The sequence below is a fragment of the Giesbergeria sinuosa genome (assembly GCF_042652905.1).
GTDB classification, from domain to species: Bacteria; Pseudomonadota; Gammaproteobacteria; order Burkholderiales; family Burkholderiaceae_C; genus Simplicispira; species Simplicispira sinuosa.
In genome coordinates this window covers 1-55,998 of sequence record NZ_JBHSHJ010000005.1, presented here as the reverse complement: position 1 = coordinate 55,998, position 55,998 = coordinate 1, and the positions used below count along the sequence as shown (strand labels likewise).

Genomic DNA, 55,998 nt, shown 5'->3' with positions numbered 1-55,998 from the left:
CAGGCCTTGATTGGAGGCTTGCAACACCTCTTCGGACTCAGGCACCACCCCAATCAGCGGAATGCGCAAAATGTCTTGGATGTCGGTGATAGACAGCATGTGACCATCTTCGACCCGATTGGGATCGTGGCGGGTGATAAGCAGATGTTCTTTGACCGCTTCGCCACCGTCGATGGCCCGTTGCGTTTTGCTGCCCAACATGCCCAAAATGCGGTCGGAGTCGCGCACTGAGGAGACTTCGGGGTTGGTCACTACCAAGGCCTCGTCGGCAAAGTGCATGGCCATCAGGGCGCCGGTTTCGATACCGGCTGGAGAATCGCAGACGATATAGGCAAATCCCATTTCGGCCAAACCCTGGAGCACTTTACCTACGCCTTCCAAGGTCAGTGCGTCTTTGTCGCGGGTTTGCGAGGCCGCCAAGATAAACAAGTTATCGCAGTTTTTGTCTTTGATCAGTGCTTGGCTGAGGTTGGCTTCGCCTTGGATGACGTTGATCAGGTCATAAACCACGCGGCGTTCACAGCCCATGATGAGGTCAAGGTTGCGCAGCCCCACATCAAAGTCGATCACGGCTGTTTTGTGACCGCGCAGCGCGAGACCGGAAGAAAATGCGGCGCTGGTGGTGGTTTTTCCCACGCCCCCCTTGCCTGAGGTCACGACAACGATTTTGGCCATGGATTGAAATTCCTGTGCAATAGGTAAGATTCGGATGTGGGTTCAAGCCAGCGGGCAGACGCTCAGAGCGGTTCGATCAGCAGCTTTTCGCCATCGAGCCGCACTTGGGCGGGTTTGCCCACGACTTCGGCAGCAATGGCTACTTCGGTGGTGCGGTAAATGCCCGCAATCGAGATCAACTGGGGGTCCATACAGGTGGTGAAGATGCGCGCGCCGGTGTCGCCCCTGGCGCCAGCAATGGCACGCCCACGCAAAGGTGCATACACATGGATGTTGCCGTCGGCAATCACTTCGGCACCAAAGCTGACCATTGCCAGCACCACCAGATCAGCGCCCCGCGCATAGACTTGCTGCCCCGAACGCAGGGGTTTGTCTACCACCACGGCTGGCACCCTGGGTGCAGGCCGCACCACTTCTACTTCATGCACTACCTCGTGAATGATTTCGCGCACCTCCGGTGGTGCTGGCGGGCGAGCGGGCGGGGCATCGGAGGCTGCCACCAAGCCCACACTGTGGGCGGCTGCCATCTGTGCGGTGCTGCCACCACGCACTGCCACCGGCACCGTGCGGTGCTGGTGCAGCAGGTGGGCCAGTGCTGCAAAGTCAATGGGTTTGGGCTCGTCACGCACACCGGTCAGGTCGATCAGTACCGGGTCGTTGTCGAAGAAGTCTGGGTCGTCGGCCAGGCGCTGGGCCAACTCGGCGGCCAGCACCCCGACATCGGTGCTCTTGAGCATCACCGCCGCTACGGGCAGCGAGGCGCTCTTGAGGTCAAAGCTGGAGCGATTCTGTACCGCAGTGTCAATGGCCATGGGCGAGAGGGGTTGAAAAGGAGCGATCAGGGGCGCGCTTCCATAAGCAGCGGAGTGTACCGCGCGCGCTTATGGGATGCACCTGTCTTGTGCATCCAGCGTGGCACAACAACGTAGGGATTGCGCTGTAAAAGAGGGGGAGATCCGGTTTTCTACGCATATCAATTGGCCCCACAATGCACTGACCCGGCCCCGTGGCACTGTTACTGCCCTTGGGCCAGGCCTTTTTCTCCATCCAGAAAGATCGACCGAATGATTGCACTGAACCACACCCATGATCCCGCCGCCCGCAGCTGGCTGGCTTCGGCCAACGTGCCCGGCTGTGATTTTCCGATCCAGAATCTGCCGATTGCCGTCTTTCGCCATTTCCGCGAGAACGAAGCCTTCCGTGGAGGCATTGCCATTGGCGACCAAGTGATTGATTTGGCACGGGTCGTGGTGGTCGGTTGTCTGGAGGGCCGGGCTGCCGAGGCGGCACTGGCTGGTGCCTACCACAACCTCAATGTGCTCATGGGTTTGGGGCCAGATGCTTGGCAGGCACTGCGTCATGGGCTGTTTGCGCTGCTGCAGGAGGGGGCCGAAGGCCCCAAGGTGGATGCGCTGCGCACCTGCCTGATCCCCCAAGTGGCGGTGGAATACAACGTGCCCGCCCAGATTGGCGATTACACGGATTTTTACACTTCAGTGCACCATTCGGCCAACATTGGCAAGATTTTGCGTGGCGATAACGGCACCGATCCCGTGCTGCCCAATTTCCGCTGGATTCCCGTGGGCTACCACGGTCGTGTCTCCAGCATTGGCGTTAGTGGTCAAGAATTCCGCCGTCCCTTGGGCCAGTCCCTGCCTGCCGGTGCCACCGAGCCCGTCTTTGGCCCTTGCAAGCGTCTGGACTATGAATTGGAGTTGGGCATTTATGTGGGCCCTGGCAATGATCTGGGCAATGCGATCCGTTTGGCCGATGCTGAAGCGCATATCTTTGGTATTTGCCTGCTCAACGACTGGTCGGCCCGCGATATTCAGGCTTGGGAATACATGCCCTTGGGCCCGTTCTTGTCCAAAAATTTCGCTACCACCGTATCGCCCTGGATTGTGTCGATGGAAGCCTTGGCCCCTTATCGCCAAGCGTGGGTGCGCCCCGAGACCGACCCCCAACCCCTGCCCTATCTGAACGATGCCAGCAACAACGCCGCTGGTGCGCTGGATATTCAACTCGAAGTGGCTATCGACACCCCCCAGCGCCGTGCCGCAGGGGCCAACCCCGTGCGGGTATCGCAAACCAGCTTCCGCCACCAGTACTGGACGGCGGCGCAAATGCTGGCCCACCATACCGTGGGTGGTTGCAACCTGCAGCCCGGCGACTTGCTGGGGACTGGCACGATCTCTGGCCCCACCCCTGCCGAGGCCGGTGCCTTGATCGAGCTGACCAAAGGGGGCCGTGAGCCTATCACCCTGAGCGGCCCTGGCGCTCCAGATGAGCAGCGCAGCTTTCTGGAAGATGGCGATACCGTCATCATCCGTGGCTGGTGTGAAAAACCCGGTGCTGCCCGCATCGGTTTTGGTGAATGCCGTGGCACAGTGCTGCCCGCCCGCGACAACACCTGAACACAGCGGCGCTAGAGCGGCGCCTTGGCCCCTTTAGTTTGCGACCACCAGGGACGGCTATGCCGTCCCTTTTTTTGGGGGGCTCACGGCCCTAGGCCGGCTCTATACTGGGTCGCGCACCTGTGGTGTGCGTCTTTGTTGATTGGTTTTTTAGGAAGGAACTTCCCGATGTCCGGTTCTGCTTTCCATGCCCTCAAAACCCTGGCCTTGGCATTGGCCGTTTTCTCTACTGGGTTGGCCCATGCTGCTGGCGGTCATGGCCCGCACTGGAGTTACCACGGTGACCACGAAGGGCCAGCCCGCTGGGCCGAATTGGACACCACCTTCGAGACCTGCGCCAAAGGCCGCAACCAAAGCCCGGTAGACATCAGCACTACCGTCAAGGCTGAGTTGCCTGCTTTGCAGTTCCACTACGGCCAGTCTGAACCCACCATTGTCAACAATGGACACACTGTGCAGGTCAATGTAGCGGCAGGTAGCCAGCTCAAGGTGGGCGAGCAAACCTACGAGCTATTGCAGTTTCACTTCCATACCCCCAGCGAGGAAACCATCCAGGGCAAGCACCTGCCTATGGTGGCGCACTTTGTCCACAAAAATGCCACTGGGCAATTGGGCGTGGTAGCGGTGTTGTTCCAGTCCAGCCCGACACCCAAGAACGCTACTTACGCACCAGTGTTTGACCACCTGCCCCGTCCCGGCGAGAAGATCACTGTAGATGGACTGGTGCTCGATTTGGCTCATCTGTTGCCTGCTGAACGGGGCTACTACGCCTTTGAAGGCTCCTTGACGACGCCACCCTGCTCCGAGTCGGTGCAATGGATGGTGCTGAAAAAACCGGTGGCGCTGGGGCACGAGCAGATCAAGGCGTTCCGGCGCTTGTTCAACGCCAATGCCCGTCCGGTGCAGCCGCTCAATGGCCGGATCATCAAAGAGTCACTTTGAGTCGTCAGTAGAAACCCTGTCAGTAGAAACCCTTAGTTTTTGCTGAGTCGGCGCTAGAATCCGCAGCTTTGACCCCTGCGGAGCTTTTCTATGTCTTTGGCCGATCGGGTTCGTTACCCAGACTTTCTCCAGCGCACCATGACTGCCGAACAGGCAGCCGCCCTGATTCCTGCCGGTGCCAATGTGGGCATGAGTGGTTTTACCGGCGCGGGCTACCCCAAGGCGGTGCCGCTGGCGCTGGCGGCACGTATCGAGAACGAACACGCCCAAGGCCATCCGTTCCGTATCAGTGTGTGGACGGGGGCTTCCACGGCCCCCGAGTTGGATGGGGCATTGGCCAAGGTCAATGGCATCGAGATGCGCCTGCCCTTTCAGTCCGACCCGATTTGCCGCAACAAAATCAACAGCGGCGAGATGCAGTTCAGCGACATGCACCTGTCGCACGTAGCGCAACACGCTTGGTTTGGCTTTTTGGGCCATCTGGATGTGGCCGTGGTAGAGGTGGCGGGGGTGCTGCCCGATGGCCGTTTGATTCCATCCACCGCAGTCGGTAACAACAAAACCTGGCTGGATTTGGCCGATAAGGTGATTTTGGAAGTGAATACCCAAGTGCCGGAGAAGATGGACGGCATGCACGATATTTACTACGGCACGGCGGTGCCGCCGCACCGCAAACCTATCCCCATGACGCACCCGCACGAGCGCATTGGCGAGCCGTATTTGCACGTCGATCCGGCCAAGGTGGTGGCAGTGGTGCATACCCACCAAGGCGACCGCGACACCCGCTTTGCCACGCCGGATGAGGTATCGCAAAAAATCGCTAGCTACATCATCGACTTTTTGCAGTTTGAGGTGAAGCAAGGCCGCCTGCCTGCCCATTTGTTGCCGCTGCAATCGGGGGTGGGTAACGTGGCCAATGCGGTGCTGGCTGGGCTACTGGATGGCCCGTTTGAGCAACTGACCGGCTACACCGAAGTGCTGCAAGATGGCATGTTGGATTTGTTGCGTGCGGGCAAGATGGTGTCGGCCTCGGCCACCGCCATTTCTCTCAGCCGCACCGCCTTGGCTGATTTTCAGCAAAACATCGATTTTTACCGCGAGCGCATCTTGCTGCGTCCGCAAGAAATCAGCAACCACCCCGAACTGGTGCGCCGCTTGGGCATCATCGCCATGAATGCCATGATTGAGGCCGACATCTATGGCAACGTGAACTCCACCCACATCATGGGTTCGGGCATGATGAATGGCATTGGCGGTTCGGGCGACTTTGCGCGCAATGCTTACCTGTCGTTCTTTGTCACGCCTTCGGTGGCTAAAGATGGTGCCATCTCCTGCATTGTGCCAATGGCTTCGCACGTAGACCACACCGAGCATGATGTGCAAATCATCGTCACGGAACAAGGCTTGGCCGATTTGCGCGGCTTATCGCCCACGCAGCGCGCCCAACGCATCATTGACCACTGCGCCCACCCGGACTTCCGCCCGGCATTGCACGACTACTTGGCCCGCGCCAAGAAGGGGGCTGCTGGTCAACACACGCCGCATTTATTGGACGAGGCGCTGTCGTGGCACAGCCGCTATGTGAAGACTGGCAGTATGAAGGGATAAAAAACAAAAAATCAATTCAAAAGCAGAGCACTATTCAGTGGTGCGTCAGCGCCGCCGATGCCAAGCGAGGGTCTCGGCGCTGCTGCTGCCGAATGAAGCGTGCCAATTCTTTGTCCAGCCGGTGGATATGGATGGACAACCAGTCGCGCAGCAACCAAGACAGTTGCGCTGCTACCGTGATGGCACCGGCTTGGTAGCGCACCCGCAGGCTTTCCAGATCGGCCATGAAACGCTGGTGGCCCTGCCGGTGTTCGGCCAAATGCGGATAGCCCCAAGCCTCCATTTGTTGCTCTTCGTGGTGGATATGGCTACGGGTGTCGCGAATGATGGCCTCCAACAAGGGCCCTACCACTTCGTGACCGCGTCCTTGGCTGGTGGCCGTGTGCAAGGTGTTGACCTGCTCCACCAGCAACTGATGGTCTTGATCAATCAGACCATTGTCGATCGCCATGTCATTGCCCCATTGGAAATAAGCCATTTGCATTCTCCCGTTGGTATGCACCATCTGCATGAAAAGCGTCAGTCTGGTGCTGAAACTGATAGTGGCTTTTTACGCCTGTTCTGTGACAGAGGGAAGAAGAAAATAGGCATATCTCTATCAGGGAAAACGATAAGATAGCTTCTATCTTGCATGAATCAATAGACTGATGCTATTGATTTAATAGTATTTGTTGATCGAATTGGGCAGAGCATCGGTACTTTGCTGCTGGTCTATCGCACGCTCTGGCGCTAAGGTAGCAAGGTCTATTGCTTGCCCTTGTTGTCTGCCATGACTGCTCCATCCCCCCGCATTCCTGCCCAAAAGAAAACCACCCACAAAATTCATGCCGAAGTCGCTTTGCACGACCACACCCGTTGTCGAGGCTTTATCCACTTGCAGGCCAATCAGCGTTTGCAAGATCTGCTCAACGATCGGCGCGGCTTTATTCCACTGGAGATGAGTGCCGACGGTGGCGAGCTGATTCTTATTTCCAAGCGTTTCATCGTTTATATCCACGAAACCAATGTTGATTTTTCGGACTTCAAGATTTCTGATTAATCCACGCTAGCCACCTGCGGGCCATAAGGCCCGTGCTGATGGGGTCTCTGTAGAACCCAGCAGAGAGCAGCAGGCACCAAAGCTGGCCCCCAATGCCTCTAAGGCGGATATATGGCCTCTCTGGCAGGTCGTCTAAGTGCATGGAGGGTTGAAAGTGGGAAAATCAGCCCCCTTTACTTTCGCCCCCAGCGCAGAACAGCCCATGCTTTATCCCCAAGAATTCGATGTCATCGTCGTTGGTGGCGGCCACGCCGGAACCGAGGCGGCACTGGCCGCTGCCCGCATGGGTTGCCAGACTTTGCTGCTGACCCACAACATCGAGACCTTGGGCCAAATGAGCTGTAACCCCAGCATTGGCGGCATTGGCAAGGGCCATCTGGTCAAAGAGGTGGATGCGCTGGGTGGTGCGATGGCCTTGGCCACCGATGAGGGCGGCATTCAGTTCCGCATCCTGAACAGCAGCAAAGGCCCGGCAGTGCGTGCCACACGGGCGCAAGCCGACCGCATTCTCTACAAGGCGGCCATCCGCCGGATGTTAGAAAACCAGCCCAATCTGTGGCTGTTTCAGCAGGCGGTAGATGATTTGATGGTGGAGGGTGAGCGTGTGGTGGGGGCGGTGACGCAAATAGGCGTGCGCTTTCGCAGCCGCACGGTGGTGCTGACGGCAGGTACTTTTTTAGATGGCAAAGTGCATGTGGGCCTGAACCACTATGCCGCAGGCCGTGCCGGAGACCCGCCCGCCATCAGCCTCTCAGCCCGCCTGAAAGAGTTGCAACTGCCACAGGCCCGCCTGAAAACCGGCACACCGCCACGCATTGATGGCCGCACGATTGATTTTGCCCAATGCACCGAGCAGCCCGGCGATGGTATGCCCGGCGGTGTCAATGAAGGGACAGTGCCGGTGTTCAGCTTTATGGGCAAGGCCGCCATGCACCCGCAGCAAATGTCGTGCTGGATTACGCACACCAACGAGCGCACACACGAGATCATTCGTAGTGGCTTTGACCGCAGCCCCATGTTCACCGGCAAGATTGAAGGCGTGGGGCCGCGCTACTGCCCGAGCGTGGAAGACAAAATCAACCGCTTTGCCGATAAAGACAGCCACCAAATCTTTTTAGAGCCAGAGGGCTTAACCACGCACGAGTTTTACCCCAACGGCATCAGCACCAGTTTGCCGTTTGACATCCAATTGGCGTTGGTACGCAGCATGAAGGGGCTAGAGAACGCCCACATCTTGCGCCCCGGCTATGCGATTGAATACGACTACTTTGACCCACGCTCGCTCAAAAGCAATTTTGAAACCCGGCAGATTCAAGGCCTGTTCTTTGCTGGGCAAATCAACGGCACCACCGGCTACGAAGAAGCCGCTGCCCAAGGGCTGTTTGCAGGCCTGAATGCGGCGCTGCAATGCCGGGGCCAAGCCCCTTGGCTGCCCCGGCGTGATGAAGCCTATTTGGGCGTGCTGGTGGATGACCTGATTACCAAAGGCGTGACCGAGCCCTACCGCATGTTCACCAGCCGGGCTGAGTTTCGCCTGCAACTGCGCGAAGACAATGCCGACATGCGCCTGACCGAGCAGGGCCGCCAGATGGGCTTGGTGGATGATGCGCGTTGGGATGCCTTCAGCCGCAAGCGCGATGCGGTGGCGCGTGAAACAGAACGCCTCAAGGCCACTTGGGTCAATCCGCGCATCCTGCCTGCTGCCGAATCCGAGCGTGTGTTGGGCAAAGCGATTGAGCATGAATACAACCTGTTTGAGCTGCTGCGCCGCCCTAACGTTGCTTATGCGGCGCTGATGCAAATGGATGGCGGCAAATACGCCAGCAACGATGTTTCACGTGAAACATTGGGCGATGCCACCGATGCGGTACTAGAGCAGGTAGAAATTGCGGCCAAATACGCGGGCTACATCGACCGGCAAAAAGATGAAGTACAACGCGCCGCCCATTACGAAAGCCTGCGCCTGCCGCCCGAGCTGGACTATATGCAGGTTTCGGCCTTGAGCATGGAGGCCCGGCAGAAACTACAAAAGCACCGCCCCGAAACCTTGGGGCAGGCCTCGCGCATCTCGGGCATCACACCGGCCACGGTCTCACTGCTGCTGGTGCATCTGAAAAAGGGTGGCTTCAAAGGCTTTGTCAGCAGCACCACCCCGGAGGCGGTATGAGCACCATGGATTTGGAAGCGCCACTGCGCCAAGGCATACAGGCACTGGGCTTGCATTTGAGTGATGTGCAGGTGCAGCAGTTGCTCGACTTTATGGCGCTGCTACAAAAGTGGAACAAGGTTTACAACCTCACAGCAGTACGCAACCCGGCTGAAATGCTCACCCACCATTTGCTCGATAGCTTGGCTGCGGTAGCTCCTTTGCAGCGGCATCTGGCGACTTTGGCTGCGGCGGGGCATACCGCCCCGCGCCTGTTGGACGTGGGTTCTGGCGGTGGTTTGCCGGGCGTGGTGTTTGCTATTTGCTGCCCGGCGCTGGATGTGAGCTGCGTCGATACTGTGGCTAAGAAGGCTGCCTTTATCCAGCAAGCCGCGGTGGCACTCAAGCTGCCCAATCTGCACGGCATCCATGCACGGGTGGAGTCGCTCTCTGGCCCGTTTGATGTGGTCAGTTGCCGCGCCTTTGCTTCGCTGCCCGACTTCACCGCTTGGTCGCGTACTGCCTTGGGGCCGCAAAGTGTCTGGCTGGCGATGAAGGGCAAACATCCGCAAGAAGAAATGGACGCTCTGCCGGCTCAGGTGCAAGTGTTTCACGTGGAACCTCTCACCGTACCGGGGCTGGATGCCGATCGTTGTATCGTCTGGCTGCGTTTGGCGGCCACCACCACAGCCTAAACGCGATATGGCTGGGATTGCCGACTACGGCGCTTTTGTGCTCGCCATCATCGTGTTCTTGGCTATTCCGGGGCCGGGCAATTTGGCCTTGATTACTGCCACGGGCAAAGGCGGTGTCCGTGCTGGGTTGGCCACCACGCTGGGCGTGATGGCAGCCGACCAAGTGCTGATGTGGTTGGCAGTGGCTGGGGTGGCTGCACTGTTGGCCACCTACCCCACCGCTTTTCAGGCGGTGCAGTGGCTGGGGGCGGCTTATTTGGCATGGCTGGGCTGGAAAATGCTCACCGCCCCACCGGGCGCACCCCCGGTGCTGGTGATGCAACCACGCCATTACTTTCGCCAAGGGGCGCTGATCACGTTGCTCAACCCCAAAGCCATTGTGTTTTATATGGCCTTCTTCCCATTGTTTGTGGACCCAACCCACCATCAGGGCGTGCTCACCTTTGGCATCATGGCACTCACGATTGCGCTGCTCACGCTGGCCTATGCGTTGATTGTGGTACTGCTCACCCACCATTTGGCCGCTCGGCTGCGGGCTAATCCGCTGATTGGCCGTGTGCTGGAAAAAACCGCTGGGATGCTGCTCATCGGTTTTGGTTTCAAACTCGCTTTCTCAAGGTAAACCGCCATGTCCCATATTTTTTGTGTTGCCAACCAAAAGGGTGGCGTGGGCAAGACCACCACCACCGTCAATTTGGCTGCGGGCTTGGCCCGGCAGGGCCAACGGGTGTTGTTGGTCGATTTAGACCCTCAAGGCAATGCCACGATGGGTTCGGGGGTGGACAAGCGTGAACTGCCACTGTCGGTGTATGACGTGTTGATGGGCGAGGCCAGCGTGGCCGAGGCCGCCGTGGTTGCCCCGGCCTGTGGCTACCAAGTGCTAGGAGCCAACCGTGAATTGGCCGGTGCCGAGATCGAACTGGTCTCATTACCTCAGCGCGACCGGCGCCTCAAGGCTGCACTGGCACAGGCCGCCGCCGATTACGATTTTGTGCTGGTGGATTGCCCCCCCTCGCTGTCTATCCTGACGCTCAATGGCCTGTGCGCAGCCCACGGTGTGGTGGTACCCATGCAGTGCGAATACTTTGCCCTAGAGGGCGTGACCGACCTGCTGCACACCATTACCCAAGTGCGGGCCAACCTCAACCCCGATTTGCAAATCATTGGCTTGCTGCGCGTGATGTTCGACCCACGCACCACCTTGCAACAGCAGGTCAGCGAGCAATTGCAGGCCCATTTTGGCGACAAGGTGTTCCAGACGGTGATTCCGCGCAATGTGCGCTTGGCCGAGGCCCCCAGCCACGGCCTGCCCGGTGTGGTGTTTGATCCAGCGGCCAAAGGCAGTCAAGCCTTTGTTGATTTTGCCCGCGAAATGATGGCTCGGGTGGGCGTGGTTGTTCCAGCTAAGGGTAAGGCCCGCAAACCGATGGCCAAAAAAGCGGCGGCCTCTGTAGCCCGTCCCGGACGCTGATATATGCTCGTTACCCGAATCAAACTCAAGAACTGGCGCAACTTTCAGGCCGTTGACGTGCCCTTGCGTGAAATATCGTACTTGCTGGGGCCAAACGCATCAGGTAAATCTAATTTACTGGACGCACTGCGTTTTTTACGTGATGTGAGTAAAGCCAAAGGGGGGGGCTTGCAAACGGCGGTGGCAGAGCGTGGTGGGATCACCAAACTGCGCTGTCTACACGCCCGACGCGACCCAGAAGTCCGGATTGAAATCACGCTGGCTACCTCCGCTGATGCAGAGGTGGCATGGCGGTATGTTCTGGGTTTTAAACCCGAGGGTAGAGGCGCGCAACGCATCTTGATCTCTGATGAGCAGGTTTGGCAAGGCAGCACTTGCCTGTTTACTCGGCCAGACCAAGAGGATAAGGCCGACCCCATGCTGCTGACCCAAACCCGTTTGGAGCAAATCGCGGCCAATGGCAAGTTCCGTGAGCTTTCTGAGTTTTTCGGTACTATCACCTACCTGCATCTGGTACCGCAGCTGCTCAAGTTTGCTGAAAAAATCGGTGGGCAACGTTTGGAAGAGGATCCTTTTGGTCAAGGTTTTTTGGAGCGTATCGCCAAAACACCTGAAAAGACCAGAACCAATCGCCTCGGAAAAATCAGTCAGGCCCTGAAGCTGGCCGTGCCCCAATTTAAAGAATTACGTTTTTCCAAAGATGACTTGGGGCACCCGCATCTAGAGGCACTCTATGCGCACCATCGCCCCAAGGCAGGCTGGCAATCGGAGGAGCATTTCTCTGATGGCACTTTGCGCTTGCTGGGGTTGCTGTGGGCTTTGTTGGACGGTTCGTCACTGCTTTTGCTGGAGGAGCCAGAAATTTCCCTCAACGATGCCATCGTCAAAGAAATCCCTTTGATCCTGCAACGCTTGCAACGCGACAAAAAAGTAAAGCGACAAATCATCCTCAGTACCCACAGCGAAGCCTTACTCAGCAACCCTGGGATTGATGGACGCGGGGTGGTGTTGCTGGAATCAGGCCCGCAAGGAAGCACAGCACGTGCCTTGTTGGCAGATGAAGCGCAGATGTTGGAAGCTGGCTTGTCTGTGGCCGAAGTAGTCTTGCCCAAAACGCGCCCGGCACAGGTTAATCAACTGGGCTTGTGGCAATGACGCAGATAGCACTGGCCACTGAGGATATGTTGAGCGAAGCCGTAGGGCTGCAATTGCTTAGAGAAATCAACCTGTCCCCGCCAGATATTCAGTGTTTGCGCAAAGATGGTTTTGGCTATTTGCAATCGAAGATGTCCAACTGGAAAGCCTTAGCAAAAATCAAGCCGGTTTTGTTGATTACAGATCTGGATCAGGTGGCCTGCCCCAGTGAGATGTGTGAGGCTTGGCTGGGCACCACCCCCACACCGTCGGATCTCTTGCTGCGCATTGCTGTGCGTGAAGTGGAGTCTTGGGTGTTAGCAGACCACGACGCTATGCGCCAACTGATGGGCCCCAAAGGCAAGTTACCTATCCATCCGGATGAGTTGCCAGATCCCAAAAGTCATTTGCTGCAACTGGCTAAGCAGGCCAGTAGAGAGGTTCGGCAAGATTTGGTCAAAGAAAAAGGGGCCGTAGCCAGTCAAGGGATTGGTTACAACACACGGCTGGGAAGCATGGTGGCATCTTGTTGGAGCCCCGAACGTGCAGCCTCCCGTTCCCCTAGTCTGGCCCGTACTCGTCTGCGTCTACGCGAGTTGGCTGCGCGCCGTTTTTGGATAGAAGCATCACTGTGAGCATACTCCCCCGCATCCTCACCCTGCCCGGCTGGCAGAACTCCGGCCCCGACCATTGGCAAAGCCGTTGGGAGCACCTGCACGGCTACGAGCGCCTAGAGCAACACGATTGGCAGCGCCCCCTGCGCGGCGACTGGAGCGCCCGATTGCAAGAAGTGGTGGTCGATAGCCCCGGCCCGGTGCTGTTGGTGGCGCACAGCTTGGCTTGTATCTTGGTGGCTTGGTGGGCAGCCCATTCGCCCGATGCCTGCAAGGTACAAGGCGCTTTGTTGGTGGCCCCACCAGACGTGGAGCGCACCGACCTGCGCCAGCCGTTGCCCGGTTGGGCGCCCATCGCCCGCCAGCCTTTGCCCTTCCCTGCCGTGTTGGTCGCCAGCCGCAACGATCCCTATGGCAGCAGCACCCACGCACAGGCATTGGCCGATGCCTGGGGTGCAGGGTATATCGATGTGGGCGAGCGCGGCCACCTCAATGCCGAGTCTGGCTTAGGTGACTGGCCCGAAGGGCTGGCCCTGCTGCACACTCTTATCGCAACGAAAGACAAAGCCTGATGGCAACCAAAAAACCTAAGGGCTTGGGGCGCGGCCTCGAAGCTTTGCTTGGCCCTACCGCTCCTAGCCACCCCGCCTTGAGCAGCACGGCGGAACAAACCCCATCCACATTGCCCCTGACGGAGCTGATACCTGGGCAGTACCAGCCGCGCACGCGCATGGATGAGGGCGCACTGTACGAACTGGCTGAAAGCATACGCGCACAAGGCATCATGCAGCCCATTTTGGTGCGCCGCTTGGGTACTGGCCCGCACGCCGGGTGCCATGAAATCATTGCCGGGGAGCGCCGCTTCCGTGCGGCCAAACTGGCTGGGCTCGACACGGTACCTGTGCTGGTGCGCGATGTGCCCGATGAGGCTGCCGCGGCGATGGCGTTGATCGAAAACATCCAACGCGAAGACCTCAACCCGCTGGAAGAAGCCCAAGGTCTGCAACGCTTAGTGCGCGAGTTTGGCCTCACGCATGAGCAAGCTGCACAGGCTGTGGGCCGTTCGCGCAGCACGGCCAGCAATTTGCTGCGCCTGTTGCAATTGGCCGTGCCAGTGCAAACCATGCTGATGGCGGGTGATTTGGACATGGGCCACGCCCGTGCCTTATTGGCGCTGGACAAAGCCACACAAATCACGGCAGCACAACAAATTGCCGCCAAAAAGCTTTCGGTGCGTGAGGCGGAAGCCTTGGGTAAAAAGCTGGCGGCAAGTGCTGGCAAGACCAGCCCAACAGCCAACATCCGCACCAAACCACGCGATCTGCTGCGCCTAGAAGAAGAACTGTCCGACCTGTTGATGGCTGCCGTAGAAGTGCGTGTCAAAAAGCGTGTACGCCGTGCGGGGCAGTTAGACGATGTGGGAGAGCTGGTAATCCAGTTTGGCTCCACCGAAGCCCTCAATGGCCTGATTGACCGACTGCGCACGGCCTGACCATGTTTCACGTGGAACATTGCCACAGCCACCGGGCCTGCCCATGATTCGTTTACCTTGGCCCTTGCCTGCGGTGCTGGCGTGGTCTTCGGGCTGGCTGTTGTTGCTGTTGCTGCAACGGCTATTGCCGCCGCTGTGGGCACTGGTGCTGGCTACCGTGTGGTGTACGCTGGTCAGCCTGCTGGGCGATAGCTTTTGGCGCAGAGCATTGATTGTGCTGGGCTTTCCGCTCTCACTGGTGCTGACGGGCATGGCGAGTGTGCCGCAATGGGTGTGGCTGCTGCCGTTGGGTTTGTTGTTGGCGGTGTACCCGCTACACGCTTGGCGTGACGCACCACTGTTTCCAACGCCCGCCGATGCCCTCAACGGCTTGCCCGACCATGCTTGGCTGGAGCCGGGCGCGCATGTATTAGACGCTGGTTGTGGCTTGGGCGATGGCCTGCTGGCCCTGCGCCAAGCCTACCCCTTGGCCCACTGGCATGGCTTGGAGTGGAGCCGTCCGCTGCGCTGGCTGTGTGCCCGCCGTTGCCCTTGGGCCGAGGTGCGTCGGGGAGACATTTGGCAAGAGTCTTGGGGGCCGTATGCCTTGGTCTATTTGTTCCAGCGCCCCGAGAGCATGGCGCGTGCTTGGGCCAAAGCCAATGCCGATATGACCCCAGGGGCGTGGTTGGTCAGTTTGGAGTTTACCGTGCCCGACGTGACCCCATTCACCCACTACACCTTAGATGGTGAACGCACTGTGTGGATCTATCAAATTGGGCACATGCCCGCTGATCAGTAGTCTTGTGGGCAGGTGGGGCGCTGTGGCATCAAGCAGCACAGCGCCAACGTCTGCACACAGCCCGGTTGGGAGCGTTGCTTGAGCATGGCAGCACAGATGGTGCAGTATCCTGCATTAACTTTCTTGCAGAGTTATTTTGGTGGTTAACTTATAGCCATAATTACGCACAGCCTTGATGGGGTTGGCAATGCTCAGGCCATCAGATATTTTGGTTCGCAAACGACTGATAATGACAGGCAGATTGTCCCGTGACAAATGTGTTTTGTGTTGCGAGTCAAGGTGATGCAGGAGTATTTCTGTATCTATACATTGTTTGGGAGCCAAGGCCAGTTCGTATAGTAAATTGGCTTCAGTGAGCGTTAAACCAATCGGGGTTTCCATCGAAAATCCGAGTGTTAATTTTGACATATTGAGCTGTAGATTGTTGTGTGTCCACTGCTTAATGCGTCGAGTTAAATTGATCACTACCGCCTCTAATTCGCCAATATTTGTTGGTTTGGTGAGGTAAACATCGGCACCACTTTGGTAGCCTGCAATTTTATCCATGGGAAGCACACGGGCTGTTAATAATACAATTCCTATATCAGGAATGCCAATGCGTAATCTTTGGGCAATGCTCAAGCCATCTTCGCCAGGTAGATTTAAATCAACAATAACGATATTGGCTGGATGTTGATGTAATGCTATATCAAGATTCTCACCGCAATCAACTCCGCGCACATTCCATTCGGGGCGAGTTAAAAATGCAACCAACTCGTCGCGTACGATGTCATGGTCTTCTACTACAATAATATGTACTTTTGAGTCTATTGGCATGGCAGGCGCAGTTCAAATACTACCTTGTCTTCTTGTGCTCGGTAGCTGGCATCACCGCCATAAAGTCGAGCAATACTTTTAACTAAAAACAAACCTAATCCAGAGCCTGTTCGTTGGTGTGCTGCTTGTGCCCGGTAATACTTGGTAAACACCCGGTCTGGATCGGGCCAGCCCACTTTACCCACACTATTGTATATAGCAATCAAAAATTGTGATACAGGGTGGGGTTGTTCTCGTAATTTTACTTGAATGATAGAGTCTGCAGGGGAATAAGCAAGGGCATTATCAATCAGGTTCATGACCATGATTTTCAGTAGGTCTATCTCCACCTGTGCAGATAGATTTTCTGGCAATTCAATCTGAATTCGATGACATAGTCGATGCTCTTGAACCCATTGTGATAAGAGTATCACCACATCGTGTGGGGTTTTCTGAGGCAGCCAATCGCCCTGATCCAGTCTGTCTGCATGGCGGCAACGCTCTAACACAGCATTCATGCCATCCACAGATTCATAAATGTTATTGATGCGAATCAGTTGATCTTTCGGTTGCATGACACGACCACTCATCAATGTTTGTGTGGCAAGACGAATAGAGGCCAATGGATTTTTCAATTCATGCAACAACATGCTCATGAAGCTTGCACTTTCCGCACGGCGCTGTTGCTCCCATAATAATTGCGCTTGTGTTTGCTCAATTTCTTCATGCAATTGAATTTGATTACGCAATTCTAAATAGTCCCGTCTGGTGAGTGTTAAGTATTGCATGATTGAAGCAAATAAATTGAGTGCGATCACTGGATACAAATGCAGCTGGCTCATGGGAGCCCATCCCATGACGGGTAACATCACATATAACAGATAAAGCAGCAAGAAGCTGTAGTTAAAACGAATTAAATAACGAATTATTTTATCTTGAACTTTTATTTTGTAGCTGGCTATAAAGCTTAGTGCTATTAAAAGTAGCACCATTGTTGAGTTCAACTCCATCGCTTGCTGCACGCTATCATTGGCTATTTGCCAAAATAAGAATGGCGTTATAAAAGATAGGCAACCAATGAATATATTATTGATGCGTGGCCCTTGAAATACTGTAAAAAACCTATATGAATAAATAGAGCTGATGAGAAAATGCGAAACTAAAACAATCGATGTACTTTTGTTTGCCAGAGAGGGGTTGTCTGGCAAAGCAAATTTTGCATGAAACCCCATAAACGCAGCGGCCATGACAAGCGTTGTTATTTGAAAGATTCCGTTCAATCCCCATAAATGATCTTTGGTAATGGAAAATCGCTCTAATGAGAGTAATATAAGCACAAACAGGATGCCAACATAAACGCCGCTGCCCAGCATCAATAAGCTATCAAATTGTTCTGCTTCTGTGGTGGGCTGTACGGTCACAAACAAAGCCGTCGTGCTACTGGTTTGGAGGCGCACATATATTGTTGTAGGTTTGTCAGCAGAAGGTTCTATAGAAAAACTGAAGTTTAAATCATGTCGTTCGCGTTGATTAAAGGCAAAAGCATCTCCTTGTTGGCGCATCAGCCACTCTCCTGAGGCTTCAGAAGTATTTTTTGTGCGGCTGTATAAGCGTACGTCATCTAAATAAGCAGGGCGCACTACCACTAACAATTGTGCTAAGGCACTGGAATCTACAACGAGGCGTAACCAAGTAACCGATTCGGTGTAGCCTCGCGATAATACGACAGGTGCTGGTTTGAATTCTAGGGTTTGAACATCTTCAATAGTCAATGTTCCGGTGGGATCTACTAAAAAAGATCGTTCAATTACAAAATCTTTTGCAAAAACTGGTATTTGTAATGATATTAAAAATATAAAAATAATATATAATTTATGGCGCATTTTTAATATATTTATATATCTGCGGACGGCCCCTGTCTCCTGCCGTTGCTTTTGGGGGCTCGCCTGTGTGTCTGGCCGGGGCTGTGCAGCGTTGCGCTCGGTGCCGTTACTGGGCCGATAGAACGCCTGGATGCGCTCTTGCTTGTCCCTTCGCCATACCGGCCTTGGTTGGGCACAATCTTTCGATTGTAGCGGCCTGTTTGTAACAAAATGTATATAAAACAATCGCTCTGCCAAATTGAAATGTTGATTCTTTTTTCAAAAGAATCAACAAGTTACGAGTAAATTCGGCATCGTTGAGTGAGAACGGTTGCTTTTTCACTGCAATAAAAAGCAATGTTTTTCAAGGGTGTTTGTGTAACTTGCGTGTCTATGAGTTTGACTACCCCATTCCAACCTTACCCCCATACCCGCAAGGTGGCTGGTGTGCTGGCGTTCATCTGCACGGTTGTCTGCATTGGCATGGCTTCCAGCGCAGTCATGGAGCGGGCTACAACCCAGACGGAACAGTTGGTGATGCTGGCTACGGCGGTGGCACTGGTGCTCGGCAGCCACCTGCTCCCTGCATTAAGCCGACGCAATGTGGTGACCAAGGTGCTTTTTGTTGTGTGTATCGTGGCAACGGTCTACAACCAAGCCCATTTTTTTGCCAAGGCAACGTATCGTGCCGGTGAGCATCGGGCCAAGTCGGTCGCTGTGACGGGTCACACATTGGCACTGCAACAGGAACTAGACTCCATCACTGCCCGACCGTTGGCTAAAGTGGCAGCCGACTTAGCCAAGGCTACTGCACAGGACGCGGCCACCCAATCGGCACTGGCCCGTTGCCAAGTCAAAAACCCTGATAAATGCACTACGGCACAGGTATTGGCGGTTGGTACGGCGGCCAAGGTGCAGGCGTTACAAGTGGAAAACACCCAAGCCCATCATGCCGCTGATCTTCGCCGTCAGTTGGCTAACGCTGCGGCTGCGCATGATGCGGCACAGGTGTTGCGTGCGGCAGACCCAGTCGATGTTCAACTCGCTGCAATCACGGGATTGAGCGTAGAACACATAGGCACAATCGCAGCCGTACTGCAAAGTTTGCTCTTGGAATTGTTGGGTGCGGCATTGTGGACGGTGGCGCTGTCTGCTCCAGCAGCGGTGGCAGTCACTGCCCCAGCAGCAGAAAAGAGAGAAAGAAACACGACGTCGGTGAAAATTGCAGTGATCGGCAAAAGTAGCGTTGCTACTTCGTGAAAAACAGGGCGCCTTGCTTTTTTCTGAAAAATCATCCTCTTGGGCACGCATTTCTTTTTTGTAGTTGAGCTGCTACCGATAAATTTTCAGTGTTTTGTCAGCCAAGCAAAAACTGTGGCCCCCAATTTTTATTCGGATCAAATGGCTGGCCGCAGAACACGGGTAAAGGGCGGCAAACCCGCTAGTAAACGTTTGCCGTAGCTGGTTTGCGTCAGGCGCCGGTCGTAACAATAGACATGGGCCTGATCTTCTTCGCTGCGGATGGCCCGCCCAGCCCATTGGGCCAGCCGCATGGCGGTGGCGGGCACCACCAGTTCATTGAACGGGTCACGTTCTACGGTGCGCAACCATTCGGCACGGGCTTGGCCCACGGGGTCATCAGGGGGGGCAAAAGGCAACTTGGGGATAAACACGGATTCACACAAGCGCCCTGGCAAGTCCAGTCCCTCGCCAAAAGATTGCATTCCAAAGATGATTGATGCTTGCCCATCGGCCACCCGTTCGCGGTGGCGTTGCAACAATTGGGGGCGTGGCAGGGTGTTTTGCACCAATACCTGTGCTGCCAAAGTGGGTGGGAGTGCCTCTACCGCTTGGCGCATTTGTTCGCGCGAGGTAAAGAGCACCAAGGCACCATAGGGCACTTGGGCCAGATCCTGCAACAGAGCCGTCACCATTTCGGGGGTAAATTGGTCTGCATTTTTGGGATCAGCGTGGGTGGCCACAGCCACTAGCGTACCTTGGCGCGCATAGTCAAAGGGGCTGGGCACTTCTAGTGCCGTAGCGGCCTCGTCGGCATCCAGACCCGATTCGCGCAGGAAAAAATCAAACTGGCCGCAGCTGGTCAGGGTGGCCGAGGTGAGTATGGCTCCGCGCACCTGCTGCCAGAGCTTGTGGCGTAGTGTGGCACCGGGCAACAGTGGGCTGGCATGGGCTTGCAGGGCAATGTATTCCCCATCCATTGTCAGGGTGAACCATTTGGCATGGGGCACGGCCAGCGTATGGGGCGTGGCTGGGGGCTGTTGTAGCAGCAACTGGGTAGTGTCATGCACCGTTTGCAAGCGGGGCACCAACATGCCAATTTGGGCATAGTGGGTAGATAGGCGTTTGGCCTCGTCGGGATGCTCACGAATCTGTGCGCGCAGTGCCTTGGCAATGATGCTCAAACAATGGATAAAGCCCAGAGCTTGCTGGGCCAGTTGCTGCAGCGGCAACAGTAGCACCTCTGGTAGCACGCCACCGGGTAAGCGCACCCGCATGGGCATCTTGTGCTCGGGCCAGCGTTTGCGCCCCGTTGCGTCAGCGGGGGGGCGTAAGGCATCGCCATACAAATCCATCACTAAACGTGCCACATCTTGCAGGCTTTGGCGCAACTGTGAGGCATAGCCGGGGATATCGGCAATTTCAGCCAACTCCATCAGCGTACCGATGCGCGTGGCCCGCTGCGCCAGACGGTCAATCCAGAGCAGGCGGCTCAAATCCATACTGCAAGCAAACTGCTCTAAGGCTGTGGCAGGCAGGTGGTGTGCTTCGTCCAGCACCAGCAGGCAGTTGTCTAGCTCGGGCAACACCCGTCCGCCCAAGGTGGACAACAACAGATCATGGTTGACCACAATCACCTGCGCGGCCACCAGTTCCTTGCGCTTATCAAAGTAGCTGCACTGGCTAAACATGGGGCAATGCTTACCCGTGCAGGAGCCTGCCTCGGCAGCCACGGGGGCCCACAACTCGGGTGCGGGTGGTGTGTCCAGGGTGTCACGGTCTCCATCCCAAGTCTTGGCAGCCAGGCTTTGCGCCAGACTGGTGTAGTAGCGCAGGCGAGCCTCGGTTTCATGGGCGGGGCGGGTGGCACGGGCCGCCGTTTCTTCTTCGTAAAACAGGTCGTCCTCTTCGGGGAGTGCTGGCCCACCGCCAGCCAACTGTGCCAGTTTGAGCTGGCACACATAGCGTCCACGCCCCTTGGCCAGTGCAAACCGAAACGGCTGTGGCATTTGCGCCATCAGAGCGGGCAGGTCTTTATGGATCAATTGCTCTTGCAGTGCCACAGTGGCCGTGGAGATCAGTACCCGTGTGTTGCGTGCCAGTGCGATGGCAATGGCGGGGGCGCAATAGGCCAGCGATTTGCCCACCCCTGTTCCGGCTTGAATGATGGCAATGGCCCGCACCGGCGCTGCTCCTTCTGGCTCTGGACTGCCCAAGGTTGCTACGCTCAAAGTTTGAGCCACCTGCTCTGCCATGCGCCGCTGGCCGGGCCGGCTGCGCAAGCCCGTCTCTGATTGCACCACCTGATCGAAAGCTTGCAGCGCGGCGTCTGCCCATTCTGTAGAAGACATAAGGCAAGTGTGGCACAGAGGATGGGTACGGCGGGCTGGCACGCGTCTCGGTCATGCACAATCCGCCGTATGCGCATGAACGATACCCACCACACCACTGACCGTAGTGTTGGAGCTGTCTTCTTGGTGTTTTTGCGGCTTGGGCTGAGCTGTTTTGGCGGCCCGATTGCCCACCTCGGGTATTTTCGTGAGGAGTTTGTGGTGCGCCGCCAATGGTTGAGCGAGCGCAGTTATGCCGATTTGGTGGCCTTGTGCCAGTTCTTGCCTGGGCCAGCCAGTAGCCAAGTGGGTATGGCACTGGGGCTATTACGCGCTGGTTATGCAGGGGCGTTGGCGGCTTGGGCAGGTTTTACGCTGCCATCGGCTGTCGTCCTCATCTTGTGGGCCTTGGGGATTAGCCAGTATGGTGAGAGCATGCCTACGGGGGTGCTGCATGGCTTGAATGTGGTGGCGGTGGCTGTCGTGGCACAGGCTGTTTGGGGCATGGCCCGCCATCTTTGTCCAGATGTGCCGCGTATTACGCTGATGGCATTGAGCACTTGCACGGTGTTGGTGCTGCCATCTGCCTGGGGGCAAGTGGGCATCATCTTGGTGGGTGCCGTTGTAGGTCTGCTGCTGTTCAAACCGGTGCAGGAGCTGCCACACGATCCACTGCCTATCACCATCAGGCGCCAGACGGGCCTGTTTTGGTTGCTGCTGTTTTTGGTGTTGTTGGTCGGTTTGCCACTGCTGACCGCACTGTTTCCGCATCCGGTGCTGGCGATGGTTGATGCGTTCTACCGTGCTGGGTCTTTGGTGTTTGGTGGTGGGCATGTGGTGCTGCCGTTGTTGCAGGCCGAAGTGGTGCCCAATGGCTGGATCAGTGAGGCGGCTTTTTTGGCAGGGTATGGGGCGGCCCAAGCAGTGCCTGGCCCCTTATTTACTTTTGCTGCTTTTCTGGGGGCCTCCATGCACCAAGCACCCTCGGGTTGGCTGGGCGGCTGGATTGGCCTGTTGAGCATTTTTACCCCCTCGTTTCTGCTGCTGGCGGGAGCCTTGCCGTTTTGGGAACAGCTGCGCCGCCAGCCTCGTACACAGGCGGCACTGTCTGGTATCAATGCCGCCGTGGTGGGCCTGTTGCTCGCTGCCCTGTACCAACCTGTATGGACACATGCCATCTATACGGCGCAGGACTTTGCTTTGGCTTTGCTGGCATGGGTCGCACTCCTGTTTTGGAAAGTAGCCCCCTGGCTGGTGGTGCTGGGCTGTGGCGTGGCTGGCTGGTGCTTGGCCGGTTAAAAAATGTGACTGTGTTGAAAAAATGCTGCACTGCAACATTTTTCCCTTGCAATTTGGCTAAACCGCCTTACCATAAGAGTCATGTTGCGCCGCAACATTTTTCTTCCAGGCTGGGCTTGGGGTGGCGCACGAAACCTGATAGGAGTTTTCACATGCAAACCATCAACGCCCAAACCTTCACTGACGCTGGCAAAAACGCTGCCGCTGATTTTGCTGCTGCTGCCACCACCACCTTTGCTGGTTTTGAAAAGCTGGCTGAGTTGAACCTGGCTACTGCCAAGTCGGTGCTCAACGGTACGCTCAATTCGTTGCAAGCCGTGGCTGCTGCCAAGACCCCTGAAGAAGTGCTGTCGGCCCAGACCAATTTGGTCAAGCCTTTGGCCGAAAAGGCCACTGCCTATGGCCGCAGCGTGTACGAAATTGCTTCGGAAACCAGCTCGGAATTGACCAAGGCATCGAAAGAAAAGATGGCCGAAGCGCAAAAGACTTTCAACACGTCGCTGGAGTCGATGACCAAGAACGCTCCCGCTGGCAGCGAAGCCTTTGTGGCCGCGTTCAAGAACGCTGCTGCTACAGGTCAACAAGTGCTGGATTCGGCCCAAGCCGCTGCCAAGCAAGCCGTGGCCCAAGCCGAAGCCCACGTCACTGATGTGGTAGCCAAGACTGTCAAGAGCACTGCCAAGGCCTAATCCGCTTCGGTATCGGCCCTACATGCCATCCGTGGCCTGCTTTGCAGGTGCCGGATGGCGTTTTTTATGGCTGTGCGGTCACTGCGCGCACCACAGCCCGGCCCAGCGCCCGACAAACCCGAATCTTGCGCGCTAGCGGCCACCAGTCGTACAGAAAAATCTGTAAAGGCCGCCACAGTGCCACCCAGCCCAGAATGGTCAGACCCTCGCGGGCTACCGTAAAGTGTGTGTCTGGAATGATTTGCTTGCTGGCATCGGCAGCCAGCAGGCACACCGTTAAAAAGCTGATACCAATGAGCAAGCTGGTGCGGCCCTCGCGCAGCAGCCGGTGCAGTTCGCCCCGCACCAGTTCAGCCTTGTAGCTGAAGTAGTTGTGAATCGCCTCGGTGATCAAAGCGGCCGGATCACCTTCGGTGGGCCAATGCTGCAAATGCACGGTGATATGCAAATGGCTGTCGGAGGGCAGACCCTGCGCCCAGGTTTCAATAAAGACTTCGGCCTCGCGGTCGAGGTCTTTATTCAAAAAGGGAGAAGGGTCTAGGGAGTTGAATAATTGCCCCAGCTCGCGCACACGCAGTTGCAGGTGGTGGATGGGGCGTTTTTTCATCACCCTTGCGAGGACGCTGCCGCATCAGAAGGGCAAAAAGGACGTGACACGCAAGCCGACAACATGGTTGCGCTTGGCACCATTCCAGCCACCATCTTTGGCCAGCAGTGCATTGCCGTTGCTTTGGTATTTGTCATACGTTACGCCCACCACTATTTGGGGATGTACCTTGTAGTTGAGGGTGATTTCACTGACCAAGGTGATGTCACCCTTGGCACCACGCTGGTATGGCAGGTTATTGCTGGCGACCCTGGTGGCGGATTGGGAGCCTAAAGCGTAGAACCTGCCCATATCGTAGCGTATACCTATCAGGTAGTTGCGATCTTCGATTTGTGCATCGCCCTTGGAATAGCCGACGCGACCAAAGCCCGACCAGTGGGGGTTAAAGCGGTAACTGGCTGTAGCAATGACAGCGTCTACCTTGGGGGCTTTGTGGCCTGGCCCAGGCCAGACGGCATCTTTGTCGTAAAAACGAAAAGCATCTGTATGGTTGAAGGTCAACTGGTAGTGTTGTTGCTGATGCCGAAAATTGAGCTCCAACACATAGGCCAAATCCCCATGCACCAGATTGCGTGCGGCATGGATGGTTTCACGATCACCAAACGCATCCCCGACGATACCGGTGAATGACAGGCCATGGCTGTAGTTCTGTTGCACTACCAAGGCCCATGACGGAAACGGTGGTGCCACCACCCGAGTGGCGGCGTTGCCGTAATCGTTGCCATGCACCAAGTCGCCGCTAAAGAGGGGATTAGAGAGATACCAGTTGGCGGTATCAATCTTGCCCAGCATGACCATCGTGCCATTTTGGCGGTGCGTGATTGCCAATTCTTGCAGACCAGACTTGTCATCTACGCTCCTACGGTGAACACCGATGGTCTCGACCGTGTTGACACCAAAGCCCATGGGGTTGGTGAGCGAGTAGGCGCTGCCACCGCCCAGGGTGCGATTGTCGCTATAAGCGCCGTGAAACATCCAATCACCGTGTTTCAACCGCAGCACCAAAAAGTTGAGTAAACGCCCCCCGGTATTGGTGACGAGAGGTGGGCGAAATGGGCTGGGCCGGTTGCGCAGCGCCTCTTCGGTGCTTTTTTGCAAAGTCACATGGTTGATGAACAAACCACTCCAGCCCGCAGGGGGCTCCTTGGGGGGCTCTTGGGCCTGAACGGAAGCTCCACAAGCGCACAGGCTCGACACCATGAGGCGCAATAGTTGGGTGGTGTGCATGAGGAGAAACTCAAGCAGGGTTTGCAGAGCCGTCCACCAAAGGCCCATGAGGCTCTAACGCGGCTAGGGTGATTTGATTGCGTCCAGCCAGTTTAGATTGGTAGAGCATTTCATCAGCACGGGTCAGCAGTTGGCTGGGACTTTGGCCGTGGTCAGGAAAGATGGCAATCCCAGCCGACAATGTGACGCGAATGTGGAGATTGGCAAAAACAATTGGCATGGCCTCTAGTTGTGTCCGCCACGATTGAACCCGCTCCCATGCCTGCTGCGCAGACATGTTTGGCATGATGGCCACAAACTCCTCTCCTCCATAGCGGGCGATCAAGTCACTTTCACGGGCACCTTGCCGCAGTAACTGTGCCAGTGCCTTGAGCACTTCATCACCTGCTGCATGGCCGTATTGATCGTTCACCTGTTTGAAATGGTCCAGATCCAGCATGACAACGGCCAGCGGTTGCTCCTCGCGTCTGGAGCGCGCAAGCTCGCGTAGAAAAGTGGCATCTAGGTAGCGGCGGTTGTAGAGTCCTGTCAGGGGGTCACGGGTGGCCAGTTCTTGCAATGCCGTTTTCTCTTGTGCCGCTTGGTGCAGTTGATTCTCTAATTGCTGCTGCGACTGTAACAACTGGGCTTCGTGTCGTTTGCGCTCACTGATATCTCGGCCTATGCCTTGATAGCCTTTGATGTTGCCATCACTGCCATAGATGGGCACAGATGACACTTCGATCCAGACTTGGCCGCCATTTTTATGGCGCATGGGCAACTCGTACTGAAAAGCCACGCATGGCGGTGCCGCCATTTTGATGGCACGACGGTCTTTGAGTTTGGTGTCCAGAATGGCTTGTCCTTGCGGTGTCAAACTCTCTTGCACAGCCGTGCCAATCACTTCTTCACGAGAGAAACCCCGTGTCTGTTGATCGGCCCTGTTGATATAAGTAAAATTTAACAGTGCATCTGTGCGCCAGACGATGTCGGCCATATTTTCGGCCAGCATGCGAAAATGCTCCTCACTGGAGTGCAACTCTTCTTTCTGGCGAAGAATGGTCCACTGGTGCCGAGCCGAAATACCTGCCAACAGCAGCAGAAAAAAATAGCCTACCGTTAGCTCTATGGTGCGCCATTGCCATTGCTCAAGCATGCGGGATTGGTCAATGCCATACGCTACGATCAACGGAAAATTTCCGGTTTTGCTAAACCCCAACAAACGTTCATGCCCATCTATATCTGATTGGGCCACATTGCTTGCTTCTGCGGTTGGAGCATGCAAAACGGCTGGAATTTGGAAGTTGGCAATGTGATTATCCGAGACCTTGGGTATCTGTGGGTGACGGGCAAGGATGGTGCGAGATTCGTCTAGCAGCGCCACAGAATCGCCCGGACTCAGACTGAGTGAGTTGAGCCAATTTTGTGCAATTTGAAGTTCGATCACTCCCATGACACCACCTTGGAAATCACCTGTTGGTGATCTGAGGTGTCGAGACAACACCAGCACAGGTTGTCCTGAAGCAGACTTTGTGCCTGGAACATAGCTGACCATAGGGCCAGAGCCGTGGTGCCTTTTGCGGGCCTCACAAACCTCTGGTTTTGATCGGACGCCGGTATTTTTTCCGGTGACTGTGGCAGTAAAAGTGCAATTGCTATCAAAAATAACAATGCTAAAGAAATCAGGAACGGTATCGGCTTTTTCCTTCAAAAGCTGTGTCAATTTTTGAAAATGGCTTTTGCTGGGATCAGGATAAATAATGTCTTCTTTTTCTAATCTTCCAAGAACATCCCGCAAGACATAATCGGTTGCCATGATTTTTGAGCTAAAGGACTGGCTAATAATTTGGCTGCGTTGCATAGCGCGATAGGCAGCATTTGACAAGACTTTGTCGTATTCTTTCTTTAAATCTATGAGTAGCCAAATGCCAGATAATGCAAGAAATGCCAATAATGTGCCATAGACCCAGAAAAATGGCGAACGAACCCGCAGTTGCCCAAATGCTGGTGCCAGTATGCCCAACGCCTGAAAAATTTTTGCCATCAACTTTTTAATCTATTAACACCCTGAAAAAGCCGTCACCAACCTGCAAAAAATCTCCTAACACCACCAAACCATGTTCTATGTCTATCTGGTCTGCTACTCTACACCCAGTAACAAAAAAATGCTTCCTTGTGGTGTGGGGGTGTTGAGAGCGGTTGGCGGTTGCCAATATCTGCATGGCGATACCAACAGCCTGACAGCCTGTGTTTGTCCGCAACCGTGGTGCCGTCTTTTAGGCCCAAGTCGATACTTGCCAACGCCTACGGCTGTTTTTACTGAACGAATCGCCCCGCAGGGCGTAATCGGCCCAACCGTAGCTGTCCCTAAGGCTGAATTTTTGGCCCACAAACTGAAGTGGCTCTGCCTTGTCTGGGGTATGCACACCCTTGAATGGAATCCAACCCAACAAATAACGGGACGATTGGGGGTTGCACGCATACCAATGCCGCTGTGTTGAATGGTGCCATCGCATGGGTGGAGCCCCGAACCTCGGACAATAGGCGCTTGACTCTTCTATCCATTCTCAAGCCCCTGCCCCCCGATGAACGCCTCTTCTGATTCCTTGGCCCCCGATAGCACCAGCACTGTCCACGAGCAGCAACGGCTAGAAAAACGACTGTACCGCCAAGTGCGCCAAGCGGTGGATGATTTTGGCCTGATTGAAGACGGCGACCGCATCATGGTGTGCCTGTCGGGCGGCAAAGACAGTTATGGTTTGTTGGATTTTTTGTGCAAGCTGCAACGCCGGGGCGCACCACGCTTTGAGATTGTGGCGGTGAACCTCGACCAAAAGCAGCCCGGTTTTCCGGCCCATGTGCTGCCGGAGTACCTGACACGTATTGGTGTGCCCTTCCATATCGAAACGCAAGACACCTACAGCGTGGTGAAAAAGCATATCCCCGAAGGCAAAACCATGTGCAGCTTGTGCTCGCGCTTGCGTCGGGGCATTTTGTACCGCTTGGCCGATGAGCTAGGCTGCAAAAAGATAGCTCTGGGCCACCACCGCGACGATATGCTGCAAACCTTCTTCTTGAATATGTTTTTTGGCGGCAAGCTCAAGGGGATGCCACCCAAGGTGGTGAGTGACCGGGGCGACCATTTGGTGATTCGCCCATTGGCCTACGTGGCCGAGGCCGACTTGGCCCGCTGGGCTGAGTTGCGCGCGTTTCCAATTATTCCCTGCACCCTGTGTGGTAGCCAAGACAATTTGCAACGCCAGCAAATCGGCCAAATGCTGCGCGACTGGAAAACCCAGTATCCCGGGCGCATCGAGAACATGGCCGTGGCGTTACAAAACTTGGTACCTTCGCATTTCATGGACAGCCGCCAGTTTGACTTTAAGGTGCTACAAGCCACTGGCGTGGCCGACCCGGCGGGCGATAAGGCTTTTGACCCAGAAGAGTTTCCGGCCTTTGCGCCCAGTGCTTTTGTGGGCGTGCCCGTTGTGCCGCAGTAAGCAGCGGTGGCCAGAGTGTTTTTGCCGGGGCATCGCAGGCGCTCTGGTGCGGGTGCAGAGAAATAATTCGACGCTGCTGTCAGGGTTTTGCTGTGGATACAGTGGCTCTTCGCATAGCCTGCATAGAAAAATTGGCAATGGGGTCTTTGGCAATGGCCCTGCGCACAGCCGCACGAACCTCGGACAATAGCGCCTTGTTGCCCCTTTCCTCTTTGACCGTGCTGCCCCCCCCAATGACCCTCAAAAGCCCTGAACTGCTGCTGCCTGCTGGCTCACTCGACAAAATGCGCGCTGCCTACGATTTTGGCGCCGATGCCGTCTATGCGGGCCAGCCGCGCTACAGCCTGCGCGCCCGTAACAATGAATTCCGCTTAGAGCAAATCGCCCAAGGCATTGCCGAGGCGCACCAGCGTGGCAAAAAGTTCTTTGTTACCAGTAACCTGATTGCGCACAACGACAAGGTGCGCACCTACCTGCGCGATATTGAGCCGGTGATTGCTTTGCGCCCAGACGCCCTCATCATGGCCGACCCCGGCCTGATCATGATGGTGAAAGAGAAATGGCCTGAACAGGCGATTCACCTGTCGGTGCAGGCCAACACCACCAACTGGGCGACCGTCAAGTTTTGGCAAAAGATGGGCGTGGAGCGCATCATTCTGTCGCGTGAGCTGAGCTTGGATGAGATTGAGAAAATCCGCCAAGAATGCCCCGACATGGAATTGGAAGTGTTTGTGCATGGCGCGCTGTGCATTGCCTACTCGGGCCGCTGCCTGCTGTCGGGCTACTTTAACCGCCGCGATCCCAACCAAGGCACTTGCACCAATGCTTGCCGTTGGGAATACAAAACCCACGATGCCGCCCTGGACTCCAGCACCGGCGAGGCCATTGCCACACGCATGGAGGGCGACTTTAACTTTGCTGCCGCCCAACAAGAGGCCGAGCAGGCTTTCTCCTCCTGCGGCGACGGCCAGCGCCATCCCGCGGCTGACAAGGTGTACCTGATCGAAGAGATTGGCCGCCCCGGTGAGCTGATGCCCATCATGGAAGACGAGCACGGCACCTACATCATGAACAGCAAAGACCTGCGTGCCATTGAGCATGTGGCCCGGTTGACGCAGATTGGTGTCGATTCTTTGAAGATTGAAGGCCGCACCAAGAGCCTGTATTACGTGGCCCGCACGGCGCAGGTGTACCGCCGCGCGATTGACGACGCTGTTGCGGGCCGCCCGTTCAACCCCGAATTATTGTTGGAGCTGGAGGGTTTGGCCAATCGGGGCTATACCGGTGGCTTGTTGGAGCGCCGTCCTAGCCAAGATTACCAAAACTACATCACCGGCCACTCTATTGCCCACCGCAGCCAGTTTGTGGGTGAAGTGCATGCGGTGCAAGATGGTTGGGCCGAGGTGGAAACCAAAAACCGCTTTGCGGTGGGCGATCTGATCGAGATCATCCACCCCAGTGGTAATGTGCAGTTGCGCTTGGAGCACATGCGCAATGCCGAAGGCCAGCCACTGCTGGTGGCCGCGGGCAATCCGTTGCGGGTTTGGATTCCGCTGGAAGAGCGTTATGCGGGTGCGCTGCTGGCACGCGTGTTTGAAGCGGCTCCTGCGGCAGAGGCTGTTAGCGCCTAACCTCCACTGAACGGGCGGGCTTGCCCTGAACAGACCAGCCCCGCCCGTTGCAGGTGAAACATCTCCAGTACCGGACTCAAGAAGAAGCCCACTTCCCACGGGTTTTTGAGGATAAAGGAGCGGCGCACCTGCTCAAACAGGGGGCTGTGGGCCGGTATTTGGTGCGCTCGCATTTCCATGATGGTGTAGTTCCATTCGATGGATTGCTCAAAGGTGAATTTGGCGCGCTCGTCAATAGTGAAAAAGCAATGTGGGTTGCGGCGCAGTTGCTTTGCCTTGAAGCTGTCGGGCATGGAGATCAGAAACACATCGTCTTCTGCACTGGACAGAAACGCCAACACTGTCGTGTGGGGCTGGCCTAGGGCCAAGGTGGTGAGCACACCCACCTTGTTATCGTTGTCTTTGGCCTCTACCGGCGGAATGCCCTGCAAAGGGCTGGGCGGTAGTGGGTGTTCTGGGCGGGCATCGGCAGGAAAGGTGTAGCCCGGTGCCGTCAGGCTGTCTACCACCTGCACGCCGTGGATCAGGGTGTATTCCAGCGGCTCCAGCACCAGCCAGTTGTCTTCAGCAGCTTGTACACGGCCTTTGTACGAGGTGCGATACACGCGCAGTTCTGCATCGAGTTCATCCACGCCAGTGCGGTTATCCAGGTGGACGGTGACCAATGATCCCACCGCCAGTTGGTGTCCACGCGGAATGAAGATATGCAGTGCATTGTTGCGCCGGGGGTAGACCACACCGATGTGGTGAACCACCCCAGTGGACTGGTAGCTGGCCAAAATGCCCAGCAGTTGTTCGTTCAGGTAGTCACGCAAGGCCATGGGGCTCTCCGGTAATGGAAATGGGTGCAAATAATTTGCTTAAAAGGCTTTGTTGCTATATAAATAATAGCAAATGATTGCTGCCAGATAATCAATATAAGCCGATTGAATTGCCCCTTCCTTGCCATTGTTTGTTATGTCCCAGTTTGCCGCCAACCTCAGTTGGCTCTATCCCCATCTTCCTTTTCTCGACCGTTTTGAAGCTGCCGCCCGTGATGGCTTCACTGCCGTGGAATACCTGGCTCCCTATGGTTGGGAGGCTGGTGAGCTTGCCGCCCGCTTGCGCACCAATGGCCTGCGCCAAGTGCTATTCAATGCCCCCGCTGCTGGGTTGACGCCACCCGAGATGGCTGCTGCATGGCAAAGTGGTGCCCGTGGCACAGCGGCTTTGCCGGGGCAAGAGGCGGCCTTTCGTGCTGGTGTGCAAGAGGCACTGCGTTATGCAGCGGTGTTGGACTGTCCACGCATCCATGTGATGAGTGGCATGGTGCCGGTGGGGGCTGATGTAGCAGCCATGCAAACCACATTGATCGACAACCTGCGGTGGGCTTGCATGCAGGCAGCCGCCCAAGGCTGCCAATTGCTGATTGAGCCGATCAACGCACGCGACATGCCGGGCTATTTTTTGCAGCGCCAAGCCCAAGCCCATGCTGTGCTGGATGCGGTGGATTCGCCCCACCTCAAGGTGCTCATGGATCTCTACCACTGCCAAGTAGCCGAGGGCGATGTAGCCAGCAAGCTGCGCCAGTATTTGCCTACAGGCCGGGTTGCACATATACAGATTGCCGGAGTGCCCGAGCGCCAAGAGCCTGATATAGGCGAGCTGCACTACCCTTATCTGTTCGATGTGCTGGATGCTTTGGGCTACGCTGGCTGGATAGGCTGCGAATACCGGCCCGCTGGCGATACCTCTAGCGGCTTGGGTTGGCGCCCGCGTGACAGCACCCCTCGGCCCTGACTGGCCCCCAATTTTCTTCTCGACTTTTTCTTGATCGCTTTGATGACTATGCGCTTTACCACCCGGTTGATTCTTTACACCGCTGCACCGGCCCTGTTGTTTGTGCTGGCTTTGGCTGCCAGCTGGTGGGGGCTGATGCGCACGCAAAACGATTTCAATCGCTACATTGGCACCGAGCAGGCCATTGTCTCGGGGCTAGAGGAGCTGTATGCCCAAGGCTTGCAGGGGGGGCAGGCATTGCGCAACATTGTGCTCAATCCGAGCAACAAAAATGCTTACGACAACGTGCGTGCTGCCGCAGAGGCCTATACCCAAGCCTACGACAACACCCTGCGCTATGCACAGGGCACGCCGTTTGAGACACCCTTGCGTGCGCTGGCACAGCAACGCAGCCAACAGGTAGCCCTGCAAAACCAAATCATGGAGTTGGCCCGCAGTGATGCCAGCGCCGCTGCCGCCGCCATCAATCAGCAAGAGATTCCGGCGTGGCGGGCCATGCGTGCCACTCTGATGGAGCAAATCAGTGCCGCCCGCAAAACCGCAGCACAGGCCCATGCCCAGACCCAAGCGCGCGCCGACCGTATTCAGATGGTTGTTTTGGTGCTGGCCTTCACAGCCGTGTTGGTGGCTGTGGTGTTGGGCGTGCTCATGGCCCGCACCTTGCAGCGTGAATTGGGCGGCGATCTGGCCCAAGCCCGCCAAGCACTGTGCCAGATGGCCCAAGGCCATCTGAGCAGCAATGTGTCGTGGCAGGGGCAGCCTACAGGGCTGATGGCCGATTTGCAAGCGGTGCAAACCTATTTGCGCCAGTTGGTGGGCCAAGTGCGCAACACCACCATGCACATCACCAGTGCTGCCACCGACATCGCCCAAGGCAACCATGACCTCTCGGCCCGCACCGAACAGCAAGCCTCGGCCATTGAGCACACGGCCACCATCATGGGGCAGCTCACCTCTATCGTGCGCCAAAATGCCGACAACGCCCACCGTGCCAACTCGCTGGCCGTCAATGCCTCCACTGTGGCGGTGCAGGGTGGGCAGGTGGTCGAGCAGGTGGTGCACACCATGGGCGAGATCAACCAAGCATCGCGCCAGATTGCCGACATCATTGGTGTGATTGATGGCATTGCCTTCCAGACCAACATTCTGGCGCTCAATGCAGCAGTAGAGGCCGCACGGGCGGGTGAGCAAGGCCGGGGCTTTGCCGTAGTGGCCTCTGAAGTGCGCAGTCTGGCTGGACGCAGCGCAGAAGCTGCCAAAGAGATCAAGACGCTGATTCAGACCAGTGTAGACCGAGTGGCCCAAGGCAGCCAATTGGTGGATCAAGCGGGCGAGACCATGACCGATGTGGTCTCTGCCATCCAGCAAGTCAGCGCCATTGTGGGGGAGATCAGTAACGCCAGCAATGAGCAAAACACGGGCGTGGCACAGGTAGGGCAAGCCATCGTACAACTGGATCAGGCTACGCAGCAAAATGCACTGCGGGTGCAGCAAAGCACAGCCACAGCCGATGGACTGCAACAGCAGTCCGAGCAATTGTTGCAAGCGGTGGCCGTGTTCCGGCTAGACCCGACCTGACGACCAATAAATAGCCACTGGCTTTATCCCTCAAAAAAACAGGAGACAACCCTATGCCCACCCCATCCACTGACCAATCCCTGGCGCGCAGGGTGACACTTCTAGCGATTGGCATGATAGGGCTGGTGCTGGTGTTGGTGGCCCTGACCATCTCTATCCTGACTGAGCGTGAAACCCGTCAGCAGGTCTATCACACAGTACAAGACCGGGTAGACAACTTGGTGCAGGCGCTGGATGCGGTGGAGGAGACCAGCCGTGAAACCGTGGTGCGTGCCTTTCGCACCTTTCGCCAGTCCTTTCAACCCACCATGCGGTTGGTCGAGTCCAGTGGCGAGCTGCAAAGCTTTGGCGTGGCTGTCAACAACGATTTTGGTTTGTTAGACAAGTTCAGCCAAGACACTGGCGGTGTGGCAACCCTGTTTGCCCGCAAGGGGCAAGATTTTGTCCGTGTCACCACTTCGTTAAAGAACGACAAAGGCGAACGCGACCTGGGCACCTTGCTCGATCGTGCCAGCCCCGCCTATGCGCGTGCGCTGGCGGGGCAAGATTACACAGGCCGTGTCACACTGTTTGATAAGCCCTACATGACGCACTATTCCCCGGTCAAAGACGATTCGGGGGCTGTGGTGGGCATTGTCTTTGTCGGGCTGGATATTTCGGCGTTTCACCAGAATCTGGTCAAGGAAGTGCAGGACACCCACTTTTTTGACAATGGCGGTGTGTATGTAGTGCAGCCCGGCAAAACGGCAGAAGAAGCCCGCTTTGTCATTCACCCCACAGCCAGTGGCAAACCCGTCACTCAAGTCTATGCGCAAGCGGCGCCTTTTCTCCAGGCGCTCTCCCAAGCGCCACAACAACCATTGCATGAAGGCGTTTTGCCATTGCGCGGTGTAGAGCTAGACGACCCTTGGGTGCTGATGCGCCCAACCCAAACCCACGGCTGGTGGGTGGTGGCCGAAGTCTCTGATGTCCAGGCAATGGCTAGCCATCGCAAAGTGGTCTGGTTGGTTTGGCTGGTGTTGGCGCTGGCGGTGGCTGCATTGGGTCTGGGGTTGTTCTTTCTGCTGCGCCGCAGCATCAGCCATCCCCTGCAAGAGCTGGCCCACACCATTACTCTGGTGGCCCAAGGCGATCTGACCCACCCTTTTCGCAGCAGCCGCACCGATGAAATTGGTACGTTGGTGTATGAGATTGAAGGCATGCGCCAGCGGTATTTGCACATGCTGCAACAGGTGCGCCAGGCCGTCGACAGCATCTCTACCGCCAGTGCCGAAATTGCCAGCGGCAACCACGACCTCTCTCACCGTACGGAGCAAGCGGCCAGCAGCTTGCAACAGACGGCACAAAGCATGGAAGAGATCACTGCCACGGTGCGCCAGTCGGCCGATGCCGCACAACATGCCAATCAGATGGCTAGCTCGGCAGCTGTGGTCGCCACGCGCGGCGGTCAGGCCGTGGGCGAGGTGGTCTCTACCATGCACGATATTCACACCAGCTCACGTCAAATTGCCGATATTGTGGGCGTGATCGATGGCATAGCCTTTCAGACCAACATTTTGGCCCTCAATGCAGCGGTGGAAGCCGCCCGGGCTGGTGAGCAGGGCCGCGGGTTTGCCGTGGTGGCTTCGGAGGTGCGCAGTTTGGCCGGTCGCTCTGCCGAGGCGGCTAAGCAAATCAAGACCCTGATCGATACATCGGTGCAAAAAGTGGAGTCTGGCACCCGGCTGGTGCAACATGCAGGCAACACCATGCAGGAGATTGTGGACGCGGTACACCGTATGGGGGACACCATGGGCGAAATCAGCAGTGCTGCCGGTGAGCAGTCTGATGGTATTGCCCAGGTCAATATTGCGGTCAGTCAGCTTGACCAGATGACCCAACAAAACGCCTCGTTGGTGCAGGAGTCAGCCACAGCGGCCCACAGTCTGCGAGAGCAGGCACACCGCCTGCGTGATGCGGTGCAGGTGTTCAAACTGACTGAACAGTCGTCCCTGCCAGCCCTGCAAGCACCCAGCAGAGCCTGAGCAGGGTAGTGAGCGGCACGCCTTGGTGGGGGGTAAGACCACAGGCGGCCACTCAGGCCCGCTCTTAGAAGAAGCCCAGTTTCTTCTCGCTATAGCTCACCAGCAGGTTTTTGGTTTGTTGGTAGTGGTCTAGCATGACCTTGTGGGTCTCACGGCCAATGCCCGACTCCTTGTAGCCCCCAAAAGCGGCATGGGCGGGGTAGGCGTGGTAGCAGTTCGTCCACACGCGGCCCGCTTGAATGGCACGGCCCATGCGGTAGGCCAGATTGCCATTGCGCGTCCAAACGCCAGCGCCCAAACCGTAGGGGGTATCGTTGGCAATGGCGAGCGCCTCGGCTTCGTCCTTGAAGGTCGTGACGGCCAGCACCGGGCCAAAAATTTCTTCTTGGAAGATGCGCATCTTGTTGTGGCCCTTGAACAGCGTGGGCTGGATGTAGTAGCCACCGGCCAAGTCGCCTTCAAGCTCGGCGCGGGCACCACCGATCAGGCATTCGGCCCCTTCTTGGCGGCCAATTTCCAAATAAGACTGGATTTTTTCCATCTGCACCTGTGAGGCCTGCGCACCCATCATCGAGTTGGTATCGAGCGGGCTGCCTTGCTGGATAGCGGCCACGCGCTGCAATACGCGCTCCATAAAGCGGTCGTAGATGGATTCTTGAATCAGCGCCCGGCTGGGGCAGGTACACACTTCACCTTGGTTGAAGGCAAACAGCACCAAGCCTTCGATGGCCTTGTCCAGAAAATCATCGTCTTTGTCCATGATGTCGGCAAAGAAGATGTTGGGCGATTTGCCGCCCAGCTCCAGCGTGGCTGGAATCAGGTTTTGCGCGGCGGCTTGGGCAATCACACGGCCCGTGGCGGTCGAGCCAGTAAAGGCAATTTTGGCAATGCGCTTGCTGGTAGCCAAGGGCATACCGGCTTCGCGGCCCAAACCGTTGACGATATTCAACACGCCCGGTGGCAGCAGGTCGGCAATCAACTCGGCCAAAATCAGGATAGAAATGGGCGTGGACTCGGCGGGCTTGAGCACCACGCAGTTGCCTGCGCCCAGTGCTGGGGCCAGTTTCCAAGCGGCCATCAAAATCGGGAAGTTCCACGGGATGATTTGGCCCACGACGCCCAGTGGCTCGTGGATGTGGTAGGCCATCGTGTGTTCGTCAATCTCAGAGATGCCGCCTTCTTGCGAGCGCAGGCAACCGGCAAAATAGCGGAAATGGTCAATCGCCAGTGGCAGGTCGGCATTGAGCGTTTCGCGGATGGCCTTACCGTTGTCCACGGTTTCGGCGTAGGCCAGCAGCTCCAAATTTTGCTCTAGGCGGTCGGCAATCTTCAGCAGGATATTGGAGCGGGTTGCGGCATCGGTTTTGCCCCAGCTGGCAAAGGCGGCATGGGCGGCATCCAGTGCCAGATCAATGTCTTCTGCTGTGGAGCGCGCTGCCTGGGTGTACACCTGACCATTGATGGGTGTGACCACATCAAAATACAGGCCACCCACCGGAGCTTTCCATTGGCCGCCAATAAAGTTGTCGTAACGGGGCTTGTACTGAATCTTGGCGCCTTCGGCGCCGGGGGCTGCATAGATCATGGTCTTGTCTCCGTGAAAGTTCTGAACGGTTGCGCTGCCCGCAGGCAGTAGCACCGCCATGCCTTGCGCAAGACCTGTGCCAGCATGGGCCACTGCCACAGAAAGGCCACAAAACCTCGGGTATTCCCCCATGCAAGGGGCTGTATCTTGGCCCGAACTCGGGCTTTTTTCTGGGTGTGAGGTACCTGTCTACTGTCTGTGGTGGTGCCGTTGTCCACACCTGTTCCTGGACAGGTGTTCCAAAGTGCAACACCTGTCCGCAAGCTGGGTGTTTCCCAGATGCACAGGGGCGGCCATGCCCGATACACTGGCTCTCTCTTGCCCTATTCGCAGGCCGCCCTATCTGCTATCGGAGACACCCATGCGCGCCCCACCCCTGTTGCCCGCGACCTTGTTGCGCCAAGCCCGGCACCAATTGGTAGAAAGTGGCTGCTGCCCCCCAGACATGCTGGATGCACGGTTGGCGCGTTCTTGGCAGCGCAGTTTTTCGGCAGGCCTGCAACCCTTGGGCTGTGCTGCCGAACTTGACCCACTGCCCCCGCGCACGCTGCAACAGATGCAGGTGCAAAACCACGGCCTGATTCGCCACTCTTTGCCCATCATGGAATACCTGTTTGCCCAGGTGCGCCAGAGCCATAGCATGGTCATCTTGGCCGACAGCCAAGGAGTGTTGATGCACACCTTGGGTGATTTGGACTTTTTGAGCAAGGTTGAACGGGTGGCCTTGGCCTGTGGTGCTTCATGGCACGAAAGCCAGCGCGGCACCAATGCCATTGGCACGGCTCTGGCCGAAGTCGATGGCATTGAAGTCCATGGCGCCGAACACTATTTGGAGCGCAATGGCTTCCTGACCTGTGCGGCCGCTCCCATTCTTTCGGCCACAGGAGAGCTGGCGGGCATTTTGGACATTTCGGGAGACCAGCGCAGCCGCCATCCCCACACGTTGGGACTGGTGTCCACGGCGGCCCGCATGATCGAAAACAGTTTGCTGCTGTCGGGTTGCCAACACCACACAGTGTTGCAGCTGCATCCGCAGCCCGAGGGGTTGGGCACCATTGCCCAAGGCTTGATTGCGTTGTCTGATGCGGGCTGGTTGGTAGGGGCCAACCGGCCCGCGTTGCAGTTGTTGGGGCTCAGGGCTACTGCCTTGGGCAGCACATCGTGGGGCCAATGCTTTGCTACCGCCTTGCAGCAGGTGCATGGGCATCCACGCACAGCGGGTGGCCCCTTGCTGCTGCGCACAGGGGCCGGCCATTTGCTGTATGCCCAAGTGCAAGCACCCCGCAGCAATTTGTCGGTGCCTGTCACCCCAGCCCCAGCAGTCACTACTGCCGATGCTTTGGCCCAACGAGATACCGGCGATCTGCGTTGGCGCAATGCCGCCGACAAAGCGCGGCGCATGGCGGCCAAGTCTATTCCGCTGCTGGTATTGGGTGAGTCGGGCGTGGGCAAGGAGCTGTTTGCCAAGGCGGCCCATGAGGCATCGCCCCGGCGCGATGCCCCCTTTGTGGCTATCAACTGTGCTGCCTTGCCCGAGCACTTGATCGAATCAGAGCTGTTTGGCTATGCACCGGGGGCGTTTACAGGCGCTCGCAAACAAGGCTCTCCAGGGCGCTTGCGTCAGGCCCAAGGCGGCACCGTATTTTTGGACGAGATTGGCGACATGCCCTTGTCTTTGCAAACCCGGCTGTTGCGTGTGTTGCAGGAGCGCCAAGTAACGCCGCTGGGTTGTGGTGATCCTGTGGCAGTGGACTTTTGGCTGATTTGCGCCACCCACCAGCCTTTGCGGGCTGCAGTGGAACAGGGGCGTTTTCGCAGTGATTTGTACTACCGCATCAATGGCCTGACGGTGCAACTGCCTGCCTTGCGAGAACGCACAGATCTGCATGCACTGACACACCACCTGCTGGCCGAACTTGATGGCCCACCGGGCTTGCACCTAGACCCCACCTTGATGCAGGCATTGGCCCGCTACGACTGGCCCGGCAACTTGCGCCAATACAGCAATGTGCTGCGCACCGCTGTGGCCTTGTTGGAGCCGCACGAGCAGTGCATCTCTTGGAGCCACATGCCCGACGATGTGTTGCAAAGCCTACAGGTCTTGCAAGACAGCACCCCTACTCCTCCGCCACCGCCCTCCGTGTTGCCCGCTGCCAGCTTGCAGACACTGTCCCAACAGGCCATTGCGCAGGCTTTGCAGGCCCATCAGGGCAACGTTTCAGCGGCTGCGCGGCAATTGGGCATCAGCCGTCAAACACTTTACCGCCGCTTGCGAGAGCATGGACATTGACATCCTGGCTCAGCGTCGTGGTGGTGGGTCGGGAACAAAACGGCCTTCTCCCGGAAAGGGGTTGGGCTCTTGGGTTGCTGGATTGGGTTGCCAAATGTCTCGCAGGGCAATCCGGCGTCGCTCCAGTTGTGCCAAGCTGGCGTATTGAATCTGCAAGGTCTCGGCGGGGCGGCGACTGGCCCGCCGAAAATGCGTCTCCCGTACCGGCGAATGCACCTGCTCCCCATGCCCAGTGCCCATGTCTGAACGACTCTCGGCTGCAGGCGCTGGCGCCATAGGCGCACTCTTGGCACTGTCATGGCGTTGGTAGCGCGGCGGCGGTGGGGCAACTTCTTCAAAGACAGCAAAACCCAGCACCCCCGTGTTGCCTCCTTGGCCTGTGCGTTCGGCATACGAATCGTCGGGCGTGGTAAAGACAAACTGGGCCACCGTATCCAGCGACTTGCGCCAGCCCTCAATAAACACCGTGCTCTGTGGCTCGATGATGTAGCCGGTCTGCTCTGCGGCGGCAGGCTCGCCAGTGAGCACATTGAGGCCATCGACCGAAGCCACCACCAGCAAGCGGCCACCCGTATGGTTGCGTAACAGCAAGGCATAAGGCTGCCCATGTTCACCCCCCACATACCAGCGGCGCTGCTTCTGGAAAATAGGCAGGTTTTGGCTGCGGCGTTGGTGGCTCACCACCTCTACCGACAGCAATTGCCCTTGGGCTGTAGTCAGGGCATTACGGTATTGCACAGGTGCCGGACGATAGGCATGGGCCACAGAGCCCCATCCACCCCACAGACCCGCACTCAACCAAGCAAGACTTTGGCGACGCTGCATGAAAGATCCCCCAAAAAGTGACAGGAGGTTTTCAGTATAGGCAGCAGGGGGGCTGATGCACAGCCCCCTCCAGCCCCAGGGCACCCTTCAGGCTTGTGCCGGGTAGAACATCTGGCGTGTAGGCACTTGGGCCACTGCCTTGGCAATGGCACCAATATGGTCGGGCGTGGTGCCACAGCAACCCCCCACAATATTGACCAAGCCTTCGGCGGCAAATTCATGCACCAAGCGGCTGGTCACCTCGGGCGTTTCATCAAAGCCCGTATCGCTCATCGGGTTGGGCAGTCCAGCGTTGGGGTAGCAGCTGATAAAGGTATCTGGCGCAGCCCGGTTCAACTCTTGGATATATGGGCGCATCAGTGCAGCACCCAAGGCGCAATTGAGGCCCACCGCCAGTGGCTGCGCATGGCGCACGCTGTGCCAAAACGCTGTCACCGTTTGGCCCGACAAAATGCGCCCCGAGGCATCGGTCACGGTGCCACTGATGAGGATGGGCAGGCGCTCGCCCGTTTGCTCAAACGCCTCTTCAATGGCAAACAGTGCCGCTTTGGCATTCAGGGTGTCAAAGATAGTCTCTACCAGCAACACATCGGCACCGCCTTCTATCAGTGCCAGTGTCTGCTCGTAGTAAGCGGCCCGCAACTGTTCAAAATCTACATTGCGCGCGCCAGGATCGTTCACATCGGGGCTGATGCTGGCCGTTTTGGGTGTTGGCCCCAAGGCACCAGCCACAAACCGTGGGTGTTCAGGGGTACTGAATTTATCGCAAGCCGCACGCGCCAGTTGGGCCGAGCGCAGGTTCATCTCGTGGGCCAGTTCTGCCATGCCGTAGTCTTCTTGGGCAATGGTGGTGGCGCCAAAAGTGTTGGTCTCAATCAGATCTGCCCCGGCAGCCAAGTAGCGTTCATGGATGTCGCGAATCACATCGGGGCGGGTGAGCGAGAGCAGCTCATTGTTGCCCTTCACATCGCGTGCAAACGCCTTAAACCGCTCCCCGGCCCCATCTGGGCCACTGTAGCCTTCGCCCCGGTATTGGGCTTCGCCCAACTTAAAACGCTGGATCATGGTGCCCATGGCGCCATCCAAAATGACGATGCGTTGGGCCAAAAGGGCCGGAAGCTGGGCGGCACGGGTGTAGTGGGGTGCTTGCATGGGCAGATCGCAACAGAAAAATCAGGGTAAATAAAGGCCAGCAGCCCATAGGCTGCAAGCCACCGATTGTCCCTGCTTCGCTGCGCCCTTGTCTTGTGCAGGCTTAGCGCAGGCGAAACACGGCCAGCGTACGCCCCAATACCCCAGTGTTTTGGCTCATGGCTTGGGCGGTGGCTGCGGATTGTTCCACCAAGGCAGCGTTTTCTTGCGTGACCTGATCCAAGTTCATGACCGCCTCATTAATCTGTAGCAGCTCGTCAGATTGTTCTTTGGTCACGATCCCCATTTGGCCCATCAGGGCATTCACATGGGTCACTGACTCGACCACTTGGGCAATCGTCTCGCCCGCTGCTTGCATTTTTTCGGCCCCACGTTGGGTGTGTGCCCCCGATTCACTGATCAGGTTGCGAATTTCCCGTGCCGCTGTGGCGCTGCGCTGGGCCAACGCCCGTACCTCTCCTGCCACTACGGCAAACCCCCGGCCTTGTTCTCCTGCCCGTGCCGCTTCCACGGCGGCATTCAAGGCCAGAATATTGGTTTGAAACGCAATGCCTTCGATGGTGGAGATGATCTGCACCATCTGTTGTGATGACTGCGTGATGGATTGCACCACAGTGCTGATCTCGCCCACGGCTTGGCCGCCAATGCGGGCCAGTGTGGCACTGTGCTCGCTTTGCCGCAGCACCTCTTGGGCCGTTGCGTTGGACTGGCGCACCGTGCTGGCCAGCTCTTCCATGGTGGCTGCGGTTTGTTCCAGATTGCGGGCTTGGGCTTCCGTGCGCCGGGCCAGTTCTTGGGCGCCTTGGGCTACATCGTGGACGATATGACCAAAGCCGCTGATCTCGGCCCGTGCATCATGCACCACCGCCCACAGGTTCACCCGTATTTGCTGCAAACGTTCCATCAGCAAGGCCATCGGGTGGCGTCCATCGACCTGATGGTATTTGTCCGAAACGCTGCAACTGGCAATCTGGCTGGCCAGTCGGTTGGCATCGGCTACAGCCAGCGTAATGCGCCGGTGAAAGCGCCACAAAATCAGCGCCGCAATCACGGCCCCCAGCCCCCCTTGCAAAGCCAGTGCGGGCAGGCCTGTCCAATCCAAGGCCCAGGGTAGCAGTGGCAGTGCCAGCAGCAGCAACAGCATGGCCGCCAGACGTTGGGTGAAAGTGGCGCGCTGCATGCGTCCCACCCAGTCGCGCCAGCCATTCATGCGCACATGGCCCGAATGCAGCCGGAAGGTTTTCCGTCCGGATGCCCGCTCTTGGTGAATCCGGGCGTACAACGCTTGGGCTTTTTGCACTTCCTCGCGGGTGGGTTTCATGCGCACCGACATATAGCCCATCGGCTTGCCGTTTTCCATCAGTGGTGTGACGTGAGCGCGTACCCAATAAAAATCACCATCCTTGCGCCGGTTCTTCACCAGACCAATCCAGCTGCGTCCGTGGCCAATGGTGTTCCACATGTCCTTGAAGGCCTCTGGGGGCATGTCTGGGTGGCGCACAATGTTGTGCGGCTGGCCCATCAGCTCCTCCATTGAGAAGCCACTGACCCGGATAAAAGCGGCATTGCAATGGGTCAACCGTCCTTGCGGATCGGTGGTAGACATCAGAAACTCATCGCTGGAGTAGTCAAACTCCTGGTTGCTCACGGGCAAATTGGTACGCATTCTGGGGCAATCACTTGGCGAATCTTGATACAGCGCAGTAGATGCCAAAACGCCCACAGACCCCCTTGCCTCAGGGGACAATGACCATGTGAGCACTACGGCCTTTGATTCTATGAAGGAACCCAGACCAGTGTCTCACCTGATGGGGTTGAGATGTAACAATTTGCCGTGCCACCCACCAGCCCACACCCCCGTTGATGGCCTTTAACCCAGCCGAAACACGGCCAGCGTGCGCCCCAAAAAGCCAGAGTTCTGGCTCATGGCTTGGGCCGCTGCTGCCGACTCTTGCACCAATGCGGCATTTTGCTGTGTCACATGGTCTAAGTCGGTCACGGCATCATTCACCTGTGAAATCCCCAGTGCCTGTTCTTTGGCTGCCACGCCCATTTCATTGATCAGGGTGTTTACATGGGCCACCGATTGCACCACTTGGGCAATCGTTTCGCCTGCTGTGTCCATTTTTTCGGCCCCATGTCGGGTATGGGCGCCAGACTCACGGATCAACTCGCCAATTTCTCGGGCAGCTGTGGCGCTGCGTTGGGCCAGTGCCCGCACCTCGCTGGCGACCACGGCAAAGCCCCGGCCCTGCTCACCCGCGCGGGCGGCTTCTACCGCTGCGTTCAAAGCCAAAATATTGGTCTGGAAGGCAATGCCCTCAATGGTGGCAATGATTTGCCCCATTTTTTGTGATGATTGGGCTATGGATTGCACCACGGCACTGATCTCACTCACCGCCTCACCACCGTGGCGGGCCAAGGTTGCACTGTTCTCACTTTTCTGGAGCACCTCTTGCACCGTTTGTGCCGATTGGCGCACCGTGCTGGCCAGCTCTTCCATGGTTGCTGCGGTTTCTTCCAAACTGCTGGCTTGGGATTCAGTGCGCCGGGCCAACTCTTGTCCACCTTGGGCTATATCACTGGCAATATGACCAAATCCGTTGATTTCGGCCCTGGCATCGCCCACAATCGCGCGCAGATTCACTTGGATTTGCTGCAAACGCTCCATGAGCAGTGCCACGGGATGGCGGCCATCAATGCGGCGATAGGGGGCGGACAAACTACAGCCCGCAATGTCATTGGCAAGTTGGTGGGCATCGTTCAGCCCCTGTGTGATACGCCGGTGAAAGCGCCACAGTATCCAACCGCACAGCACGGCCCCTAGCCCGCTTTGCAAAACTACCGCCTCCAGTGTGCTCCAACCCAAAGCCCAAGGCAGCAAGGGCACAGCCAGCAAAGGCACCACCAGCATGGCGGCCAGGCGTTGGGTGAAAGTAGCACGCTGTAGGCGCCCCACCCAGTCGCGCCAGCCGTTCAAACGCACATGGCCTGAATGCAGCCTAAAGGTATGCCGCCCCGACTCCCGCTCTTGGCGGATGCGGGCGTACAACGCTTGGGCTTTTTGCACTTCCTCGCGGGTGGGCTTCATGCGCACCGACATATAGCCCATGGGCTTGCCGTTTTCCATCAGCGGCGTAACGTGGGCACGCACCCAGTAAAACGAACCATCCTTGCGCCGGTTCTTGACCAGGCCAATCCAACTACGGCCATTGCCAATGGTGTTCCACATGTCCTTGAAGGCCTCTGGAGGCATGTCTGGATGGCGCACCAAGTTGTGTGGTTGGCCCATCAACTCGTCCATCGAAAAGCCACTGACGCGGGCAAACGCAGCATTGCAATGTGTGATCCGACCTTGGGGGTCGGTGGTCGACATCAAAAATTCATCACTGGAGTAATCGAACTCCTGGTTGCTCACAGGCAAATTGGTACGCATTGTTAAGCTTTATCAGCGGGCTAATCTCAATGCGGAACAAGTAAATATGAAAACAATTGGAAACACTATTGCCCCCAGGGGCAATGACCTTGTGCAGAGCACTTGGTTCAATGTGGGGCAGGCAGTTTCAGTTCGACCTGTGCGCCGCCCTGTGGGTGGTTGGCAATCTCTAGCGTGCCCCCGTGGCGCTCGGCAATGGTTCGTGAAATGGAAAGTCCTAAGCCCAATCCATCGGCCTTGGTGCTAAAAAAAGGTTGACCCGCTTGGGCTATTGCCTCTAGGGTTAAACCGGGGCCGGTGTCGCAGAAATGCAACAGCATCCAGCCTGGCACGGGGGTTGCCGTCACTGTTATTTGGCGCGGCTCTGGTTGGCCCATCATGGCCTGAATGGCATTGCGGTACACACTGAGTACGATTTGCGAGAGTTGAATATCATCCCCTTGCACCCATACCGCTGTGGGGGGCAGTACAAAAGCAAACTCCACGTTGCACCGGCGGGCCTCGCAGGCCAACAGCTGCGCCACGTCTTGCACCAGCTGGCCCAATTCCACAGGTTTGTATTGCTCTGGCACGGGCCGGATAAAGCTGCGAATGCGCTCAATAATGTGGCTGGCCCGCTGGGTGTTGGCCTCAATGTGGTGCAACAGCTTGTGCAGTTGTGCTGTATCCAGACGGTTTTGTGCCAGCCCATGCAGGCCCATCTGGGCATCGAGCAAAATGGCCGTCAGGGGTTGGTTGAGTTCGTGCCCCAACGAGGCCGACATGGCACCTAGGCTGCGTTGGCGGTCAAGCTGGGCAATTTGGGCGCTCAACCGCTCGTTTTCTGCTCGTTTGGCGCGTTCTGCCGCTGTAGCCAAGTCATTGTGTCGGGCGCGCTCCAAAAAGATGCCAATAAAGCCCACACTGCCCACCACCGAGCTGATCAGACTGGCACCGATAGTGAATAAGCTGTCCCAGCCACCAAACAACGCATTGGGTTCGGAAACACCGTTCACCACTGCCAAACTGCGCAACACCAGCGCACTGCCCACCGCCAGATAGGTGCCTGCAACCCAGTGGGCGCTGCGCGAGGTCTCACGCCGCCCAATCTGCCAACACAGCAGGCTGATATAAAAGAAAGTAGCCGCTAAGGTGGTGGATGACCACAGAAAGCGCAGGGTTGGATACTCATCCAGTCCAAGCCGCAGGCATTCATATCCAATCACAAACCCTGCCCCTAGCCCTAGCAGCCATTGCCTGCGCCAGGGTGGGCGCTGTAGTTCATAAAGCAATGCTTGGGCACGCACCAGATTAGCCAAGAACATCAGCCCATTGGCCAAAGGGTAGGCCGCCCATTCTGCAATGTGTGGGCGCAACCCCAGCAGCACCACCCCCACACCAAACAGCGCACTGCCTGTACACCATAGCCACGCCGAACGTGAGCGCAGGCCCGACAGCACGGCCCAGGCCACCGTAGGCATGACCAAATACATCAGACCCACCAGCAGGTAAGCCGTTGGCAGATTGAACATGCGCAGGAGGCTCTAGCGTTACAGGCTTTGGTCTGGCAGGTCGCGCATCTTCTCGGCCAGCTCTAGCAGCGAGGTGGCACCCATCTTGTCCATCACCCGCGCGCGATGCACCTTGACGGTTTTCAGGCTGCACTGAAAGTGGTCGGCAATTTCTTTGTTCATCAGCCCCTTCACCACCAATTGGCAGATAGCCCGTTCGCGGGGCGTCAAACTCTCGTAGCTGCGCTGCACATCCATCGTGTCGCGGTAGGTCTTGAACTGCTCGCGGTCACGGGCCATCGCCTGTTGGATGGCCCGCAGCAGGTCATCCATATTGAAGGGCTTGAGCAGAAAATCAATGGCGCCCCCCTTGAAGGCATCAATCACTTCCTGCGTTTGGCTCTCCCCCGAGATAAACACAATGGGCGTGCTGCGCCCCAGCCGCAGCAATTCGTGTTGCAGAGCCAACCCGTTCATTTGTGGCATGCGCATGTCCAAGAGCAACACCGCCGGTGCAATCGGCAGTGAGTGCTCCAGAAAAGCCTGCGGTGAGGTGTAGGACTCTACGCTGTAGTCCAGATACTCCAACATCCGCGACAACGAAGCGCGCACCGCCACATCGTCGTCCACCAAATAAATATGGCCTTGAATGCCCATTACCCCGCCAATACCGGAAATAGTTTGACCAAACCCAGGGCCATCACCTCGACCGACAGTGCCGCCAAGATCAACCCCATGATGCGTGTCATCACATTGATACCTGTTTGGCCTAACACCCTGGCAATGGGTTGGGCCAGCGAAAAGCACAGATAAGTGGCGGCGGCAATCACCAAGCCATAGCCCACCAATGCTGTGTGTTGCCAAAAGGTTTGCGCCCTATCGGCATAAATCACCACGGTTGACATGGTGGCTGGGCCTGTCAGCAGTGGAATAGTCAGTGGCACCACGGCGATGCTGGCGCCAGCGGCGGCTTTTTCCGCCCCTGCCTCTAATTCATTGGCATGGGGTTTGGCCTCGGCAGGTTGGGCGTTGAGCATGTTCATGGCACTGCTCAACAGCAGCAGCCCACCACTTACCTGAAAGCTTTGCAAAGAGATGCTGAAGAACTCCAAAATCTGGAGGCCCAGCAAGGCGCAGGTTGCAATCACGCAAAATACACTGAATGCGGCTACCTGAATGGTGCGCTGGCGTTGTGGTGCCGAAAAGCCGTGGGTGTAGTGGATAAAGAATGGCACGATGGCCAATGGATTGACCACAAACAACAGGGTGAAAAGTGGCTTCAAGTCCATGCACTCTCCTGGTAAGGCGAGATCGTCTGGGCTTGGAGGTGTGCAAGCGCAGGGGTGGATAGCAACATGCTTTTCCTACAAGACATAGGACAACCCGCCAGTGTGCCGTATTCAATCATCTGGCTGCTGTATTTTTCTCTTTTCTCTTTGATTTAGAACAGAAAGTCTTCACTTATGCAAAGTCAATGGATCGCACTGGAATCAAATGATGGCTTCCACTGCCCTGCTTGGGAGGCTACGCCTACTGGCATGCCCCGTGCGGCAGTGGTGGTATTGCAGGAAATCTTTGGTGTCAACAGCCACATCCGTGCCGTGACCGAACGTTTTGCTGCCAGGGGCTATTTGGCCGTGGCTCCGGCACTTTTTTCCCGTGTCCAACCCGATGTGGATTTGGGTTATGGCCCAGATGCCATGCAAACGGGTATAGCCCTCAAGACCGCGACAGAGCAATTGCCTGGTGTGGGCGTTTTGGCCGACATTCAAGCCGCTATTGACCATGCTGCTGCCCGCAGTGGCCGTCCGGTCGGTGTAGTCGGTTTTTGTTGGGGAGGATTGATGGCTTGGCGTGCTGCCTCGGCACTGGACGGGCTGTCGGCTGCGGTCAGTTATTACGGCGGTGGCATGACGAGCTTGGCCGAAATGGCCCGTCAGCCGCGTTGCCCCGTGCTGGCCCATTTTGCCCGCCAAGACCGTTGGATTCCTTTAGAAGGTGTGCAGCTTTTTGCGGCCCAGCACCCCGAGGTGCAATCGCATGTCTACGATGCTGACCACGGCTTCAACTGCGACCAGCGTGCTGCCTACGATGATGCAGCCGCAGTCAGTGCGCGCAACCGAACGCTGGCCTTTTTTGAGCAGCACCTGTCTTGATGTAGGGGGCGCAGTGTGCCGTGGCGTTCAGTGCATAGGCTCTCTGGGGGTGTTTGCCAAATAGCGTTTGCGCCAAAAAAAGACAATCAAAGATAAAGCCATGACCAACATGGCCCCCATGGCCCACCAAAAGCCGTGTTGTCGGTGAATCAGGGGTAAGAATTCGAAGTTCATACCAAAGATGCCTGCAATCAGGTTCAGCGGCAAAAAAACGGCCGTCAAGGCTGTCAGGGTGCGCATGATGTCGTTGGTGCGGTTGCTTTGCACTGAAAAGTGCATTTGCACCGTGGTTTCAGTGCTTTGTTCTAAGCGGCGCACATGGTGCACCACGCGCTCAATGTGTTCCAGCACGTCACGGCTGCGCACCTGTAGCAAATCACGTTCGCGCAGTTCTGCCGCTGTGGCGGGGGCAGGCCAGGTTTGCAGGGCATCAATCCAGTCTTGTATGGCGCTGCGTTGGTCTTCGCAGATTTCATCCAAGTGGTGCAGTGCCAACCGGGTGTCCAGCAGGGCATTCCAATTGACAAATCGGGTGCGGGGTTTGAGGAGCTCACTTTGCCAGTGGTCGAGCTGGCGTGTCAGTTCACGGCGCAAATCCAGATAACCATCCACCATCAGATTCACCAGCCGCAGCATCAGGTCTGCTGTACCGGTGGGGAGCCGTGTTCCTTGTCCAGCACCCACGATGCGCCCATCGGATGTTTCAACCCCCATCGTGGCGGCCGTGGCTAACAAGCGAGCAGCATAGGCCTCACGCACCGAGCAATCGTTTGGGTGTACCGTGAGAACGATTTGATCAAACACAGCAAACCCCACTGGGTTGGTGTCGATACGGCGCAAGACCGGAGGGCCGTTGTGTTTACGTGGCGGAGATGAGGGCGTGTCAGGCTGGCTACTAGGCACTGTGGAACTTGCCGAAGCCAAACGGCGAAACACCAGCAGATCGTATTGTGATGTGTAGTCATAATGCGATGGCAGCTGAGGATTGAGCAGGTCAGAGATGTGCAACTCCACCAGCTGAATGCCTGTCAGGCTCTGCAACATGTGCTGGATACCCGACAACTGGCTCTGAAACGCTGGCCGGGCACAGGCCACCCAGAAAAAACCTTGAGCGGGAAGCTGTGTGGGCAAAGACTCCAGCTCCCGAACGCCCCCTGCATGAAGGTGAAAGATCCGCATAGCACTTGTGTGGGAATAGAACAATGCCTCCAACGCCAGTACAGCTTTGGAGGCATTTGCAGAGCAGAAGCCTGCCACAGGCAGACAGCCTGTAGGCGATGGGGGGACAAAAAATCAGTTGCGCACTTGATTCAGCAAGGTAGCCGCATCGCTCACGGCCAATTTGCCACCCTCTTCTACATTGAGCTGGACCACTTGGCCATCCTTGACCAGCATGGAATAGCGATTGCTGCGCAAGCCCAAGCCCTTGCCCGTCAAATCCAGTGTCAGGCCGGTGGCCTTGGTAAAGATGGCATCGCCATCGGCCAGCATCCGCACCGCGCCAGCGGTTTTTTGGTCACGCGCCCAAGCTCCCATCACGAAGGCATCATTGACTGCAATGCACCAAATTTCGTCTACACCTGCAGCCTTGAACGCTGCTGCTTGGGCCACAAAGCCAGGCACATGCTGTGCCGAGCAGGTGGGGGTAAAAGCACCAGGAACCGCAAAAATAGCAATGGTCTTGCCTGCTGTCGCCTTTTGCACATCGACCGCGTTGGGGCCAAGGCTACAGCCATTGCCCTCCACTTCGATGTATTCCATCAGGGTGGCTGCGGGCAGGGTGTCTCCAACTTTGATCATGTGATGCTCCAAAAAGAAAAACGACCCACATTGTGGGTCGTTTTGGGCAGCTATGCTGGCTGATGGGCGCTTAGGCTTACAGCAAACCAGCCTTTTGTACCAAGCGGGTAGCAACCCAGTTCTTGGTCTTGGACAGAGGACGGCTTTCGGTGATCTCGATCACGTCGCCGACATGGTACTCATTGTTCTCGTCGTGCGCGTGGTACTTGCTCGACTTACCAACAATCTTGCCATACAACTCATGGATGACACGACGCTCGACCAGCACGGTCACGGTCTTGGCACGCTTGTCGCTGACCACCTTGCCAATCAAGGTGCGCTTGAGGGATTTTTTAGCTTCCGTCATGTGGGCTCCTTACTTGGCGGCTTGCTTTTCAGCAAGAATGGTCTTGGCACGGGCGATGGCACGGCGCGTGGCGCTCAGGGTGCCTGTGTTGCCCAGCTGTTGGGTTGCCTTTTGCATACGCAGGCCGAAATGGGCTTTTTGCAAAGCCTTGATTTCTTCCTTGATACCGGCAACGTCTTTTTGGCGCAGTTCAGTAGTATTCATATCAGTTTCTCCTGAAATCACTGGCCAACCATGCGTGCCACGAAAGTGGTACGCAGGGGCAGCTTGGCAGCTGCCAGACGGAAGGCTTCGCGGGCGAGTTCTTCGGGCACGCCGACGATCTCGAACACAATCTTGCCGGGCTGGATTTCGGCCACGTAGTACTCAGGGTTACCCTTACCGTTACCCATACGCACTTCGGCGGGCTTGGTAGAAATGGGTTTGTCTGGGAACACGCGGATCCAGATGCGGCCACCACGCTTAACGTGACGGGAAATCGCACGACGTGCCGATTCGATTTGGCGCGCAGTCAAGCGGCCACGGTCGGTACACTTCAGGCCGAAGTCGCCAAAGGCCACGCTGTTGCCACGGGTGGCAACACCGGTGTTACGGCCTTTTTGCTCCTTGCGGTATTTGCGGCGAGCAGGTTGCAGCATGTTTTATTCTCCTTTTCCGTCCGCTGCTGTAGCGGGCGCGTCTGTTTTACGAACGCGCTTAACGGCATCGGCACCAGCACCGGCGGGTTTGTCGCTGCCATCGGCAGGGGCGGCATTGCTACCGGTAGGGCGGCGGCCACCACGGCCTGCACCGGCACGGTCGCCACCGGGGCGGCCATCACGGCGGGGGCCACGTGGGCGACGCTCTTCTTCGGGGCGGGGTGTCTCGACAGCGGGCAGGTCATTGCGGCCTAAGGTATCACCCTTGTAAACCCAGACCTTCACGCCGATCACACCATAGGTGGTCTTGGCTTCGGAAGTGCCGTAATCGATGTCAGCGCGCAGGGTGTGCAGTGGCACACGGCCTTCGCGGTACCACTCGGTACGGGCGATTTCGATACCGTTCAGGCGGCCCGACGACATGATCTTGATGCCCAAGGCGCCCAGACGCATGGCGTTCTGCATAGCGCGCTTCATGGCACGGCGGAACATAATGCGCTTTTCGAGCTGTTGGGTGATCGAGTCAGCGATCAGCTTGGCATCGATTTCGGGCTTGCGCACTTCTTCGATGTTCACAGCCACTGGCACGCCCAGGCGAACGGCGAGTTCCTTCTTCAGGTTCTCGATGTCTTCACCCTTCTTGCCGATCACCACGCCCGGACGAGCCGAGTAAATGGTGATGCGGGCGTTTTTGGCGGGGCGCTCGATCAGGATACGCGAGACCGATGCGTTTTTGAGCTTGGCCTTCAGGTACTCACGCACCTTGATGTCTTCAGCCAGCATGCCAGCGAAGTCACGGTTGCTGGCGTACCAGCGGCTTGCCCAGTTACGGCTGACCGCCAGGCGGAAGCCGGTAGGATGGATTTTCTGTCCCATAGTCTTCCTTGGCCTCAGTTGCCAACCGTCACGTACACATGGCACGTGGGTTTGCTGATGCGGTTGCCGCGACCTTTGGCGCGCGCGGTGAAGCGCTTGAGCGTGGTGCCTTGTTCGACGTAGATGGTCTTGACCTTCAATTCGTCGATGTCAGCACCATCATTGTGTTCTGCATTGGCAATGGCCGATTCCAGAACCTTCTTGACGATGCCAGCAGCTTTTTTCTGCGTGAATGTCAGGATGTTCAGGGCTTGGTCCACTTTCTTGCCGCGAATCAAATCGGCGACCAGACGGCCCTTGTCCACCGACAGACGGACGCCCCGGAGGACTGCACGTGTTTCAGACATGGTCGTTCCTTATTTCTTCTGGACTTTTTTGTCCGCGGGGTGACCCTTGAAGGTGCGCGTCAGGGCGAATTCGCCCAGCTTGTGGCCCACCATCTGGTCGGTGACATACACCGGCACGTGTTGCTTGCCGTTGTGCACAGCGATGGTCAGACCGATGAACTCGGGCAGAACCATAGAGCGACGCGACCAGGTCTTCACTGGCTTCTTGTCCTTGGTGGCAATGGCTTTTTCGACCTTGGCCAGCAAGTGATGGTCAACAAACGGACCCTTTTTGAGAGAGCGAGTCATTTGCTACCCCTTACTTCTTACGACGCGACACAATCATGTTTTGTGTGCGCTTGTTGTTGCGGGTGCGATAACCCTTGGTCAGATTGCCCCAAGGATCGACAGCATGACGGCCTTCACCCGTACGACCTTCACCACCACCGTGGGGGTGATCGACAGGGTTCATGGCCACGCCGCGCACTGTTGGGCGAATACCCATCCAGCGTTTGACGCCAGCCTTGCCCAGTTGGCGCAGGCTGTGCTCTTCGTTGGCAACTTCACCGATGGTGGCGCGGCACTCGATGTGAATCTTGCGCACTTCACCCGAGCGCATACGCACTTGGGCATAGGTGGTTTCACGGGCCAGCAGAGTGGCCGAAGCACCAGCCGAGCGGGCGATTTGCGCACCGGCACCGGGCTTGAGCTCGATGCAGTGGATGGTCGAACCCACGGGGATGTTGCGGATGGGCAGGGTGTTGCCAGCGCGGATAGGCGCTTCGGAGCCGGACATGAGCGTGCTGCCCACTTCCAGACCACGGGGAGCGATGATGTAACGACGCTCACCATCGGCATAGCACACCAAAGCGATGTGGGCCGTGCGGTTGGGGTCGTACTCAATGCGCTCTACCTTGGCGGCAATGCCATCCTTGTTGCGCTTGAAGTCCACCACGCGGTAGTGGTGCTTGTGACCACCGCCCTTGTGGCGTGTGGTGATGTGACCGTTGTTGTTACGGCCAGCCTTTTGGTGCTGGGGTTCCAGCAGCGGGGCGTAGCCGTCACCCTTGTACAGGTGGTCACGGGTAACCTTCACCACAGCACGTTGGCCGGGCGAGGTGGGTTTCATTTTGATGACTGCCATGATTAAGCGGCCTCCCCGGACAGGTTCAGCTCTTGACCGGGCTTGAGCGTCACATAGGCCTTGCGCACATTGTCGCGACGGCCGATGGTCTTGCCAAAACGCTTGGTCTTGCCTTTGGTATTAACCACAGACACGCCCTTGACCTCAACCTTGAACATCAATTCCACAGCGGCCTTGATTTCGGGTTTGGTAGCGTTCTGCAGCACCTTGAATGTCACAGCATTGGACTTTTCTGCAACCATGGTGGCCTTTTCGGACACGATGGGAGCAACCAGCACCTGCATCAGACGACCTTCGTCAAACTTGGGGCTACTCATGCGAACATCTCCTTGAGCTTGTCGATTGCGCCCTTGGTGACGATGACCTTCTTGTAATGCACCAGCGACACGGGATCGGCATAACGAGGCTCGACCACGAGCACGTTGGCCAGATTGCGCGAAGCCAGGTACAGGTTTTCGTCAACTTCTTCAGAAATGACCATGACCGATTGCAGGTTCATGGCCTTGAACTTGTCGGCCAGCACCTTGGTCTTGGGCGATTCGAGCTTGAGCGAATCGACCACAGCCAGGCGGCCTTCACGAGCCAACTGCGAGAAGATGGTGGCCATGCCAACGCGATACATCTTCTTGTTGATCTTCTGGGTGAAGTTTTCGTCGGGCATGTTCGGGAAAATCCGACCGCCCCCACGCCACAGTGGCGAGGAAGTCATACCAGCACGCGCGTTGCCAGTACCCTTTTGCTTAAAGGGCTTCTTGGTGGAGTGACGAACCTGTTGGCGGTCTTTTTGAGCACGGGTGCCCTGACGGCCATTGGCGCGGTAAGCCACAACAATCTGGTGTACCAGATCTTCGTTGTAAGGACGATCAAACACGGTTTCGGGGGCATCAAACTTGGATGCGGCCTGACCTTGATCATTCAGGAGTTCGAGCTGCATTAGTTCGCTCCTTTGGCAGCGGTGGCCTTGACAGCGGGACGCACGGTCACGAACCCACCCTTAGAGCCGGGAATGGCGCCCTTGATCAAGAGCAGTTGACGCGCTTCGTCGATGCGAATGACATCGAGGTTTTGCGTGGTCTTGGTGACGTCACCGAGGTGACCCGTCATGCGCTTACCGGGGAACACGCGACCGGGGTCTTGTGCCATACCGATAGAGCCGGGCACGTTGTGCGAACGGCTGTTACCGTGCGAAGCACGTTGCGAGGCCATGTTGTGGCGCTTGATGGTACCGGCGTAGCCCTTACCGATGGAAGTGCCCTGCACGTCCACTTTTTGGCCTACGGTAAACACATCAGTGACCGGCACGGCAGCACCGGCGGCATACTTGCCAGCGGTTTCAGCGGTAACGCGGAATTCTTTGATGATTTCGCCAGCTTCGACACCGGCTTTGGCCAAGTGGCCAGCTTCTGGCTTAGTGACACGCGAAGCTTTGCGCGCGCCAAAAGTGACTTGCAAAGCCACATAGCCATCGTTCTCTTGGGTTTTAACCTGGGTCACGCGGTTGTTGGACACATCCACCACTGTGACGGGCACTGCGTCCCCATCATCAGTGAACAGACGCATCATGCCCACCTTGCGGCCCAGCAACCCCAGGGAGTTGCTCAGACTCATTTGTTTCTCCAAAACTTCCACCGCCGCGACTTCAATTGGCCTTGGCGTTGCACACAAGTGCATGAAAGACGGTTGATAAAACTCCGCCCTTTGCGCAATGCAAAGGGCGAAGCCGCAAAGTATAGCGCGAACTGCTTTTGCAAGCAAGTTCGCGCTATGGCTTCACGGGTTCGGCGCATATTGCGCCGAAGGGCGTTGCTTATTGCAGCTTGATTTCGACGTCCACGCCAGCAGGCAGGTCGAGCTTCATCAGCGCGTCCACGGTCTTGTCGGTAGGATCGACAATGTCCATCAGGCGTTGGTGGGTGCGGATTTCAAACTGGTCGCGGCTGGTCTTGTTGACGTGGGGCGAACGCAGAATGTCGAAACGCTTCATGCGGGTCGGCAGGGGTACGGGGCCCTTGACGATAGCGCCAGTGCGCTTGGCAGTGTCAACGATTTCGGCGGCAGACTGATCGATCAGTTTGTAATCGAAAGCCTTCAGACGGATGCGGATCTTTTGCTTGGACATGGTTATCTTCCTTGTGCTTGCAATGATTACGCGAGGATCTTGGCAACCACACCAGCGCCGACGGTACGACCGCCTTCGCGGATAGCGAAGCGCAGACCTTCTTCCATCGCGATGGGGTTGATCAGCTTGACGGTGATCGACACGTTGTCACCAGGCATCACCATTTCTTTGCCTTCGGGCAGTTCGATGGCGCCAGTCACGTCGGTGGTACGGAAGTAGAACTGGGGGCGGTAGTTGTTGAAGAAGGGGGTGTGGCGGCCGCCTT

Annotated in this window: 55 protein-coding genes (1 of these 55 only partly in view); 23 read left to right on the top strand and 32 right to left on the bottom strand. The window is 57.0% G+C overall.

What is annotated here, in order from left to right:
* On the bottom strand, positions 1 to 675 hold the 5' portion of the coding sequence (minD, locus tag ACFO6X_RS08195; protein WP_382431889.1) for a septum site-determining protein MinD. Its footprint begins 141 nt before the window's first position; 675 of the gene's 816 nt are visible here — the first part of the coding sequence; its start codon is at positions 673 to 675; its stop codon lies beyond the left edge, outside the window.
* Positions 676 to 737: 62 nt separating this feature from the next.
* On the bottom strand, positions 738 to 1,487 hold the full coding sequence (minC, locus tag ACFO6X_RS08190; protein WP_382431887.1) for a septum site-determining protein MinC: 750 nt from the start codon (positions 1,485 to 1,487) through the stop codon (positions 738 to 740).
* Between the two features lie 252 nt (positions 1,488 to 1,739).
* On the opposite strand from minC, the gene fahA reads away from it, so the two are divergent.
* The 3 genes from fahA (at position 1,740) to ACFO6X_RS08175 (ending at position 5,639) form a co-directional block, all read left to right on the top strand.
* A complete protein-coding gene (fahA, locus tag ACFO6X_RS08185) occupies positions 1,740 to 3,089 on the top strand; it encodes a fumarylacetoacetase (protein WP_382431885.1) in 1,350 nt (449 codons plus the stop codon).
* Between the two features lie 168 nt (positions 3,090 to 3,257).
* Entirely contained in the window at positions 3,258 to 4,031 is a 774-nt protein-coding gene (locus ACFO6X_RS08180; protein ID WP_382431883.1) for a carbonic anhydrase, read from the top strand.
* 90 nt (positions 4,032 to 4,121) lie between these two features.
* Entirely contained in the window at positions 4,122 to 5,639 is a 1,518-nt protein-coding gene (locus ACFO6X_RS08175) for an acetyl-CoA hydrolase/transferase family protein (RefSeq protein ID WP_382431881.1), read from the top strand.
* A gap of 34 nt (positions 5,640 to 5,673) precedes the next feature.
* Here the strand turns inward: ACFO6X_RS08175 and ACFO6X_RS08170 are convergent, their stop codons facing one another.
* A complete protein-coding gene (locus tag ACFO6X_RS08170) occupies positions 5,674 to 6,117 on the bottom strand; it encodes a bacteriohemerythrin (RefSeq protein ID WP_382431879.1) in 444 nt (147 codons plus the stop codon).
* A gap of 291 nt (positions 6,118 to 6,408) precedes the next feature.
* Here ACFO6X_RS08170 and ACFO6X_RS08165 point away from each other — a divergent pair, with 291 nt between their 5' ends.
* From ACFO6X_RS08165 to ACFO6X_RS08120, 10 genes are all read left to right on the top strand, one after another.
* Positions 6,409 to 6,678, top strand: a complete 270-nt coding sequence (locus ACFO6X_RS08165) for a DUF6812 domain-containing protein (protein WP_382431877.1) — start codon at positions 6,409 to 6,411, stop codon at positions 6,676 to 6,678.
* A 202-nt stretch (positions 6,679 to 6,880) separates the two neighbouring features.
* The gene (gene mnmG, locus ACFO6X_RS08160; protein ID WP_382431875.1) at positions 6,881 to 8,845 is read left to right on the top strand and encodes a tRNA uridine-5-carboxymethylaminomethyl(34) synthesis enzyme MnmG; all 1,965 of its coding nucleotides are present in this window, start codon (positions 6,881 to 6,883) and stop codon (positions 8,843 to 8,845) included.
* Positions 8,842 to 9,519, top strand: coding sequence for a 16S rRNA (guanine(527)-N(7))-methyltransferase RsmG (gene rsmG / locus ACFO6X_RS08155; RefSeq protein ID WP_382431873.1), 678 nt, complete (start codon positions 8,842 to 8,844; stop codon positions 9,517 to 9,519). The genes mnmG and rsmG overlap by 4 nt, the downstream gene beginning before the upstream one ends.
* Before the next feature lie 7 nt (positions 9,520 to 9,526).
* Positions 9,527 to 10,141 carry a LysE family translocator gene (locus ACFO6X_RS08150; protein ID WP_382431871.1) on the top strand — a complete coding sequence of 205 codons (615 nt, stop codon included), beginning with the start codon at positions 9,527 to 9,529 and terminating at the stop codon, positions 10,139 to 10,141.
* 6 nt (positions 10,142 to 10,147) lie between these two features.
* Positions 10,148 to 10,990 carry a ParA family protein gene (locus ACFO6X_RS08145; RefSeq protein ID WP_382431869.1) on the top strand — a complete coding sequence of 281 codons (843 nt, stop codon included), beginning with the start codon at positions 10,148 to 10,150 and terminating at the stop codon, positions 10,988 to 10,990.
* A 3-nt stretch (positions 10,991 to 10,993) separates the two neighbouring features.
* On the top strand, positions 10,994 to 12,145 hold the full coding sequence (locus ACFO6X_RS08140; RefSeq protein ID WP_382431867.1) for an AAA family ATPase: 1,152 nt from the start codon (positions 10,994 to 10,996) through the stop codon (positions 12,143 to 12,145).
* Positions 12,142 to 12,759, top strand: a complete 618-nt coding sequence (locus ACFO6X_RS08135) for a hypothetical protein (protein WP_382431865.1) — start codon at positions 12,142 to 12,144, stop codon at positions 12,757 to 12,759. The genes ACFO6X_RS08140 and ACFO6X_RS08135 overlap by 4 nt, the downstream gene beginning before the upstream one ends.
* Positions 12,756 to 13,310 (top strand): RBBP9/YdeN family alpha/beta hydrolase, encoded by a 555-nt coding sequence (locus ACFO6X_RS08130; RefSeq protein ID WP_382431863.1) that lies wholly within the window; start codon positions 12,756 to 12,758, stop codon positions 13,308 to 13,310. Before ACFO6X_RS08135 ends, ACFO6X_RS08130 begins: the two co-directional genes overlap by 4 nt.
* Complete coding sequence (locus tag ACFO6X_RS08125; RefSeq protein ID WP_382431861.1) at positions 13,310 to 14,230, top strand: ParB/RepB/Spo0J family partition protein; 921 nt, start codon at positions 13,310 to 13,312, stop codon at positions 14,228 to 14,230. Before ACFO6X_RS08130 ends, ACFO6X_RS08125 begins: the two co-directional genes overlap by 1 nt.
* Before the next feature lie 43 nt (positions 14,231 to 14,273).
* Positions 14,274 to 15,011, top strand: a complete 738-nt coding sequence (locus tag ACFO6X_RS08120; protein ID WP_382431859.1) for a class I SAM-dependent methyltransferase — start codon at positions 14,274 to 14,276, stop codon at positions 15,009 to 15,011.
* Positions 15,012 to 15,125: 114 nt separating this feature from the next.
* On the opposite strand, the gene ACFO6X_RS08115 is transcribed toward ACFO6X_RS08120, so the two are convergent.
* Positions 15,126 to 15,827, bottom strand: coding sequence for a response regulator transcription factor (locus tag ACFO6X_RS08115; protein WP_382431857.1), 702 nt, complete (start codon positions 15,825 to 15,827; stop codon positions 15,126 to 15,128).
* A complete protein-coding gene (locus tag ACFO6X_RS08110; protein ID WP_382431855.1) occupies positions 15,818 to 17,689 on the bottom strand; it encodes a sensor histidine kinase in 1,872 nt (623 codons plus the stop codon). The genes ACFO6X_RS08115 and ACFO6X_RS08110 overlap by 10 nt, the downstream gene beginning before the upstream one ends.
* A gap of 372 nt (positions 17,690 to 18,061) precedes the next feature.
* Here ACFO6X_RS08110 and ACFO6X_RS08105 point away from each other — a divergent pair, with 372 nt between their 5' ends.
* The gene (locus ACFO6X_RS08105) at positions 18,062 to 18,928 is read left to right on the top strand and encodes a hypothetical protein (RefSeq protein ID WP_382431853.1); all 867 of its coding nucleotides are present in this window, start codon (positions 18,062 to 18,064) and stop codon (positions 18,926 to 18,928) included.
* A 137-nt stretch (positions 18,929 to 19,065) separates the two neighbouring features.
* Here ACFO6X_RS08105 and dinG read toward each other — a convergent pair whose 3' ends face one another.
* Positions 19,066 to 21,258, bottom strand: a complete 2,193-nt coding sequence (dinG, locus tag ACFO6X_RS08100; RefSeq protein ID WP_382431851.1) for an ATP-dependent DNA helicase DinG — start codon at positions 21,256 to 21,258, stop codon at positions 19,066 to 19,068.
* 75 nt (positions 21,259 to 21,333) lie between these two features.
* Here dinG and chrA point away from each other — a divergent pair, with 75 nt between their 5' ends.
* Complete coding sequence (gene chrA, locus ACFO6X_RS08095) at positions 21,334 to 22,536, top strand: chromate efflux transporter (protein ID WP_382431849.1); 1,203 nt, start codon at positions 21,334 to 21,336, stop codon at positions 22,534 to 22,536.
* A 152-nt stretch (positions 22,537 to 22,688) separates the two neighbouring features.
* Positions 22,689 to 23,225, top strand: coding sequence for a phasin family protein (locus ACFO6X_RS08090; RefSeq protein WP_382431847.1), 537 nt, complete (start codon positions 22,689 to 22,691; stop codon positions 23,223 to 23,225).
* A 64-nt stretch (positions 23,226 to 23,289) separates the two neighbouring features.
* Here ACFO6X_RS08090 and ACFO6X_RS08085 read toward each other — a convergent pair whose 3' ends face one another.
* The 3 genes from ACFO6X_RS08085 to ACFO6X_RS08075 are packed head-to-tail and all read right to left on the bottom strand — an operon-like array spanning position 23,290 to position 26,491.
* Complete coding sequence (locus ACFO6X_RS08085) at positions 23,290 to 23,832, bottom strand: hypothetical protein (RefSeq protein WP_382431845.1); 543 nt, start codon at positions 23,830 to 23,832, stop codon at positions 23,290 to 23,292.
* Positions 23,833 to 23,856: 24 nt separating this feature from the next.
* Complete coding sequence (locus ACFO6X_RS08080) at positions 23,857 to 25,059, bottom strand: hypothetical protein (RefSeq protein WP_382431843.1); 1,203 nt, start codon at positions 25,057 to 25,059, stop codon at positions 23,857 to 23,859.
* 10 nt (positions 25,060 to 25,069) lie between these two features.
* On the bottom strand, positions 25,070 to 26,491 hold the full coding sequence (locus ACFO6X_RS08075) for a sensor domain-containing diguanylate cyclase (RefSeq protein WP_382431841.1): 1,422 nt from the start codon (positions 26,489 to 26,491) through the stop codon (positions 25,070 to 25,072).
* 1,132 nt (positions 26,492 to 27,623) lie between these two features.
* On the opposite strand from ACFO6X_RS08075, the gene ttcA reads away from it, so the two are divergent.
* The gene (gene ttcA, locus ACFO6X_RS08070) at positions 27,624 to 28,538 is read left to right on the top strand and encodes a tRNA 2-thiocytidine(32) synthetase TtcA (RefSeq protein ID WP_382431839.1); all 915 of its coding nucleotides are present in this window, start codon (positions 27,624 to 27,626) and stop codon (positions 28,536 to 28,538) included.
* Between the two features lie 233 nt (positions 28,539 to 28,771).
* Positions 28,772 to 30,169: a prephenate-dependent tRNA uridine(34) hydroxylase TrhP gene (gene trhP / locus ACFO6X_RS08065; protein WP_382432158.1), complete on the top strand. Its 1,398-nt coding sequence runs from the start codon at positions 28,772 to 28,774 to the stop codon at positions 30,167 to 30,169.
* Here the strand turns inward: trhP and ACFO6X_RS08060 are convergent.
* Entirely contained in the window at positions 30,166 to 30,990 is an 825-nt protein-coding gene (locus tag ACFO6X_RS08060) for a pyridoxamine 5'-phosphate oxidase family protein (protein WP_382431837.1), read from the bottom strand. The genes trhP and ACFO6X_RS08060 overlap by 4 nt on opposite strands.
* A gap of 136 nt (positions 30,991 to 31,126) precedes the next feature.
* Here ACFO6X_RS08060 and otnI point away from each other — a divergent pair, with 136 nt between their 5' ends.
* Genes otnI through ACFO6X_RS08045 form a run of 3 tightly spaced genes read left to right on the top strand, consistent with a single transcriptional unit; the run spans position 31,127 to position 35,550 of the window.
* Positions 31,127 to 31,948: a 2-oxo-tetronate isomerase gene (gene otnI / locus ACFO6X_RS08055; protein ID WP_382431835.1), complete on the top strand. Its 822-nt coding sequence runs from the start codon at positions 31,127 to 31,129 to the stop codon at positions 31,946 to 31,948.
* A gap of 42 nt (positions 31,949 to 31,990) precedes the next feature.
* The gene (locus tag ACFO6X_RS08050; RefSeq protein WP_382431833.1) at positions 31,991 to 33,526 is read left to right on the top strand and encodes a methyl-accepting chemotaxis protein; all 1,536 of its coding nucleotides are present in this window, start codon (positions 31,991 to 31,993) and stop codon (positions 33,524 to 33,526) included.
* A 53-nt stretch (positions 33,527 to 33,579) separates the two neighbouring features.
* Positions 33,580 to 35,550, top strand: a complete 1,971-nt coding sequence (locus ACFO6X_RS08045) for a methyl-accepting chemotaxis protein (protein ID WP_382431831.1) — start codon at positions 33,580 to 33,582, stop codon at positions 35,548 to 35,550.
* Positions 35,551 to 35,614: 64 nt separating this feature from the next.
* Here ACFO6X_RS08045 and exaC read toward each other — a convergent pair whose 3' ends face one another.
* On the bottom strand, positions 35,615 to 37,135 hold the full coding sequence (gene exaC, locus ACFO6X_RS08040) for an acetaldehyde dehydrogenase ExaC (RefSeq protein ID WP_382431829.1): 1,521 nt from the start codon (positions 37,133 to 37,135) through the stop codon (positions 35,615 to 35,617).
* Between the two features lie 361 nt (positions 37,136 to 37,496).
* Here exaC and ACFO6X_RS08035 point away from each other — a divergent pair, with 361 nt between their 5' ends.
* Positions 37,497 to 39,425, top strand: a complete 1,929-nt coding sequence (locus ACFO6X_RS08035) for a sigma-54-dependent Fis family transcriptional regulator (protein WP_382431827.1) — start codon at positions 37,497 to 37,499, stop codon at positions 39,423 to 39,425.
* A gap of 9 nt (positions 39,426 to 39,434) precedes the next feature.
* Here the strand turns inward: ACFO6X_RS08035 and ACFO6X_RS08030 are convergent, their stop codons facing one another.
* The 7 genes from ACFO6X_RS08030 to ACFO6X_RS08000 all read right to left on the bottom strand — a co-directional run bounded on the left by ACFO6X_RS08030 (position 39,435) and on the right by ACFO6X_RS08000 (position 47,617).
* A complete protein-coding gene (locus tag ACFO6X_RS08030) occupies positions 39,435 to 40,250 on the bottom strand; it encodes a hypothetical protein (RefSeq protein ID WP_382431825.1) in 816 nt (271 codons plus the stop codon).
* A gap of 87 nt (positions 40,251 to 40,337) precedes the next feature.
* Positions 40,338 to 41,402, bottom strand: coding sequence for a homocysteine S-methyltransferase family protein (locus ACFO6X_RS08025; protein WP_382431823.1), 1,065 nt, complete (start codon positions 41,400 to 41,402; stop codon positions 40,338 to 40,340).
* A gap of 103 nt (positions 41,403 to 41,505) precedes the next feature.
* Positions 41,506 to 43,068, bottom strand: coding sequence for a methyl-accepting chemotaxis protein (locus tag ACFO6X_RS08020; RefSeq protein ID WP_382431821.1), 1,563 nt, complete (start codon positions 43,066 to 43,068; stop codon positions 41,506 to 41,508).
* Positions 43,069 to 43,272: 204 nt separating this feature from the next.
* Positions 43,273 to 44,838 (bottom strand): methyl-accepting chemotaxis protein, encoded by a 1,566-nt coding sequence (locus ACFO6X_RS08015; protein WP_382431819.1) that lies wholly within the window; start codon positions 44,836 to 44,838, stop codon positions 43,273 to 43,275.
* Positions 44,839 to 44,945: 107 nt separating this feature from the next.
* Complete coding sequence (locus tag ACFO6X_RS08010; RefSeq protein WP_382431817.1) at positions 44,946 to 46,349, bottom strand: sensor histidine kinase; 1,404 nt, start codon at positions 46,347 to 46,349, stop codon at positions 44,946 to 44,948.
* 18 nt (positions 46,350 to 46,367) lie between these two features.
* Entirely contained in the window at positions 46,368 to 46,985 is a 618-nt protein-coding gene (locus ACFO6X_RS08005) for a response regulator transcription factor (RefSeq protein WP_382431815.1), read from the bottom strand.
* Entirely contained in the window at positions 46,985 to 47,617 is a 633-nt protein-coding gene (locus ACFO6X_RS08000; protein WP_382431813.1) for a MarC family protein, read from the bottom strand. Before ACFO6X_RS08000 ends, ACFO6X_RS08005 begins: the two co-directional genes overlap by 1 nt.
* A 174-nt stretch (positions 47,618 to 47,791) precedes the next feature.
* Between ACFO6X_RS08000 and ACFO6X_RS07995 the strand changes: the two genes are divergently transcribed.
* Entirely contained in the window at positions 47,792 to 48,484 is a 693-nt protein-coding gene (locus ACFO6X_RS07995; RefSeq protein WP_382431811.1) for a dienelactone hydrolase family protein, read from the top strand.
* Between the two features lie 27 nt (positions 48,485 to 48,511).
* Here the strand turns inward: ACFO6X_RS07995 and ACFO6X_RS07990 are convergent, their stop codons facing one another.
* The 14 genes from ACFO6X_RS07990 to ACFO6X_RS07925 all read right to left on the bottom strand — a co-directional run.
* The gene (locus ACFO6X_RS07990; RefSeq protein ID WP_382431809.1) at positions 48,512 to 49,663 is read right to left on the bottom strand and encodes a magnesium transporter CorA family protein; all 1,152 of its coding nucleotides are present in this window, start codon (positions 49,661 to 49,663) and stop codon (positions 48,512 to 48,514) included.
* 114 nt (positions 49,664 to 49,777) lie between these two features.
* Positions 49,778 to 50,284: a peroxiredoxin gene (locus tag ACFO6X_RS07985; protein ID WP_382431807.1), complete on the bottom strand. Its 507-nt coding sequence runs from the start codon at positions 50,282 to 50,284 to the stop codon at positions 49,778 to 49,780.
* A 76-nt stretch (positions 50,285 to 50,360) separates the two neighbouring features.
* Positions 50,361 to 50,630 carry a 30S ribosomal protein S17 gene (rpsQ, locus tag ACFO6X_RS07980; protein WP_382431805.1) on the bottom strand — a complete coding sequence of 90 codons (270 nt, stop codon included), beginning with the start codon at positions 50,628 to 50,630 and terminating at the stop codon, positions 50,361 to 50,363.
* A gap of 9 nt (positions 50,631 to 50,639) precedes the next feature.
* Positions 50,640 to 50,834, bottom strand: coding sequence for a 50S ribosomal protein L29 (gene rpmC / locus ACFO6X_RS07975; protein WP_382431803.1), 195 nt, complete (start codon positions 50,832 to 50,834; stop codon positions 50,640 to 50,642).
* A gap of 17 nt (positions 50,835 to 50,851) precedes the next feature.
* Positions 50,852 to 51,268, bottom strand: coding sequence for a 50S ribosomal protein L16 (rplP, locus tag ACFO6X_RS07970; RefSeq protein WP_382431801.1), 417 nt, complete (start codon positions 51,266 to 51,268; stop codon positions 50,852 to 50,854).
* 3 nt (positions 51,269 to 51,271) lie between these two features.
* The gene (gene rpsC, locus ACFO6X_RS07965; RefSeq protein ID WP_382431800.1) at positions 51,272 to 52,144 is read right to left on the bottom strand and encodes a 30S ribosomal protein S3; all 873 of its coding nucleotides are present in this window, start codon (positions 52,142 to 52,144) and stop codon (positions 51,272 to 51,274) included.
* A gap of 14 nt (positions 52,145 to 52,158) precedes the next feature.
* The gene (gene rplV / locus ACFO6X_RS07960) at positions 52,159 to 52,491 is read right to left on the bottom strand and encodes a 50S ribosomal protein L22 (RefSeq protein ID WP_005796970.1); all 333 of its coding nucleotides are present in this window, start codon (positions 52,489 to 52,491) and stop codon (positions 52,159 to 52,161) included.
* Positions 52,492 to 52,500: 9 nt separating this feature from the next.
* Positions 52,501 to 52,779, bottom strand: coding sequence for a 30S ribosomal protein S19 (rpsS, locus tag ACFO6X_RS07955; RefSeq protein ID WP_024813777.1), 279 nt, complete (start codon positions 52,777 to 52,779; stop codon positions 52,501 to 52,503).
* A 10-nt stretch (positions 52,780 to 52,789) separates the two neighbouring features.
* Positions 52,790 to 53,614, bottom strand: a complete 825-nt coding sequence (gene rplB / locus ACFO6X_RS07950; RefSeq protein ID WP_382431796.1) for a 50S ribosomal protein L2 — start codon at positions 53,612 to 53,614, stop codon at positions 52,790 to 52,792.
* Between the two features lie 2 nt (positions 53,615 to 53,616).
* Positions 53,617 to 53,931 (bottom strand): 50S ribosomal protein L23, encoded by a 315-nt coding sequence (gene rplW / locus ACFO6X_RS07945; protein ID WP_382431794.1) that lies wholly within the window; start codon positions 53,929 to 53,931, stop codon positions 53,617 to 53,619.
* A complete protein-coding gene (rplD, locus tag ACFO6X_RS07940; RefSeq protein ID WP_382431792.1) occupies positions 53,928 to 54,548 on the bottom strand; it encodes a 50S ribosomal protein L4 in 621 nt (206 codons plus the stop codon). The genes rplW and rplD overlap by 4 nt, the downstream gene beginning before the upstream one ends.
* Positions 54,548 to 55,222, bottom strand: coding sequence for a 50S ribosomal protein L3 (rplC, locus tag ACFO6X_RS07935; RefSeq protein WP_382431791.1), 675 nt, complete (start codon positions 55,220 to 55,222; stop codon positions 54,548 to 54,550). The genes rplD and rplC overlap by 1 nt, the downstream gene beginning before the upstream one ends.
* Before the next feature lie 199 nt (positions 55,223 to 55,421).
* On the bottom strand, positions 55,422 to 55,733 hold the full coding sequence (rpsJ, locus tag ACFO6X_RS07930; RefSeq protein WP_003059431.1) for a 30S ribosomal protein S10: 312 nt from the start codon (positions 55,731 to 55,733) through the stop codon (positions 55,422 to 55,424).
* A gap of 26 nt (positions 55,734 to 55,759) precedes the next feature.
* Positions 55,760 to 55,998: EF-Tu C-terminal domain-related protein (locus ACFO6X_RS07925; protein ID WP_465253855.1), on the bottom strand; the 239-nt coding region annotated here is incomplete at its 5' end.

Coding starts and splice junctions, on each gene's coding strand:
- minC (WP_382431887.1), bottom strand. CDS start 1,487: ATGGCCATTGACACTGCGGTACAGAATCGCTCCAGCTTTGACCTCAAG.
- fahA (WP_382431885.1), top strand. CDS start 1,740: ATGATTGCACTGAACCACACCCATGATCCCGCCGCCCGCAGCTGGCTG.
- ACFO6X_RS08180 (WP_382431883.1), top strand. CDS start 3,258: ATGTCCGGTTCTGCTTTCCATGCCCTCAAAACCCTGGCCTTGGCATTG.
- ACFO6X_RS08175 (WP_382431881.1), top strand. CDS start 4,122: ATGTCTTTGGCCGATCGGGTTCGTTACCCAGACTTTCTCCAGCGCACC.
- ACFO6X_RS08170 (WP_382431879.1), bottom strand. CDS start 6,117: ATGGCTTATTTCCAATGGGGCAATGACATGGCGATCGACAATGGTCTG.
- ACFO6X_RS08165 (WP_382431877.1), top strand. CDS start 6,409: ATGACTGCTCCATCCCCCCGCATTCCTGCCCAAAAGAAAACCACCCAC.
- mnmG (WP_382431875.1), top strand. CDS start 6,881: ATGCTTTATCCCCAAGAATTCGATGTCATCGTCGTTGGTGGCGGCCAC.
- rsmG (WP_382431873.1), top strand. CDS start 8,842: ATGAGCACCATGGATTTGGAAGCGCCACTGCGCCAAGGCATACAGGCA.
- ACFO6X_RS08150 (WP_382431871.1), top strand. CDS start 9,527: ATGGCTGGGATTGCCGACTACGGCGCTTTTGTGCTCGCCATCATCGTG.
- ACFO6X_RS08145 (WP_382431869.1), top strand. CDS start 10,148: ATGTCCCATATTTTTTGTGTTGCCAACCAAAAGGGTGGCGTGGGCAAG.
- ACFO6X_RS08140 (WP_382431867.1), top strand. CDS start 10,994: ATGCTCGTTACCCGAATCAAACTCAAGAACTGGCGCAACTTTCAGGCC.
- ACFO6X_RS08135 (WP_382431865.1), top strand. CDS start 12,142: ATGACGCAGATAGCACTGGCCACTGAGGATATGTTGAGCGAAGCCGTA.
- ACFO6X_RS08125 (WP_382431861.1), top strand. CDS start 13,310: ATGGCAACCAAAAAACCTAAGGGCTTGGGGCGCGGCCTCGAAGCTTTG.
- ACFO6X_RS08120 (WP_382431859.1), top strand. CDS start 14,274: ATGATTCGTTTACCTTGGCCCTTGCCTGCGGTGCTGGCGTGGTCTTCG.
- ACFO6X_RS08115 (WP_382431857.1), bottom strand. CDS start 15,827: ATGCCAATAGACTCAAAAGTACATATTATTGTAGTAGAAGACCATGAC.
- ACFO6X_RS08110 (WP_382431855.1), bottom strand. CDS start 17,689: ATGCGCCATAAATTATATATTATTTTTATATTTTTAATATCATTACAA.
- ACFO6X_RS08105 (WP_382431853.1), top strand. CDS start 18,062: ATGAGTTTGACTACCCCATTCCAACCTTACCCCCATACCCGCAAGGTG.
- dinG (WP_382431851.1), bottom strand. CDS start 21,258: ATGTCTTCTACAGAATGGGCAGACGCCGCGCTGCAAGCTTTCGATCAG.
- chrA (WP_382431849.1), top strand. CDS start 21,334: ATGAACGATACCCACCACACCACTGACCGTAGTGTTGGAGCTGTCTTC.
- ACFO6X_RS08090 (WP_382431847.1), top strand. CDS start 22,689: ATGCAAACCATCAACGCCCAAACCTTCACTGACGCTGGCAAAAACGCT.
- ACFO6X_RS08085 (WP_382431845.1), bottom strand. CDS start 23,832: ATGAAAAAACGCCCCATCCACCACCTGCAACTGCGTGTGCGCGAGCTG.
- ACFO6X_RS08080 (WP_382431843.1), bottom strand. CDS start 25,059: ATGCACACCACCCAACTATTGCGCCTCATGGTGTCGAGCCTGTGCGCT.
- ACFO6X_RS08075 (WP_382431841.1), bottom strand. CDS start 26,491: ATGGGAGTGATCGAACTTCAAATTGCACAAAATTGGCTCAACTCACTC.
- ttcA (WP_382431839.1), top strand. CDS start 27,624: ATGAACGCCTCTTCTGATTCCTTGGCCCCCGATAGCACCAGCACTGTC.
- trhP (WP_382432158.1), top strand. CDS start 28,772: ATGACCCTCAAAAGCCCTGAACTGCTGCTGCCTGCTGGCTCACTCGAC.
- ACFO6X_RS08060 (WP_382431837.1), bottom strand. CDS start 30,990: ATGGCCTTGCGTGACTACCTGAACGAACAACTGCTGGGCATTTTGGCC.
- otnI (WP_382431835.1), top strand. CDS start 31,127: ATGTCCCAGTTTGCCGCCAACCTCAGTTGGCTCTATCCCCATCTTCCT.
- ACFO6X_RS08050 (WP_382431833.1), top strand. CDS start 31,991: ATGACTATGCGCTTTACCACCCGGTTGATTCTTTACACCGCTGCACCG.
- ACFO6X_RS08045 (WP_382431831.1), top strand. CDS start 33,580: ATGCCCACCCCATCCACTGACCAATCCCTGGCGCGCAGGGTGACACTT.
- exaC (WP_382431829.1), bottom strand. CDS start 37,135: ATGATCTATGCAGCCCCCGGCGCCGAAGGCGCCAAGATTCAGTACAAG.
- ACFO6X_RS08035 (WP_382431827.1), top strand. CDS start 37,497: ATGCGCGCCCCACCCCTGTTGCCCGCGACCTTGTTGCGCCAAGCCCGG.
- ACFO6X_RS08030 (WP_382431825.1), bottom strand. CDS start 40,250: ATGCAGCGTCGCCAAAGTCTTGCTTGGTTGAGTGCGGGTCTGTGGGGT.
- ACFO6X_RS08025 (WP_382431823.1), bottom strand. CDS start 41,402: ATGCAAGCACCCCACTACACCCGTGCCGCCCAGCTTCCGGCCCTTTTG.
- ACFO6X_RS08020 (WP_382431821.1), bottom strand. CDS start 43,068: ATGCGTACCAATTTGCCCGTGAGCAACCAGGAGTTTGACTACTCCAGC.
- ACFO6X_RS08015 (WP_382431819.1), bottom strand. CDS start 44,838: ATGCGTACCAATTTGCCTGTGAGCAACCAGGAGTTCGATTACTCCAGT.
- ACFO6X_RS08010 (WP_382431817.1), bottom strand. CDS start 46,349: ATGTTCAATCTGCCAACGGCTTACCTGCTGGTGGGTCTGATGTATTTG.
- ACFO6X_RS08005 (WP_382431815.1), bottom strand. CDS start 46,985: ATGGGCATTCAAGGCCATATTTATTTGGTGGACGACGATGTGGCGGTG.
- ACFO6X_RS08000 (WP_382431813.1), bottom strand. CDS start 47,617: ATGGACTTGAAGCCACTTTTCACCCTGTTGTTTGTGGTCAATCCATTG.
- ACFO6X_RS07995 (WP_382431811.1), top strand. CDS start 47,792: ATGCAAAGTCAATGGATCGCACTGGAATCAAATGATGGCTTCCACTGC.
- ACFO6X_RS07990 (WP_382431809.1), bottom strand. CDS start 49,663: ATGCGGATCTTTCACCTTCATGCAGGGGGCGTTCGGGAGCTGGAGTCT.
- ACFO6X_RS07985 (WP_382431807.1), bottom strand. CDS start 50,284: ATGATCAAAGTTGGAGACACCCTGCCCGCAGCCACCCTGATGGAATAC.
- rpsQ (WP_382431805.1), bottom strand. CDS start 50,630: ATGACGGAAGCTAAAAAATCCCTCAAGCGCACCTTGATTGGCAAGGTG.
- rpmC (WP_382431803.1), bottom strand. CDS start 50,834: ATGAATACTACTGAACTGCGCCAAAAAGACGTTGCCGGTATCAAGGAA.
- rplP (WP_382431801.1), bottom strand. CDS start 51,268: ATGCTGCAACCTGCTCGCCGCAAATACCGCAAGGAGCAAAAAGGCCGT.
- rpsC (WP_382431800.1), bottom strand. CDS start 52,144: ATGGGACAGAAAATCCATCCTACCGGCTTCCGCCTGGCGGTCAGCCGT.
- rplV (WP_005796970.1), bottom strand. CDS start 52,491: ATGTCTGAAACACGTGCAGTCCTCCGGGGCGTCCGTCTGTCGGTGGAC.
- rpsS (WP_024813777.1), bottom strand. CDS start 52,779: ATGACTCGCTCTCTCAAAAAGGGTCCGTTTGTTGACCATCACTTGCTG.
- rplB (WP_382431796.1), bottom strand. CDS start 53,614: ATGGCAGTCATCAAAATGAAACCCACCTCGCCCGGCCAACGTGCTGTG.
- rplW (WP_382431794.1), bottom strand. CDS start 53,931: ATGAGTAGCCCCAAGTTTGACGAAGGTCGTCTGATGCAGGTGCTGGTT.
- rplD (WP_382431792.1), bottom strand. CDS start 54,548: ATGCAGCTCGAACTCCTGAATGATCAAGGTCAGGCCGCATCCAAGTTT.
- rplC (WP_382431791.1), bottom strand. CDS start 55,222: ATGAGTCTGAGCAACTCCCTGGGGTTGCTGGGCCGCAAGGTGGGCATG.
- rpsJ (WP_003059431.1), bottom strand. CDS start 55,733: ATGTCCAAGCAAAAGATCCGCATCCGTCTGAAGGCTTTCGATTACAAA.